The sequence below is a fragment of the Thermostichus sp. OS-CIW-29 genome (genome assembly GCF_054058195.1).
On the sequence record NZ_JBSSAB010000020.1, the window covers coordinates 1 to 56,519 of the forward strand.

Sequence of the window (56,519 nt, forward strand, 5' to 3'; positions counted from 1 at the left end):
TGTTCTCGTTTTGACAAATTGGCCAGGAACTTCTTGAGTTTTCTCTATCTCGTCAGTGCTCTCTTTTGGCTCAAATGAAAGATCAACACAACCTAGTCTTTCTGCAAACTGATGCAGCGTCGCCCCCAGAGTATTCGGTAGCAGCTCGGGAAAAGAAACCTGAGCTTGCAGCGGGTTACCGGTACCCGGCACACCAGCTTCCGGAGGATCCTCTTCAGTGGCTTCCAAGGGAGGCAGCAACCAGCCGGACATTTCGATACCGTGCTGGAACAAAGAGCGTTCGAGCTCTGACATGTGCGGTCTCCAAGGTAAACATCGTCGAATTCAACAGTGGCTACGCGAACCCGACCAGGGATCCAACCGGCATCATGGTCGGCAAACCGCTCGAACACCAGGCCGTCCTATCAAGGTACCGTGATATCCTAGCCGCCACCATTGGCACCACTCCAAAGCAACTTACGCTCCCCACAGGGATCCCATCCACGCTGGGATCCCTGTTCTCATTCGGCCAATGGAGTCTGGGGTGTCATGCGTAGTCACTTAGTCACCGAATGCCCCCAAACCCTTGCACAGAGCGGGTTTTGGCGGTGACTACCGCGTAGTCACCTGTAGTCACCGGTAGTCACCCCACCTAGCTACTAAGCGCGAACAACCGGTTCGTCATGAGTGGTGGAAGGGGATCTGATAGCCCCTTTAGGCAGACCCCTGTGATGACCGGTGACGAAGGGTGACGAAGAAGAGACTAACGTCCTGATAAGCAGGAATTATCTGGAGTATAAGAGTGCCTACCTGGGCGTTGCCAACAGTTTCCAAGGGAGGTTAGCTTCTATAACGGTCTTCCAGCAGAAGGGCGAAAGGAATGGGAACGGCAGCGTTCCCACCAGGGCCGGCCCGAGACAAAAAGCTGTTCATCATTTGAGGGTGAGATCTTGCTGTTGAACAACCTAGATTCAGTGTTGCTTGCTGTTGAAGCCGCTGCCCCCCTTGAACCGGAAGGGGCTGCCAATCTTTTACCCCTGATCTTGGCGGCGGTGCTGATGGCTCTGGTGGTCATCTATCTGGCCAGCCGTATTGCCGGAGAAATCGCCGTTCGCCTGAGTTTTCCCCCCGTGTTGGGAGAACTGCTGGGGGGCGTCGCGGTAGGGGCCTCCGCTCTGGGGTTGCTTGTCTTCCCAGAAGGACAAGTTTCCGGCCAAGAGCTGCACACCTTGGCTCAATCCTCAGCACTGATGCAATTTCTGCAAGCCACTGCCGGCCTCGACGAGGGATCCCTGGTACAGGTGTTCTCCTCCCAAAGCCAGATCATCGACATCCTCTCCGAGATCGGGGTGATCGTCCTTTTGTTTGAAATCGGCCTCGAGTCGGATCTGGCCGAGCTGTTGCGGGTCGGCCCTCAAGCCGCAGCCGTAGCCGTCATCGGGGTCGCTGTGCCTTTCCTGGCCGGAACCCTGGGCTTGCTCTACCTGTTTCATGTGCCCGTTATCCCCGCCATATTTGCCGGCGCTGCCCTCACAGCAACCAGCATCGGCATCACCGCCCGCGTCTTGGCCGAGCTGCAAAAACTCACCTCCCCAGAAGGACAGGTGATCATCGGCGCCGCCGTCTTGGATGACGTGTTGGGCATCATCATCTTGGCCGTGGTGGCGGGCTTGGCCAAAAACGGAGAAGTCAACCTTTCCGATATTGGCATCATCATCCTCAGTGCCATCCTCTTCTTGGTCGGCTCCATTGTTTTGGGGCGCCTTCTCAGCCCCTACTTTGTGGCCCTTCTCAACAGCCTGAAGACCCGAGGTAACCCCCTTCTGCCCGCCCTCGTGCTGGCCTTTCTGCTGGCTTATGTAGGGCAAATCATTCATCTAGAAGCGATTTTGGGCGCCTTTGCCGCTGGCTTAATCTTGGCCGAAACCGAGAAACGGCAAGAGCTGGAAGAACAGATCAAGCCCATTTCCGACCTACTGGTGCCCATCTTCTTCGTCTGCGTTGGGGCCAAAACCAACCTTGCCGTACTCAACCCCACCCTCCCCGTCAACCGAGAGGGGCTGATCATTGCCGTCTTCTTGATCGGAGTTGCCATTGTGGGCAAGCTAGCAGCGGGCTTGGGGGCCTTTGGCAAGCCGGGCATCAACCGCTACGCCATCGGAGTGGGCATGATTCCCCGGGGTGAGGTGGGCCTGGTGTTTGCCGGTGTGGGGGCCGCCAGTGGAGTTCTCTCCGATGCCCTCGATGTCAGCATTATCGTCATGGTGATTGCCACCACCTTTGTCGCTCCCCTCTGGCTGCGGGGAGTGTTGATTGGGGAAGCCAACTCCCCCTCCCTCCTGGACTTGCAGGCAGAAGCGTCAGAGCAAGAGCGCAAAGGCGGTGCCGACGAGACTGCATCAGCGCTCCCAGACTCAGAACGGGTGGGCATTCCTGAGGGCTAAATTATCTCAGCTTCCCCCTCAAACGCCCCCAGAGGGTCTGGAACAGCAGCCGCAGCGGATGGCGACGTCGGGGCCTCACGCCTTCAATCTTCTCCGTCGTCTCCTCTTGGGACAAAATTGCCTGCATCGAGGGCGGATCAAACCGCTGCAGTGTTGTGGAGCGTCGATCCACCACCTCCGCCTTCACGCTGCGAAAGCTTACAGACTGGAGATACTGCTGAAAATCTTCGTCCGACAACCGACGAATGCAGTACTGCATCCGCACCCGATCCCCCAACAGGATCTGATCCCCATCCTTGAGATCCCAGCTCAAACATCTCTGCCCATTCACCGAGACGCCGTTGGTGCTGCGCTTGCCCTCGATATTGCCGTCCAGCAGCCGGTAGGTATATTGGCCATCTTTGTGGGGTAGCCGCAGCAGCAGCGCGTGTTGCCGGGAAACCGCCGCCGAATCGATGACAATCGCATTGCTGGGATCCCTGCCGATGGAATAGGTGGCAGCACTGAGGGCCACAGCCCGCCGTCCCTGCTCATCATCGATCACCAACACATGCCAGAGTTGGGAGGGGGAAGACTGTGCGCCGGTAGCCATGGTCTGGGGCCTTGAGGGGGAGCTGGGTTGACCGTCGAAGTTGCAGTGCAGGCCCCTTTCGTGTTAGCGGGCTGGAAGCCACACCTCAGCCATTGCCCAACCCTCGGCGAACCGCTGTGGGAAGAAGCTCAACGAGGGGGAGACTCGGCAAGAGAGGGGCTTTCCCCCATAATAGTAAGGCAGAGCTTCTGCAAAAAAAGAGGATAGCTGAAACGTGAACACGACTCCAACCCCAACCCTCCTCGAAGCCCTTCCCCCGATCTACCCCGGCGTTGCCGTGCGGGTCATCAACCCCAACGACACCTACTACTGCTTTGAGGGCCAGGTACAGCGGGTTACCGACAACCATGCCGCTGTCCTCTTTGAAGGCGGCAACTGGGACAAATTAGTCACCTTCCGCCTCACAGAATTGGAAGTGGTGGACAAATCCCGCCCCTAGCCCTGCTCTCCCCTGTCCCTTTTGGCATCTCCCCATGCGCAGCCATTGGCAGGAACCTTTCCTCTGGATCCATGCCGCCGGCATCCTCCTCTTCCCCTTGTGGGTGGGGCTGACCCTGATCGGGCTGGCCACAGGGGATCCCCTCCTGCCGGTGGGGGCGGAGCAGGCTTGGGTGGCCGTGGTGGGCATTGGGCCGGTCTTTGCTATGCAGTGGCGCAAACCGTTTGACATCTTTAGCGTGTGGGTGGCTTCTGTCCCCCCAGAAGAACTCACCCTCGAGCAGCGCCGCATCTTGGCCGCCTTCCTCAGCCCCGAACATAAGATTTTGACGCTGTTGGCGGCAATCCTGATGCTGGAAGTCGGTGAGCGCCTCTACGACTTTGCCCCCCTCTTTGCCCCGCTCACCCCTGGCAACGGCACCCGTCTGGCAGGCCTAGCCATAGCTGCCTTTGGGTTTTGGGGATCCAACCTATTCTTGCAGATCCCCATTGCAACGATACGGGTACTCCTCCTCAGCGAGCCGGAGCTGGCCCAAATGGATCCCGTCCCCGTCGAGGAGATTGAAAGCCGCTTCTCCGTCATCGGCAATCGCCGCAGCCCACTCCTGCAACGGCTGTTGCGCCGCATCTCCGGCCAAGATTCAGAAGGCACCTCGAAAGACCAAAAAGACAAGGTTAAAAACAGAGCGACAGAAAACCCCCAGCCGGAATCCGAGAAGCGGGATCCCTCTGGGGAAGTTGCCATGCCGGCCCCTGAAACTCCCCCCGATCCCACCTAAGGCAAGCTTCCGCAAAAGCTGTAGCTCAATGTTAGATTGGAAGCAATCCAAGTAGATTGGAAGCAATCCAAGCCCTGTGAAATCCAACCATCGGCATTCCCCTGATCTTCGAGGCTACCGCACCGGCAATGGCGAGCAACTTTTCTTTCCGCTTCAAGCAATTTACCCAACGCCTCAGAGAAACCACCCAACTTCCCCAGTTTTTCACCGATCAAGCCACCAGTGAAACCCAAAACCTCGCTCGGGAGTTGGCTTTGGTTGGGGAATACGCCACTCAGCTTAGCCAAGTGGTGATGGAGGTGGACTTTCTCAACCAGCTCTACACCCGTCTTTTGAACGAGCGGGAAGTGTTGCAGCAGGAAAAAGATCACTTGGAAGCCCGGGTCTTTGAGTTGCAGCAGGAACGCAACGAGACAGAGCCCCAGGTGATGTATTTGCGAGAGCAGTTAAGCCAGGCTAGCTTTCAACTGGAACAAACCCAAAACCGCGAACGCAGCCTCAGCGAGCGAGAACGACAGTTGTCGGAAATCGTAGCCCAACTGGAGCGCCGGCGGGCTGTACTCAATCAAGCTATCGAAAACCTCACCAATCAAGAGGCCGATTACACCGTTCGCACCAAAGAACTGGAGGCGGTCGTCCAGGAAAACGAAAAGAAAGCCAAGCAGTACCTGGAAGCTGCCAACCACTACCGCGCCTACCTGGAAGAGCTCAATGCGCAAGTGCAAGAAACGCAAGCCAAGCTGAGAAGCCTTGGTGTCGAGCCCAAGCCCGCCGACCTGCCTCGACTTGAGGATCTGGAAAAACCCACCCCCATCCCAACACCGCCTCCTGCTTACACGCCGCCCCTTCCCCAACAGCCCCCCCCATCCCAGCAGAGTGGCTATTGGTCAGATAGTCCCTTCGACGACGACCCCTGGGGATAGACCGTCCTGCCAGGATCTATAAGCCAGCTTTGCGACAAAGCTCAGTCCTCTCTGCCCTAACCGGCCTTGGGAGGGCCTGGGTGGTCACATACCCTGGAAGAAACCTGTTGCAAGGGATCCGCAAGAAGATCCCCAGAATCAGTACGAGGATCCCGATCCTCGACATTCAATCCTTTCCTGCCTGGCCAAACCTATGGAACCGACCCTGCCGGATTTACAAGCCCTTAGCCAATGGGATCGACAGTTCTGCCAGTTTGCTGAGCAGCAACAGCTCCTCAAGCCCAAACAACTGGCTCTGGCCCTGAAGATCCAACGGCAGCAGCACGGCCCTCTAGCCTTGATCCTCTGGCAGTTGGGCTTTGTGGGCCTGCAACACCTGGCTCAGTTCTGGGAAAAAATGCCCAGCGAAGCCGAGTCCGAACTGCTCGAGGACAGGGCCTGCGGTGGATGAAAGGTGCCCCCTTCCCCCACTCGCTTTTCCGCCAGAAGAGAAGAAGCAAGCAGATCCCTCTTGCTACCCAACGCTGTCGCCACCAGGCAGCAGATCCTTGGGATCCTCCGGTGGGGGCAGATGCGCCAGATCCACAGGCGAAGGGGATCCCCCCAAAATTCGCACCTGGATCCCCTTGATCACGACATAGAGCACCGGCACCACCAGCAAACTGAGCATTGTCGAGACGAACATGCCGCCGATCACCGCCGTGCCCAGAGACTGACGGCTGGCGGCCCCGGCCCCGCTGGCCACTGCCAGCGGGAAAATGCCAAGTATGGTGCTCAAGGCCGTCATGAGAATCGCGCGGAAGCGGGTCTCTGCCGCCTGCACTGCAGCCTTAACCAGGGGGATCCCTTGGGCAACCAACTGGTTGGCAAACTCCACAATCAAGATGGAGTTTTTGCTGGCCAGCCCGATCAACATCACCAACCCGACTTGGCAGAAGACGTCGTTGGTCAAGCCCCGCAGCAGTTGCGCCAAAAGAGCCCCAAGAACCGCCAGCGGCACCGCCAACAAAATGATCAAGGGATCCACATAGCTCTCAAATTGCGCCGCCAGCACCAGGAAGACGAACACCGAGCCCAAAGCAAAGATCAGCGGCGCCTGTCCTCCCGACTCGATTTCTTCCAGCGACAGGCCCGACCACTCGAAGCCAAACCCCTGCGGCAACAACTGGGCGGCTAGAGTTTCCATAGCCCGAATCGCTTGCCCTGAGCTAAAGCCCGGCAGGGCGCTGCCCTGAATTTCCACCGAGCGGAAGAGGTTGAAGTGGTTGATGATGGCCGGGCTGGTGGTCTCCTCCACCTGAACCAGGGTGCTCAACGGCAAGAGCTGCCCCTGCCCACCCCGCACGTAGAACTGGCCGATGCTTTCCGGGTTACCTCGGAATGCTTGATCCGCCTGCACATAGACCCGGTAGTTGCGGTTGAACAGGTCGAAATCATTGACGTAGGTGCCCCCCAGCAGCGTCTGCAGCGTGCCGAAGACATCCAACAGAGGGATCCCCAACAACTGGGCCATCTCCCGATCCACCTGTACTTCTAGCTGCGGCGAATTGGCGTTGAAGGTGGGCGGGTTAATCTGCAAGCCCAAGGGGGGTTGGCCCGGCGGGGGCGGCGAGTTGCCCACAAAAAACAGGGTGTTGGCCGTCTGCTCCAAGAGGTTGAAATCGTTCACCCCCCGATCCTGAAGCTGGAAAGTAAACCCGCCCGCAACCCCCAAATTGGGAATGGCCGGCGGCAGGATCGGGATCACCAATGCGCGGCTGATCCCGCCCAAAAAAGGCCCAAATAGCCGGTTGACAATCGCTTGCGCCGATTGCTCCGGTTGCCGCCGCTCTTCCCAGGGCTTGAGGGTGGCAAAGATCAGCCCATTCCCCGGCGAGGGCCCGGTAAAGCTGAACCCCCCCACGATCACCCGATTTTCGATCTCAGGGATCCCCTCCAAAACGGCTGTGGCTTGCCGAATCACCCCGTCGGTGTAGTGAAGGGAGACCCCCGGCGGCCCCTGAACAATGGTGATGAAAAAGCCCTGATCCTCATCCGGCACAAACCCCGTCGGCACAACCTGGAACAGCCAGTAGGTGAGGCCCAAACAGGCAATAAACCCCGTCACCACCAGCAGCCGCAGCTTCACCACCAGCTCCAGCAGGCGGCAGTAGGCCGCTCGGATCCCTTCCACGGCGCGGTCAAACCAGCGCAGCAGCCAAAACATCTGCTCTGAGCGGGGGCGAATTAGCAGCGCCGACAAAGCCGGAGCCAAGGTAATGGCATTAAACGTGGACAGCGAAACCGACACGGCAATGGTGACGGCAAACTGCTGGTAGATGCGACCGCTGGTGCCAGGAAAGAAAGCAACAGGCACAAATAGCCCCAGCAGCACCAGCGTCGTGGCGATCACCGCCCCCAACACCTCGTTCATCCCCGCCGAGGCCCCCTGCAGAGGCCGCATGCCGCGGTCGCGGATGTAGCGGGAGATATTCTCCACCACCACAATGGTGTCGTCCACCACCAAGCCAGTGGCCAGGGTGAGGCCGAACAGAGTCAAAGTGTTGATGGAAAAGCCAAACAGGCGCACAAAGGCGAAGGTCCCCAGCAGCGCCACCGGAATTGTAACGGTGGGAATGAGGGTGACGCGCCAATCTTGCAAAAAGATGAACAGTACCAACACCACCAGGCCAATCGCCTGCAACAGAGTGAAAATCACCTCCTGCACCGACTCGGTAATGAACAGGGTGGCGTCGAAAGGGATCTCGTAGATCAAGCCGGGCGGAAAACTCTCCGCCAGCTGCGCCAACGTCTGCCGCACCTGCCGCGACACCTCTAGGGCGTTGGCATCCGGTTGTTGGGTGATGGCGATCCCCACCGCCTCCTGCCCCCCGATGCGGAAGAACGTATCGTAGCTTTGGGCCCCCAGCTCTACCCGGCCCACATCGGCAATGCGCACCAAGCTGCCATCGGCGTTGGCCTTGAGAACGATCTGGGCGAACTCCTCCGGCTGCGACAGCCGCCCCGTGGCCTGGACGCTGATCTGAAACTCCTGATCCGGGGGGCTGGGCTGGCCGCCAATTTGGCCGGCGGGCACCTGGATATTCTGCTGGCGCACTGCGTTTACCACATCCAGAGCTGTCAGACCATAGCTGGCCAGCCGCGTCGGATCCAGCCAGATGCGCATGGCATAGGTGCGCTCCCCGAAAATGATGACATCGCTGACGCCGCGGATGCGCCGCAAAGCATCCCGCACAAACAGCTCCGCGTAGTTGCTCAAAAACAGCTCGTCGTATTCCCCCGCCTCTGAGCGCAGCGCCAACACCAGCACAAAGGCGCTGTCGCCGGCCTTTTCCACGCTGATGCCGTTTTGGATCACCTCCGCCGGCAGCCGGCCCTGGGCCCGCGCCACCCGGTTCTGCACATCCACAGCCGCCGTGTCCAGATCCCGATCCGGGCTGAAGGTAACGGTGATCTGGCTGGTGCCGTTGCTGCTGCTCACCGAGGCGATAGACCGTATACCCTCGACGCCGTTGATCTCCTGCTCCAGCACATTGGTTACCGCCGTCTCCACCGTCTCGGCGTTGGCCCCAGGATAAACAGCAGTCACCCTCACCGCTGGCGGCGCCACCTGTGGGTAGTAGTCCACCGGCAGTAGGGGAATGCTCACCGCCCCCACCAGCACGATCAGGATGGAGCAGACGCTGGCAAAAACAGGGCGGCGAATGAAAAAGTCAACAAACATAGTCCAGCGCAGTGAGGAGTGAAAGGGGATAGCTGAGTTGGGAAACCGCCGGAGAGAGGACCTAGGGCGGGGATCCAGGAGGTCTCCCTCCCCCTTGTGGCTGCATCCTCTGCTGAAAAAGCACCTCATCGACAATCGGGGCGCCATCGCGGATTTTCTGCAGGCCGCTCAGCACAATTGGCTCATTGGCCTCCAAACCCTCCAGCACCTCATAGCTGTTTCCGTAGATGGATCCCAGCTGCACCGGCCTTTGCACCGCCACCGCCCCCGGGGGCATGCCCTCTGCTGGCGGCTCCGTTGTCTGCACCGTGTAGACAAAGGTTTGCGCCCCCAAGCGGGCCACCGCCGTCACCGGCACCAGCAAGGCCGGCCGCTCCTCCCAGATGACCCGAGTCCGCACAAACTGGGCCGAGCGCAACTGGCCGGCAGGGTTCTCCAGAAGAGCCTTGGCCAGCACCGATTGCGTGGCGGCGTTGGCTTCGGGAGCAATGAAAGAGATTTGGCTGCTGCCGATCACCTCGCCGCGGCTATCCAGGATCTGCACCGGCGTGCCAATGCGCAGCTGGGGGGCCCGCTGCAACGGGATGTTGAGGTTGAGCTCCAGCGCCTGGGTTTGGGTCAAGGTGGTCAAAACCGTCTGAGGCGTCACGTAGTCCCCTTGCCGCACCAAAACATCCCCCACAATGCCGGCAAAGGGAGCTGTAACCTGGAAAAACTGCAGTTGCACCTGTTGCCGCTCCGCCTCGGCCTGGGCTCGCTGCACCTCCCGCTCTGCCCGCAAGATCGCGGCCTCCTGAGCGCGGATCTGCTCCTGTTGCGCCGCCAAAGCCGCCTCCGCCTGGCGCAGGTCGCGGCTGGATTGATCCGCTTGCGCCTGGCTGATGGCCCCCTCGGCCAAGAGGCGCAGGTTGCGCTCGTGCTGCTCCCGGGCAAACTCCGCCGCTGCCTCCAGCCGCAGCCGATCCGCCCGCAACTGGCTGAGCACGGCCCGGCCGCTCTCCAGGTTGGCTTGGGCTGCGGCAATCCCCGCCGTTTGGCCGGCCACCGCCGCCTGTTGCTGCCGGCTGTCGATCTCAAAGAGAGGGGCTCCGGCAGCCACCTGGGATCCCAGCTGCACGAACACCTGGGTCACCTGTCCACTGACCTGAGGGCGGATACTGGCCACCTGCTGGGATCCGAGGCTGGCCATGAACTCTGAAGTCTCTTCGATTTGCTGTTCCTCTACCCTGCCGACGGCCACTGGTGTGGGTTGGCCTTCTCCGCCCCCTTCACCCCCCATGCTGCGAGGTGGCCCGCCGGGCCGGCAAGCAGCTACCAAGAGAGAAAGGCACAACAGCGGCAGAGCTGTTCGCAGTTGCATCGTGAACCTGCCTCCCTAACGGCTATCCCAACAGAGGGATCCCACCTCTGCATTGACTCAATCAACCAGGGTACTGAGACTGTGCCCTGCTGCGCCTGTGCAAAAGCGCTGGCCATCCTTCCCAATCCAGAGCTAGGGTGGATGCGTGACATCCTCCCGGCGCTCGTCCTGTGGATAGAGCGCGGGCCACCCTTCCCGTCAGCAGGACGGAGTCCTTACCTCGCGGTCGGGCATTCCTGCCCCACGCCACTTGTCTGGGTCTACAACCCCCGACAGACCGACTGAACAGGCAGTTTCCCTTCCCCAGCCTCCCTGGCTACTGCCAGCTTGCAAAACAAGTCTAATCCACAGGGAACGGTGCATCGGCAGGCAGGATGGACTCCTGCACCCAGGAACCCCTGTCCACCGGCCAAGAGCAAGATGCTATCCACTCGTTGATTTCCGGCAAAGTGTAGTTGTATACGTCCTGGCCAATCTCCAGCCACGCCAACAGCAAGGCCTCCGTCCCGCTGACGCGAGCGGCTTGTTGGCAGGCATCTGGATCAATCCGGTGCTTGTAGGTTACACCAGCATAAGTAGGTTTTGCTACAGATTTCGCTCAGAGGTATGGCGGGGATCCCTGTATCCCGGTGCTCACCCTGCGGGTAGAGTGCAGGACTGATTGCCCCTGCACCTCCGTTAGTTAGCAGATGCGGGATCCTCACCAGTGCGCCGTTGGCCACAGTCTACGGCCCGCTTTGCGAATAGCCGTTTGGGCCATCCCAATCCCAAAGGATCCCATCTCTGCACCCCAAAGTTGCCAAAGTTGAATGAAGCTTATGATTCAAGCCGAGCCAAAAAGATTCGGCACAATGGGGAGAGCCATTTCACCAAGCTGTTGAGGACATCGCTATGGCCTACAAACTCTGGATCGACGGCCAATGGGTCGATAGCCAAGGGGGGGGCCTGATGACCATCGAGAACCCGGCCACCGGCGAGAAACTGGCAGAGGCGGTGGATGCCAGCCCTGCCGATGTGGATCGGGCGGTGCAGGCCGCCCAAACAGCCTTCTACGATGGCCGTTGGTCGAAACTCACCCCCGGCGAGCGATCCCTGGCCCTCTGGAAATTGGCAGATCTGATCGAGGCTCGTGCCCCAGAACTGGCTCGTGTGGAATCGGAAAACACCGGCAAGCCCTACGAGTTCCTCAGCTTAGGGGGAGATTTGCCGTTTGCGGTGGATAATCTGCGTTTCTTCGCCGCTGCCGCCCGCGACATCCATGGCTTTAGCGCCGGGGAATATGCCAAGGGCTACACCTCCCTCTTTCGCAAAGAGCCGGTGGGGGTGTGCGCTCAAATTACCCCCTGGAACTATCCGCTGATGATGGCCGTCTGGAAGATCGGCCCCGCCCTGGCCGCCGGCTGTACGGTGGTGCTCAAGCCCGCTCCTGCCACCCCCCTGACCACCCTGATGCTGGGGGAACTGATCGCCGAGGCTGGGATCCCGCCCGGGGTAGTCAATATCGTTACCGGAGGCAATGCTACCGGCCAAGCCCTGGTGGAGCACCCCCAGGTGCGCATGGTCAGCCTTACCGGCTCTACCGCCACCGGCAAGCAGGTGATGCGGACAGCGGCAGATACCCTGAAGCGGGTGCATTTGGAACTGGGGGGCAAAGCGCCGTTTATCGTCTTCGAGGATGCGGACGTAGAGACCGTTGCTGCCAAGGCCACATTTGCTGCCACCGTCAATACCGGCCAAGACTGTACGGCAGCCACCCGCGTCTATGTGCACGAGAGCAAGCTGGCGCAGGCGCAAGAGGCCATTGTAGAAGCCATGCGCAAAGTAACGGTGGGATCCCCTTTCGAGGCGGGAGTGGAGATGGGGCCTTTGGTCTCAGCAGCCCAGCGGGAGCGGGTGATGGGATTTGTGGAGCGGGCCAAAGCAGAGGGAGCCAAGGTGCTGACCGGCGGTCGGATCCCTTCCCAGCTTGCCCAGGGCTACTACTATGAACCCACGGTGATTGCCAATGTCGATCAAAAAGCGGAGATCGTACAGAGTGAGGTTTTTGGGCCGGTTCTCACGCTCGGCTCGTTTCGCGAAGAAGCGGAAGCGCTACGCTTGGGCAATGACGTCCTATACGGGCTGGCGGCTTCTGTGTGGACTCAAGACATCGGACGAGCGATGAGGTTGGCCGCCGATCTGGAGTTCGGCACCGTCTGGATCAACGACCATATTCCCATTGCCTCTGAGGCCCCCCATGGCGGCTTTAAGCAATCGGGATTTGGCAAAGATCTCTCGGCAGAAGCGGTGCGCGACTACCAAATCACCAAACACGTGATGATTGCAACCCGCTGAAGTGATGCCCATTTTGAACAGAAGATGACCACCAAACAGCGGCGGCTCACCAGGGGTATTCCCAGTCGCCGTAGGCCATTGGTGGCCTTGATTCCGACCTACCCCTTCCCCTTGGGAGAGGGCTTGGGGAACTGTCTGGAGCCGGTTTGGAACCTCCCCAGAAAATCTCAGTTGCAAAGGCGGTGCGGAGCACTCAAGCGATAGACTGGGGTGTACAGCTCCCGCTCCGCTGCGAATCTGCTCGATTGAACCGTTGCTCGCCAAGCCTACCCGCCAACCATGGGATCCGCAACTCTATCCGCTCCTTGTACCTTTCCCCTCACCGCTGTAGTGGGGCAACAGGCGGCCAAGCTGGCTCTGCTGCTGGCAGCAGTGGATCCCAGCCTAAGGGGTGTGGTGCTGGTGGGGCCTCGCGGCACCGCCAAGTCGGTTTTGGCCAGAGGGATCCACGCCTTGCTACCGCCCATCGAGGTGATTGCGGGATCCTATTGCAACGACGATCCAGCGCAGCCGGATACCTGGTCCGACTGGGCCAAGGCTCGCTACCCAGCCGGAGAGGTGCCGCCCACCCAAGTGATATCGCCCCCCTTTGTCCAGGTTCCCCTGGGCGTCACCGAAGATCGGCTGCTGGGATCCGTCGATGTGGAGGCCTCCATCAGGCAGGGGGAAACGGTCTTCCAGCCAGGGCTCTTGGCTGCTGCCCACCGGGGCGTGCTCTATATGGATGACATCAACCTCTTGGACGACGCCATCGTCAACTTGTTGCTGACGGTGGTGGGGGATGGGGTCAACCGCCTGGAACGAGAGGGGCTGAGTCTGCAACACCCCTGCCGGCCTCTCTTGGTGGCCACCTACAACCCCGAAGAGGGATCCCTGCGCCCCCACCTGCTGGATCGCCTGGCACTGGTGGTGCCGGTGGGGCAGGAGCTGAGCCTAGAAGAGCGAGGGGAAATTGTCCAACGGGCAACGCAATTTGTCGATGCTCCCGAGCCCTTCCTGGCCGAGCACCAGGCGGAACTGGAGGAAATCCGCACCCGCATCCTCCTGGCGCGGGAGTGGCTGCCCCAGGTCAAGCCGCAGCGGGAACAGCTCCTCTACCTGGTGCAGGAGGCCATCCGCGGCAACGTCCAAGGGCACCGGGGAGAACAATTTGCCCTGCGAGCCGCCTGTGCCCTGGCAGCTCTGGAAGGACGGGATCGCCTGTTGGCCGAGGATCTGCAGCAGGCTGTGCAACTGGTGCTGCTGCCCCGCGCCCAATACGACCCCGACCAGCCCCCCCCTCCCCCCCCGCCACCATCCCAACAGTCGGATCCCCCGCCGCCGGATCCCGACAAGGATGGGGAAGATAGAGAGGAAACGGATCCCCAGCCGGAAAACCTGAGTCTGCCGGAAGAGTTTTTCTTCGAGCCGGAGCGCATTGCCCTCGACCCGCGCCTGCTGGCCTTCGCCCAGTCCCTCAACCAGCAGGGAAAAACGGGATCCCGCAGCCTGGTGTTCAGCGCCGACCGAGGCCGCTACGTCAAGCCCATCCTGCCCCAGGGATCCAACCCCCGCGTTGCCGTCGATGCCACCTTGCGAGCTGCTGCCCCCTATCAGAAAAGCCGCCGCCAGCGGCAACCGGGACGTAGCGTGATTGTGGAGCCGAGCGATATCCGCGCCAAAAAGCTGGTTCGCAAGGCCGGAGCCCTGGTGATCTTTGTGGTGGACGCCTCCGGCTCCATGGCCCTCAACCGCATGCAAGCGGCCAAAGGTGCCGCCCTGCGCCTGCTCACCGAGGCTTACCAAAACCGTGACAAGGTGGCCCTCATCGCCTTTCGTGGGGAAACTGCCGAAGTGTTGCTCCCCCCCACCCGCTCCATTGAGCTGGCCCGCCGCCGTTTGGAATCTCTGCCCTGCGGCGGGGGATCCCCTCTTGCCCATGCCCTCACCCAAGCCGTGCGGATGGGAGTCAATGCCCGTGCTGCCGGCGACGTGGGCCAGGTGATGCTGGTGGCTCTCACCGATGGCCGGGCCAACATTCCCCTCAGCCGCTCCTTGGGACGGAGCGACAGCAAAAGCCAGTTGGGAGCGGCTCCCATCGACCTCAAGCAAGAGCTGCGGGAGATCGCCCTGCGCATCCGCGCCCTGGGGTTGAAGCTGCTCTTGATCGACTCCCAAAGCCGCTTTGTAACCACCGGCTTCAGCGCCGAGCTGGCGGAATTGGCGGGCGGACGGTACTTTCATCTGCCCCGTGCCACCGACCAGGGGATCGCAGCCGTGGCCCGCTCGGCTATGCAGGAGGGACGCACCTACCCCTGAGAGAACAGCCTCTCCGTTGGCAAAGGTTGTAACTTTTCTTAATGGTTGGTTATGATCCCTGTAGGCGCTCTTTACCTTTTCCCATGGCTACAGGACTCCTGCCCCAACTTTCCCTGCAGAATCCCATGGCTGTCGATTGGGTTAGCCGAGGGGTAGGCGCAGCCATTCGTGCCCTCTTTAAGCATGCAGAGCGGCTGGAGGCGCGCGTGCGAGTGGAGCCTGTTGCCAAATTGTTGCAGGGTCGTATCGACAGCTTTGAACTGTTGGGCCAGCATCTGCAGATGTACAACGGCCTGAGGCTTTCGGCCCTAGAGCTGTTTTGCAACGCGGTGGCCATCGATTTCAGCCAAATTTGGCAGGGGAAGATCAAGCTGCGCCAGCCAGTACAGGCCACAATGCGCGTGGTGCTGAGCGAAGACGATCTGGCGCAATCGTTTAACACACCTTTTGTGCTGAATAGGCTGGCCTTAGGAAAGCAGGATGATAGCCCCCTATCCTTCCATCACGTCCATATCAGCATCACCCCGGCGCGACGACTGCAATTCCAGGCAAATGTACAGCAGGGAGAAGCCAGGGCTTTCTGCGTCGGTTTTTCCGCCCAGGTTGAGGTGCTGGAGCGGCGTCGCATCCGCTTTACAGATCCAGTGTTTGAAAGCGGTACAGAAGAGGAGCTAGCCTTGAGCCAAGCTTTGGTACGCTGCCTGAATGAGCTTCTGGATTTGGATCGGCTCGCCTTGCGAGGCACTGAGCTGCGGGTAGACCGGGTGAACTTGCAGCCCCAGCAGATGATCCTGTACGGCAGTGCCACCCTAGCGCAATTTCCCACACGCCAACCCCAATGGGAAAGTGCTTGACAGCCTTTGGAAGGGCGGCTACGCTCAATAGTGGTGAGGAGTGAAGAGAAGAAGCCTCTGGGGTCGAAACACGGACAGACGCCCAGGGGTTTTTTCATGTCCTAGGAGCTTAAGTGCTCCGCATTATAGTCATCTTGAATAGGAATAAAACATTTTCGTTCATTGCTCTCTAACTCCCCTCTCCCAAAAAGAGAGGGGCTTGGGGTGGTCGCGGAAGCGGCGCAGAGCGCTTGGGGAGTGTCTCAATCTAGTTTGAAATGGCTATAAGATGGCCATAATTGCTCGACGTTGGTCATGCCCGGGGATCAAGCTGCCTTTGCCGTGATGTCCACAGCTTTGCCAACCGGAATACGGCGCGGCTTCTCTAAAGAATGGGGTAGCTGGGTATCCTAAAAGCTGGGGTTACGGCATCCTTCTTTATTCATGGGGATGAAGTGGCTCAAGACATAACGGTCATTCTAAGACCTAGGAAAGAACTCTTCAGCCTTGACCGTGAGGGGATGTTCATTCTTCCGTACCATTGGTTCATTATTTAAGCAGGTCTTGTCAAAGCGAGCGCACCGAGTTTGAAACAGCAACCACTCCGCGTACTTGAGTTTTGGCGCCGCCGCTTTCCCCACAGCTTGCGCACCCAGGTGGCATTGGTCATTGCCAGCCTTTCGTTCGTCCCCAACTTGGTTTTCATCCTGTCGGTGCAGTGGATCTGGCCCGACACGCAGTTCAGCACTGAAGGGATCCTCCTGCTGCTGCTGTGGATCCCGTTGCTGGCGGTGCTGTCGGCGGTGGTGGGCTATGCTCTGTCCTCCATGATTTTGCGCCCCCTCACCCTGCTGGCCCGCGAGTTGGCTCATTTGGAAACCTTGATTAACCAGCCCGCCCGTTGGAATCTGCTGCTCCGCCCCGGGGATCCCCAGGAAGCCCTGATCTTGCGGCAGGCTTTTGCCCAGTTGCTGCGCCAGATCCAGATCGATCAAATGCGGCGAGAAGCCTTTACCGCTACCCTCGTTCACGACCTCAAAACCCCCCTCATCGCCTTTGGGCACCTGCTGAGCGCCTTTAAACAGGATCAACAGCTCGAGCCGGAGCAACGTCGCGCTCTGCTGGATCGCATCCTGCAGGAAAATCAACACAATCTCTCTCTGGTGCAGAAAATGGTGGAGGCTCACCGCCTGGAGCGGGGAGAGATCGAGTTGCATCCTCGGCCTTGTGATCTGGGATCCCTGGCCAGAAAGGTGGCCGAGCGCATGGGATCCCTGGCCCAGGAGCGGGGGATCGATCTGCGAGTCGAAGGAGAAGGGTGGGGCAACGCCGATGAGGCAGAGCTGGAGCGGGCGCTGGTGAATCTGGTGGACAACGCCTTGCGCTACGCACGCCATGCGGTGGTGTTAATCGTCAGCCCCCACCAGATCCAGGTGCAGGATGATGGCCCCGGCTTGCCGGCTCCCCTAGAAGAGTTGGCCCAACCCTACGTGACCCAGCCCATTCACATTGCCGGCCACCACTACCCAACCGGCTCAGGAGGTCTGGGGCTATATATCGCCAGGCGCATCCTGCAGGCCCACGGGGGGGACTTGCGGTTGGTCGAGACGGGATCCCAAGGGACTGCTCTAGCCCTGGTGTTGCGCTAACCCAATAGATTGGTGCTGAACAAGACTGGTGTAGTCATTTTAAGTGACATACTCCCGCACTCATGTTGATGCAAAGCGCTCCGCGCCGCTAAAGCGAGAGAGTGCGGGCTTCAAGGACTCCGTCCCGCTGACGCGAACAGTGACTCCGGTTAGCGCTCCGCGCCGCTAGCGCGAAAAGGACATTTCCTGGGCTTAAGGACTACGTCCCGCTAACGCGAAAAGGACGGGATGCCCCGCCCCTGTACTTGATGTCTATAGCGGCAGTGTATAAAACCCCGCTACTTTTTATGGCACCAGTAAGGACAAAACATCATGTCCCCGCCTTTCATCCCGACCCTCACCCTGGATAGTGAATAGTGGATAGTGGTTAGTGGATAGTGACTATTCACTATTCACTAGCCACTAACTAATAGAGGGCGGGGCTTCCCGGCGGTGTAGCTAGCGGTAACTAACGGGGGTGCAGGGGCAATCAGTCCTGCACTCTACCCGCAGGGTAAGCACCGGGATACAGGGATCCCCGCCATACCTCTGAGCGAAATCTGTTGAGCGAAATCTGTAGTAAAACCTACTTATGCTGGCGGTAACCTACAAGTACCGGATTGATCCAGATGCCTCTTGCTCTTGTCCGGTGGACAGGGGTTCCTGGGTGCAGGAGTCCATCCTGCCTGCCGATGCACCGTTCCCTGTGGATTAGACTTGTTTTGCAAGCTGGCAGTAGCCAGGGAGGCTGGGGAAGGGGAACCACCTGTCCAGTCGTTTTGTCGGGGGTTGTAGACCCAGACAAGTGGCGTGGGGCAGGAATGCCCAGCCGCGAGGTAAGGACTCCGTCCTGCTGACGGGAAGGGTGGCCCGCGCTCTGTCCGTAGGACGAGCGCCGGGAGGATGTCACGGTGCATGAAGGGTGGGATCCTCTGCACAAGCGTTCGTGAGGTTGGGTTCATGTCTTCCGTGCTGTGGCAAGCGATTGGGTATGCCTGTGGGATCTCGCTGGGGCTCCTAGGCTTGGTTGCCCTGGTCAACGTTCTTGTGGGGTGGCTGGATCGGCAGACCTCAGAGACTCCGGAGGAGCCGGCCGAGTCGCCAGAACCCTGCAGCACAACGGAGGGATCCCCGTCGGCATGAGTGACAGGGTTCGCGTTCACGTCTGGATACGGGGGCGGGTTCAGGGCGTGGGGTTTCGCGCCCACACCGAAGCGATGGCTCTCCATGCGGGTGTTCAAGGGTGGGTGCGCAATTTGCGGGATGGTCGTGTAGAGGCTGTTTTTGAAGGATCCCCTGCCGCAGTGGAGGCGATGCTGCGCTGGTGCCAACAGGGCAGCCCCGGTTCGGTTGTGGAGGCCATTGAGCAACGTTCCGAGCCGCCGGAAGGTCTACCCACTTTTGAGATTCGCCCTACCGTTTGAGGAAGTTTCGCTGTTCTGAGGATCTGCTTCAAGCTGGGCTGCTCCGGCCTCGTCCTGGGTTCTGGGCTGCCGTCCCCAGAAACTGTCTGTGAGCTGGGATCCCCAAGGTCGCACTAGAATGGTTACACCGCCAGTTTTTCCCATCCCATGACTGTTGCTGCCCCTGCCAAAGTGCAATATGAAGCTGTGATCGGGTTGGAAGTTCACTGCCAGCTCAGCACCCGCTCCAAGATCTTCTCCAGCAGCGCGACAGCCTTTGGCGCTCCCCCCAACACCCAGATTGACCCCATCTGCATGGGCCTGCCCGGCACCCTGCCGGTGCTCAACGAAAAGGTGCTGGAGTACGCGGTCAAAGCGGGTTTGGCCTTGAATTGCACCATTGCCCCCTACAGCAAGTTCGACCGCAAGCAGTACTTTTACCCCGACTTGCCCAAAAACTACCAAATCTCCCAATACGACCTGCCGATTGCTACCCACGGCTGGATTGAGATCCAGCTCAGCGACGGTCGTACCAAGCGCATCGGCATCACCCGTCTGCACATGGAAGAAGATGCGGGCAAGCTGGTCCACGCTGGCAGCGACCGCCTATCGGGATCCAGCTACTCTTTGGTGGATTTCAACCGGGCGGGGGTTCCCCTCATCGAGATCGTCAGCGAGCCGGACATCCGCAGCGGGGAAGAAGCGGCAGAGTACGTGCAAGAGCTGCGCCGCATCCTGCGCTATGCCGGGCTGTGCGATGGCAACCTGCAGGAGGGATCCCTGCGCTGTGATGTGAACATCTCGGTGCGTCCGCTGGGATCCCAGACCTTTGGCACGAAGGTGGAAATTAAAAACATGAACTCCTTCAACGCCATCCAACGGGCCATCGAGTACGAGTTCAACCGCCAAGTCAAGGCTGTGGAGGCAGGCGAGCGGATCGTGCAAGAGACCCGCCTTTGGGAAGAAAACAGCCAGCGCACCATCAGCATGCGCAAGAAAGAGGGATCCAGCGACTATCGCTATTTCCCCGAGCCCGATCTGCCGCCCATTCGCGTTACCGAAGCGCAGAAAACCCGCTGGCAGGCAGAGCTGCCGGAATTGCCCGGTGTGAAGCGGCGACGTTACCAGGAGGTGTACGGTCTCTCGGTGTACGATGCCCGCTACCTCAGCGATGAACGCAACACCGCCGAATACTTTGAAGCCGTGATCGCCGCCGGGGCCGATCCGAAGGCAGCCGCCAACTGGATGATGAGCGACATCGCCAGCTACCTCAACACCCACAAGCTGGACTATCCCGACATTGCCCTGAAGCCGGAAACCCTGGCCGAGCTGATTGGCCTCATCGAGCAGGGCACCATCTCCAGCAAAATCGCCAAGGAGATCCTGCCGGAACTGCTGGAAAAAGGGGGATCGGCCCGCGCCCTGGTGGAAGCTAAGGGCATGACCCAAATCTCGGATAGCGCTCTGCTGGGGCAGATGATCGCCGAGGTGCTGGCAGAAAACCCCGAGCAACTGCAGCAGTATCGGGGGGGCAAAACCAAGCTCTTCGGCTACTTTGTCGGGCAATTGATGAAAAAAACTCAGGGACGGGCAGATCCAAAGCTGGCCAACGACCTGCTCAAGCAACACCTCGACGGCTAGCTCCAAGCATCGGTGAGGGAATAGCCCAACTCCTGCATCATGCGCCGCAGCAGGGGCAAGCTCAGCCCGATAACATTGCCGGGGCACCCCTCGATCCGCTCCACAAACAGGCTGCCACGACCATCGATGGCAAAACAGCCAGCACAATTGAGCGGCTCACCGGTGGCCACGTAGGCGCGGATTTCCTCGTCGCTGGGCTTGGCAAAAAACACCCGCGTCACCGCATAGTGGGTGAGGCGGCGGTTCTGCTTCGTGTCAATCAAGGCATGGCCTGTGTAGAGCTCTCCCACTTCGCCCCGCATTTGCCGCAGGCGCCGTTCCGCCTCTAGGGCATTGGGCGGCTTGCCCAGGATCTCGCCATCTAGGTAGAGCACGGAGTCGGCCCCCACGACCAAGACGGGCTCCCGTTGCTGGGCCGCCACCACTTCGGCTTTCGCCGAGGCCAGCTTCTGCACCAGCTCCACGGGATCTGAGCTTTTGATTTGGCTTTCGTCAAAATAGCTGGGCTGAACGCGAAAAGGGATCCCGGCAGCCTTTAACAATTGGCGGCGGGCAGGGGATTGCGAGGCCAGTACGATAGGAGGCAACATCGACTCAACACCTAATTAACACCCAAAGCCTGGACGTTTGCTTAGGGGAAGTTCGCTCTGTGAGCTAGTTTCCATTAGCTTAGTTAGTATGCGCCTGATGGGCGTTGAAAGGAAACTCTCTCGATATCTTCCCAGCTGGATCCCGTTTGTGACCACTCTCCCCACCCAAGCTGATCTCGATCTTGCCCGTTCCGGGATCCTTCAGCGCTATTGGGGGGATCAAGACACTCCGGAAAGCCGCTGGGTGAACTTGCTGGTGGCGGCGCTGGTTTTCTGTTCGTCCACCTTCTTTGTGGTGGAAACCTATCCCGTTCCCCCTGAGGTGCGTCTTGGGCTGGAGCGGGTGGATCGCCTCATTCTCGGCTTGTTTGTGGTGGAATATCTGCTCCGACTGGCAGCGGCCCCGCAAAAGCTGCGCTACGTCTTCAGCCTCTATTCACTCATCGATTTGCTGGCCATTTTGCCTTTTTTTGCCGGGCTAACCGATATTCGCTTCATTCGCATCTTCCGTTGGTTTCGCATTTTGCGGCTGCTGCGCCTGGTAGAGGGCAAAACCCTGTTTGGGCAAGTGATCTCCGCCGATAGCCGCATTTTGCTGCGCATTTTCTTCACCCTCTTTGCCATTGTTTTCGTCTACTCTGGGCTGATCTACCAGGTAGAACATCCAGTGAATCCTGGCGCTTTTGCCACCTTTTTGGATGCTTTCTACTTTTCCGTCGTTACCATGACCACGGTGGGGTTTGGGGATCTCACCCCCACTTCTGAGCTGGGCCGGCTGCTGACAGTGTTGATGATCTTGACGGGCATAGCCCTGATCCCTTGGCAAGTGGGGGAGTTGATCAAGCAACTGGTAAAAAGCGGCAACTCGGTACAGTGGGCCTGCCCAGGCTGTGGCCTCTCCCAGCACGATGGGGATGCCCAATTCTGCAAGCGCTGCGGCACACTGCTCTATCCAAGGGATTGAGGCTGTTGGCCAATTTGGGGCAAAGACAGGATAGGCTAGGACGGGTTGCAGGAGGATCTGCGATGTTGGCCCACCCCGAGCTAACCATCCCCGGCAAGCTGAACGTGAAGGCGGGCGTGGCGATGCTGGTTGCCGCCATTGTCCTCGGCTGGATCCTCAGCCAAGTTCAGCCGTTGCCGCTCGCCCCCCAGGAGGCTTCGGGGATCCCTGCCGAGCCCCTCCTCTGGCAGGAGGTGCCCAAACAAAAGTACGCCTGGCACATTTGCTACGCCTTTTTGGGCAACATGGGGTTGATCAACATCGGCGGCGGACTAGCCCTGGTGGTGCTGGGATCCCGCTTTACGGCTGGGCAAATGCTCTCGCAAATTCTCCTGTTGGGGGGAATGCTGCACCCGGCTTCTTGGGCTTTGGTGGCCCTGACGGGGCTGGAAGGGTGGGGCTGGCTGGGTAATGCCGGAGCCGCAGCGGTGGCGGTGGTGGTGATGGTGTTGTTTGTTTACCTGGTCTTGGCCACCTGCCGTTCCCTACAAGCCGTCCGAAGGCTGACCCAATCCCGAACCTGCCGTTAGCCCCAGTTGGGGAAAGCTGAGAAATCGTTTAAGATCGTTAACGGCAACACTCTAAACAACCGGACGGTGCTCTGCATGGCGGTGCAAGAGGAGGTTTTTTTTGAGGGCGGCCCCCACAGTGGCGATTTGGTGTTGAACTCCTTCATTGGGGCTACACTTGTCGGCTTGCCTCTGTTTGTGGGGGCACTGGTGCGTAAGCTGTGGGTACACTATCGGATTACCAATCGTCGCATCACCGTGATTGGGGGATGGGGCGGCAAGGAGCGCTCAGATGTAATCTACGGCGAGATTGCCAAGGTGGTTATGGTGCCCCGTGGCTTGGGCGTGTGGGGAGACATGGTGCTCACCCTCAAGGACGGCAGTCGCCTGGAGATGCGGGCCCTGCCTCGCTTCCGCGAGATCTACAACTACATCAATGAGCGGATCGACGAGAAAGCCAAGCAGGTGAGCGGCCCAATTGGCAAAAAGCGCCGCTCTGCCAAGTCCTGACCGTGCCTGAGCCTTGGGGATCCCTTCCTGTAGCCTTTCCCCCTCTCCCGGGCCAGCATTCGCTTGGCCTGAGCGCCTGGCCCTGGTGCACGAGTACCTGATCTGGCCGGGGGGATCGGAAAAGGTTCTGCAGGAGCTGGTGGCCTTTGCCCCCCAGGCCCCCCTTTACGTTAGTCTCTTCTCGGCTCACACCCTGCCGCCGAGGTGGCAGGAGCTGTCGATTCACACCTCCTTTTTGCAAGGCTGGGCCAAGTGGCTGGGGGTGCTGCGCCCTGATTACCATGCCCGCCTCAAGTATCTGCTGCCCTGGATGCCGTTGGCCTATGAGAGCTTCGACCTCTCCGGCTATGACTGTGTGATCTCCAGCAGCCACGCCTTTGCCAAAGGGATCCTGACGGGAGCCTCTACCCTGCACCTGAGCTACATCCACAGCCCCACCCGTTACCTCTGGGAGAACCGGGAGCTGTATCTGCAGCGAGAAGGGCTGGGGAGAAGCGGGCCTGTTGGCGCAATTGGCCAATGGCTGCTGCACCGCTTGCGCCAATGGGATTTTCTGGCAGCTCAACGTCCAGATCTGTTGATCGCCAACTCCCAGCACATTCGCCGCCGCATTGCCAAGCTCTATCGCCGCGAGGCTGTGGTCATTTATCCGCCCGTTCCGCTGCAGGGGTTGGAGCCGGTGGCGGATCCCAGCGCCGATTATGACCTGGTGGCAGGCCGACTGGTGCCCTACAAACGGGTGGATCTGGCGATTGCCGCCTGTGAACGGCTGGGTCGTCGGCTGCTGGTTGTGGGCGAAGGGCCGGAGCTGGCTCGGCTCAAGCGACTGGCGGGGCCGCAGGTGGAGTTTTTGCCCCATCAGCCCCCCGATCGTTTCCGGGAACTGCTAGCCAATTGCCGGCTGCTGCTGTTCCCCTGGGAGGAGGATTTTGGCCTAGTGGCAGTGGAGGCCCAGGCCTGCGGCCGCCCCGTGGTTGCCCTCAACCGGGGAGGTGCCCAAGAGACGGTCATCCACGGCCAAACCGGCATCCTCATTCCCGAGGCCAGTGTGGAAGTGCTGGTGGAAGGGCTGCGGCAGGCGGATCGACAGGAATGGGATCCGCAGCGGATTCGGGCCCATGCTCTGCAATTTGCCCCAGAGCGGTTTCATGCCCAGCTGGGAGCCCTGTTGCGCTGGGCTTGGCCTCGTTTTCAAGCTGGAGAACGGTTGGATCCCCGAGAATGGAGCGCTCAGCTAGAAATCGCAGGAGCCCCGCACTGTACCCGTAGGGTCAGTGCCGGGAGGAATGCGCTTTGATGAAGTACAATGGACCTATGAGCCAAGTCCTGACCATATCCTGTAAGCTCAAGGCGTTCCCGTCACAAGCCGCCAAATTGGACGCGACGATGGATGTCTTTGTGCAGGCATTGAACTGGGTCAACCAGAACACGCCGGAGAAGATCGTCAACGCGGTCAAGTTGCAATCCCTTTGCTACTACGAGATTCGAGCTCGGTTCGGCTTGTCCAGTAACTTGGCTCAACAGGTGTGCAGACGGGTGGCAGGCGCTCGCAAAGTGGCGAGACAGCGCAACCGTCCGGTTAAAGAGTTCAAGCGTAGGTTCGTTACCTACGATGCACGTATCTTCTCATTTCGCGAGAAAGACTGGACGGTGTCGCTGACCACGGTGGAGGGGCGAGAGCGCTTTGAACTAGCCATTGGCAACTACCAGCGTGGGATGCTGGCTGGTTCCAACCCCAAATCTGCCACCCTAGTCCAGCGGAAGGACGGCTCCTACTACATCCAGATTTGCGTAGAGAAAAACCCGCCCAAGCAACAAGATACCGACAGGGTGATCGGGGTGGACTTGGGCAGGACGGATATCGCCCATACGTCAGAGGGGGACAATTGGAATGGGCAGCAGTTGAACCGAGTCCGCGACCACTACTCCAAGCTGAGGGCGGCACTCCAACGCAAAGCCAGTAAGGGCACACGCAGTTCGCGGCGCAGATGCAGAGAACTGTTGCAACGGCTGTCTGGCAAGGAGAGACGCTTTCAGTCGCGTCAGCGTTGCGTAGCAAAAACGTGGGTCAATCATCGCATCTCCAAAGTTATTGTCTCCAGGGCAAAAGCTACCAACAGCGCTATCGCCCTGGAAGACCTGACAGGGATCCGAGAAAGGGTCAATCAACAGCCACGCAGCAAAGCCGAACGGCGCAGGGCCAACGGTTGGGCGTTTTATCAACTCCGTCATTTTCTGGAGTACAAGGCTCTGCGTGCAGGGGTTGCCTTGATTCTGGTACCGCCTGCCTACACGTCGCAGACCTGCCACCGGTGTTTGCACATCCATCCCGACCCTGCGCAATCCTACCGCAGTGGAAAGAAGTTTAAGTGTAGGCACTGTGGATGGGAAGGAGATGCGGATTTGAATGGTGCGAATGTGATTGCGCTTTTGGGGGCTGTCGTAAACCAGCCTAGAGGTCCGGGCTTGTTTTGTTCTCTGGCAGAGCAGAGCAGGCTCAGGGCTACTGAAAGCCCGCTCCGTACCGCTTAGCGGTCGGAGTCGGGTAGTTTACTGCTGCCTATCCATTACGCCCCAGCCTGGCCACTCTTGAGGGTCATGGGGGAGCAACAACTTATTATTGTTATTGGAATTGATTGGATTCACGGGATCCCAGCCAACTGGCGGGCCACCAGGGCGGGAAGTTGAGCCAACGGGATCCCTTCCAGAACTTCTGCCGCAAAAGCGCAGGTGAGGAGTTGCCTGGCCTCAGCTTGGGGAATACCCCGGCTTTGCAGATAGAAGATCTCTTCTGCCTCCAGTTGGCTGACGGTGGCCCCGTGGGCACACTTGACGTTGTCGGCAAAGATCTCCAGTTGCGGCTGGGTGTTGACCCGCGCTTTGGGGCCTAGGAGCAGGTTGCGGTTGGTCTGGGCGGCGTCCGTCAGTTGGGCCTCTCGGCTCACCAGAATCCGTCCGCTGAAGACCGCATGGGCCGTCTCGTCCACAATGCACTTGTGCAATTGGCGGCTGCTGCCGTGGGGGGCCTGATGCACCAGGCGGGAGTGGGTGTCGCTGTGCTGGGATCCCTTCAGCAGCGTTAGCCCCTGCAGTTGGGTGTGGGCCTGGGCTCCGGCTTGGGTGATCTCCAGGTTGTGGCGAGAAAACTGGGATCCCCACTGAATCGCCTGGAGGCGGTAGTGGCTGTCGCAGCTTTGGCGCACGGCGGTCTGGTTGATGTGAAAAGCCTGAGACCCCTGCCTTTGCAAAATCACATGGTGCAAACGAGATCCCTCTGCCAGGGCGATCTCCGTAACCGCGTTGCCAAAGGGGATCCCGGATCCCAGGGATACATGATCTTCGATCAGCGTGAGGGAGCTGTGGGCTTGCAAAGACAGCAGGCAGCGGGGCTGGGCCAAAACGGCCTCTCCCTCAGGAGCCACCGTTATGAACAGCAGGTGCAGCGGTGACGGAACTTCCTGGCCGGGCTGTAGGCCAATCTGGATCCCATCTCCCAGATGAGCGGTGTTGAGGGCCGTAAACACATCCGTCTTGGCCAGGGTTTGCAGCAACTCCCCTGGGGCTTGGGCTAAAGGGATCACCTGCAAAGCGGTGGGCAGGCCGCTCAAATCAGAAAGCTGGGGGGCAAAGTAGCCGTTGACGAACACGGCGCGGCTATAGCTGGCTTCCGGCCAAAGCCAGGGCTCTAGGGTTGCCGCATCCAGAGCCGGATCCGCCGCGACAGCCAGGCGAAACTCGTGGGCCAGCAGCGGCGAGAGATCGCTGTATTTCCAATCTTCTTCCCGTGGGGTCGGGATCCCCAGTTCGGCCAGTTGGGCGCGGGCCTGCTGCCTAAGGGTGGTGTAGGGATCCTGCCTTTCCGGGATTTGGCCGAGGATGTGCTCCAGGAATAGGCGGCTCTCTGGGGCAAAAGGTTTGGGCAAGGTGGCGCTCATCCCTCTTCCTCCCGCCGGGATGTTGCGGCTGCTGATTCTTGGCCCAACTGAGTTTTGATCCAGTCGTAGCCCCGTTCCTCCAGCTCCAGCGCCAAGGTCTTGTCCCCACTGATGACGATACGACCCCCCTCCATCACGTGCACGTAGTCGGGGGTAACATAGTCCAGCAAGCGTTGGTAGTGGGTGATCAAGAGCATGGCATTCTCAGGGCCGGCCAGTCGGTTGATGCCGTGGGCCACAATGCGCAGCGCGTCGATATCCAGGCCGGAATCCGTCTCGTCCAAAATGGCCAGCGTGGGCTCCAACACCGCCATTTGCAGGATCTCGTTGCGCTTTTTCTCACCGCCGGAAAAGCCCTCGTTCACAGAGCGCTCCAAAAAAGCGGGATCCATTTTGACAATATCCAACTTTTCCCGTACCAGGTCGTCAAAATCCAGAGCATCCAGTTCCGGCTGATCCCGATATTTCTGGCGAGCGTTGTAGGCGGCGCGCAGGAAATCCAAGTTGCTCACCCCTGGGATTTCAATGGGGTATTGAAATGCCAAAAAGATCCCTGCCCAAGCCCTCTCTTCTGGCTCCATCTCCAAGAGATTTTTTCCCAGGTAGAGGATCTCGCCCCCCGTCACCCTGTAGTCAGGGTGGCCGGCTAAGATCTTGGAAAAAGTGCTTTTTCCAGAGCCATTGGGGCCCATGATGGCGTGGATTTCTCCGGCGCGAATTTCCAGGCTCAACCCCTTGAGAATGGGGGTGCCGTCGATCTCGGCGCTGAGATCTCGAACGGATAAGATGACAGGGCTGTTTTCGCAAATCATAGCTAGACTCTAGAGTTGCCACTGAAGGGCAGGGATTGGAAGGTTAGGGGATCCCTAAACCAGGTTTGGATTTTGGGCCTAAGGATCCCCTATAGCTCTATTGGGAGCGGCGATTGAGGATGTCCCGAATTTCTGCCAGCAAGACCACTTCTGATGGGGGCGATATAGAAGGAGATTCTTCCTCCTTTCGCTGTAGAGTGTTGATCGCTCTCAATAGTAAGAAGAGAGCAAAAGCGATAATCACAAAATCAAACACAGCTTGCAGAAAGCTGCCGTAGTTAATCGTAACTGGGTCTTCAGGACTTCCACCGATTTTCCAGACCAAGTTCTGGAAGCTCACTCCACCAATCATCAAGCCTAAAACTGGAGTAAACAGATCTGCTACAAAAGAAGTCACAATCTTCCCAAAAGCACCTCCAATAACAACGCCAACAGCCAAATCTAAGGCATTGCCCCGGCTGATGAACTTTTTGAACTCCTCCAGAAATGCCCTCATGGGGAACTTCTCCTGCCTAGCCTTACGGTTCAAAACTCCTTGATTATCCCCTCTCCCCCCCTGCATCCATGCGCTGTTTGCAACGTCGCCAAGCCCTTGGGCCGCCTCTGGCTTCAGGGGATCACAGCCCTCTGCCTTGGGAGTTACCTAACCCCTTACCCTTCTCCTGAAAATGGCAGCGCCTGCTCCCACAGCGTGTCAGCGGCCTCGCCCACTTGCTCAGCTTCGCATTGGGAGCAATCCCCTAGCCGACAGATCCCTCTAACTTCAGGCTCAGCAATCGATCGGCTTCTACGGCAAACTCCATCGGCAATTGGTTGAACACTTCTCGGCAGAAGCCGCTGATGATCATGGACACGGCATCTTCCATGCCGATCCCGCGCGACTGGAAATAGAACAATTGCTCCTCTCCAATCTTGGAGGTGGAAGCTTCGTGCTCCACTTTGGCGGTGTTGTTTTGCACCTCGATATAGGGGAAGGTGTTGGCGCTGCACTGATCCCCGATCAACATGGAATCGCACTGGGAAAAATTGCGGGCCCCTTCTGCTTTCGGCCCGATTTTGACCAGGCCGCGGTAGCTGTTTTTGGAGTGCCCCGCCGAGATGCCCTTGGAAATGATTTTGCTGCGGGTGTTGCGGCCCACGTGAATCATCTTGGTGCCGGTATCGGCCTGCTGGTAGTGGTTGGTGAGGGCAACCGAGTAAAATTCGCCCACCGAGTTTTCCCCCACCAGCACACAGCTGGGGTACTTCCAGGTGATGGCCGAGCCGGTCTCCACTTGCGTCCAGGAGATCTTGGAGTTTGCCCCCTGACACAGGCCGCGCTTGGTTACAAAGTTGTAAATGCCCCCTTTGCCGTTTTCGTCGCCGGCATACCAGTTCTGTACCGTCGAGTACTTGATCTCGGCATTGTCTAGGGCAATCAGCTCCACCACCGCCGCATGCAGTTGGTTGGTGTCGAACATGGGGGCAGTACACCCTTCCAAGTAGCTGACGTAGGATCCCTCGTCGGCAATGATCAGGGTGCGCTCAAACTGGCCCGATTCGCCGTTGTTGATGCGGAAATAGGTGGAAAGCTCCATGGGACAGCGCACCCCTTTGGGCACATAGACAAAGGATCCATCACTGAACACTGCCGAGTTCAGCGCCGCGTAGTAGTTATCAGCAATGGGAACCACACTGCCCAAGTACTTGCGCACCAGCTCCGGATACTCCCGCAGTGCCTCTGACATGGAGCAGAAAATCACGCCTTCCTTGGCCAGCTTTTCCCGGAAGGTGGTGGCTACCGAAACGCTGTCGAAGATGGCATCCACCGCCACATTGGCCAGCCGCTTTTGCTCTGACAAGGGGATCCCCAATTTCTCGAAGGTCTCCAACAGCACCGGATCCACTTCGTCCAGGCTCTTTTTCTTGGGCTGCACCTTGGGGGCCGAGTAGTAGACAATGTTTTGGTAGTCAATGGGCGGGTAGCTGACGTTGGGCCAGGTGGGCTCGCTCATCTTCAGCCACTGGCGGTAGGCCCGCAGCCGGAACTCTAGCATAAAGTCCGGCTCCCCTTTCTTGGCCCAGATCTGCCGAATCACCTCTTCGTTCAAGCCTTTGCCAATCGACTCAGAGGGGATGTCGGTTACAAAGCCGTACTTGTAGGGCTGGTTGACCAGGGCGCGGACGCTCGTAGACATGGATGGCTCTCGAGTAGTGACAGGGTAGAAACGCGACTAAGACAGATGGCCAAATAAAACAACAGAGTTGTTGTTTAACTGATCCTCAGGTTACTTTAGCAATGATCCCGTTGTCAAAATAGCAGAGAGCTGTGCTGGCAGCGGCAGCCGATTAACCCAGTCTAACCAGGAGGGCGAGGGTGGACAGCGCGCGCAAGATCACCGGGCAGGTCGCTCAACCCGCTTCGAGTAAGCAGGCCATCTTGGTCTATCTGCGCAAGGCGGGGCAGGCCAACGCCCAAACGCTGGCAGAGCACCTGCGCATTTCTCCCCAGGCCATCCGCCGCCACCTCAAGGATCTGGAGGCAGAGGGGTTGATCAAACATATCGCTCAACCCAATGGTCTAGGGCGACCCCAGCATCTCTATCAGCTCAGCCCCTTGGGAGAAGAGCAATTTCCCGCCAGCTACGATGAGTTTGCCCTTGGTCTGCTCAACACCCTGGCCGAAACTCTGGGATCCGAACAGATGGGATCCCTTCTCCACCATCAGTGGCAGCGCAAAGCCCGGGAATATCAGGCCCAGCTGGGATCTGGATCCCTACGGGAGCGGCTGGAGCGTTTGGTGCAGTTGCGCCAGGCAGAGGGTTACATGGCGGAGTACTACCCCTATCCTGCCGACCTGACTGTGCCGCTGGCAGCAGAGGGATCCGAGCCTTACGTCGAGCAGTATGTGTTGGTCGAGCACAATTGCGCCATTGCCCAGATTGCCCACACGTTTCCTAGCGTCTGCGGCCACGAACTGGAGATGTTTGCTGCCGCCTTGCCCGATTGCCGAGTAGAGCGCATCACCTGGCAGGTGCAGGGAGAACACCCCTGCGGCTACTGGATTGCCAAGCCAGCGGCTCGGTCGACTTAAGACTTCCCCAGGAAACCGGATCCCTGAGATGGCAAACAGGGTTTTTTCGGGTATAGTTATCTCGTACAGGTTTTAAGTTTGTTCTCCGCATGGTCTGGCGCGCTTCCTTTTTTGGCTACTTTAGCTTTCCCTGGCAACGACCAGGGCAGAAGGGTGGCGCGTAAACAAAGACCTACAGTTTACCCGAGTCAGTCCTGAAGCCCTGAGCCCAGCGCCAGGGCTTTTTTGATGGCTCGAGACCCCATCTACCCACTTGCACGCTGAGGACAGTTCCATGCCCCCTCAAACCGACAATTGCAATATCCAAGAGGTGACTCCCTTGATTGCCCCTGCTGCTGTCAAGGCCAAGCTGCCCCTTACGGAAACGGCAGCCCAGGTGGTGCTCTCCACTCGGCAAGCCATCCGCGACATCATCCACGGACGGGATCTCCATCGCTTGGTGGTGATCGTCGGCCCCTGTTCCATCCACGATCCTGCAGCGGCTCTGGAGTATGCCCATCGCCTCAAGCGGGTGGCCGACCAAACTCGGGAGCACCTAGTGGTTGTCATGCGTACGTATTTTGAGAAACCCCGCACCACGGTGGGCTGGAAGGGCCTGATCAACGATCCCCACCTGGATGGCTCCTGCGACATTGCCACCGGCCTGCAACTGGCCCGTTCCATTCTCCTGCAGATCAACGAGCTGGGCCTGGCCTGTGCTACCGAGATGCTGGATCCGGTGACCCCTCAATACACGGCGGATCTGGTGAGCTGGGCGGCCATTGGCGCCAGAACCATCGAAAGCCAAACTCACCGGGAAATGGCCAGCGGTCTCTCCATGCCTGTGGGCTTCAAAAACGGCACCGATGGACGGCTGGAAATCGCTCTCAATGCCATCCTCTCCGCCAGCCATCCCCACAGTTTCTTGGGCATTGGCCAAGATGGCATGACGGCTCTGGTGAAAACCACCGGCAACCCGGATCGGCACATCGTGTTGCGGGGGGGAGGGGGCAAGACCAACTACGGCCCGGAAGATGTGGCGCGGGCGGCACTGCTGATGAAGGATCAAGGGATCCCTCGCTCGGTGATGGTGGACTGCTCCCATGACAACTCCCACAAAAATTACCGCAACCAGGGATCCGTCTGTCGGGCGGTGCTACAGCAGTACCAGGCGGGGCAGCGGGCTCTGATGGGGCTGATGCTGGAGAGCAACCTCTATCCGGGCAAGCAAACCTGGCAGGAAGGGGCGCCGCTCCAGTACGGGGTTTCCATCACCGATGGCTGCATCGGCTGGGAAGAGACGGAAGATCTGTTGTGGGAGATGGCAGCGACCGTAGAGGGAAGAGCGTTGGCCCTCAGCCGCTGAGGGACGGGGATCCCGGAGTTTGTTAAAGAATCAAAAAGGAAATGGGAACAGGGGGCAACCGGCTCCTAAGGTCGAGCCAAGGTTTCGTTGTTTCGTCAGGCCCTGTGGGATGGGGTCTCCAGGTCGAGCTGGGAGGTTGTGATGGAGCTACAGATCCCCACCAGTGTCAGCAGCAACAGTCAGCAGCCCTATCCAGATCCCGATCGGATCCCTCGGCGACCCCCCGAGCAGTTGCGGGATCGGCTGATCGTCTCCGGCCTGCGCTACTACGGTTATACCGGTTTTGATGAGGCGGAACGGGCTTTGGGGCAATGGTTTGAGGTGGATTTCGAGTTGTGGGCGGATCTGCGCCCGGCTGCTCTCAGCGGCCAACTGTGTGATAGCCTCGACTACCGTTCTGCAGTGGCCGGGATTGCGGAACTGGTGAAAAGCAATCAGTTTGTGCTGATCGAGAGCTTGGCGGAGGCGATTGCCGAAATGGTGCTGCGGGAGACAGGGGCCAGCAAAGCTAAGATCCGATTGACCAAGTGTCATCCCCCGATCCCGGAGCTGACGGGGCGGGTTACTGTGGAGATTGTTCGTCCCTAGAACTTCTCTTAACCCTTTCCTACCGACCCTGTGCTTGCTCTAGAACTTGCTTCTCGTACCTCTGAGGACTGGATCGAACAGGCTACCCGGCACATCGATCTGGTCTTGCTAGACCACGCCAATTGTGAGAAAAAAGCAGCGGGCAACGCCCTCAGCTTGCTGTTTCGCTACCCGGCTAATGGGCGTTTGGTGGAAACCCTCTCGCCGCTGGCGCGGGAGGAGCTGCAGCATTTTGAGCGGGTGCATCGCCACCTGCAACGGCTGGGGATCCCCATCAAGCCCTTGTCGGCTGCGCCCTATGCGGGTCGCCTAAACCAACACCTGCGCCGCTCTGAGCCAGAGCATCTGCTCGACACCTTGCTGGTGGCAGCCATTATCGAGGCCCGCAGCCACGAACGCTTGGGCCTGTTGGGGATCCACGCGCCCGACCCAGAGCTGCGGCAGTTTTATCTCTGGCTGGCGGCTGCGGAGGAGCGCCACTGGCAGCTTTACTTGGATTTGGCGTTGGAGCAGTTTCCCGCCGATCAGGTGCAGGATCGGCTCGATACTCTACTCCAGGTGGAGGCCGAGATCTTGTCTTCCCTTCACCCCGAACCCCGTGTTCACAGCTAGCCCCACTCCGTTCTCCCCCCGCGGTGCAGCTCCCATGTTCCAAGCGACGCGACAGTGGTTGGCCTTCTGGTATACAACGGTTACGGCAGTGTTGCTGCTGTTGTTTGCCGGCAGCTTCTATTGGTACGTGCAGTCAACCCTGATCGAGCGGGTGGACGATACCCTTGGCCATGTGGTGGAGATTGTCGAGCGGTCTTTGGTGGTGGATGAGAGCCTCTTGGATCCGCAGCAGGCCCGCCGCAGCTTAGAGGCCAGCTTTCGGGATGATCCCAGCACCCTAGAGGACGATCACATCGACTTGGAGTGGTTCGGCCCTCAAGGAACGCTCATCTGGTCCACGGTACCCGGCGGGATCCCTGCCCCCCTATTGACCGAGGGATCCCTGCACACTGCCCGCATCGCTCCTGGGTATTGGCTGCGTCAGTTCACCGAGCCGATCGTGGCCCATGGGAAGCTGCTGGGCTATCTGCGGGTCAGCCATCCTTGGTTTGAGGTGAGCAAGCCAACGCGACAGTTGATCCGGGATCTTTCCCTGTGGGTGGTGGCCGGCTTGACGAGTGTGGGAGCCATTGGCTGGATGCTCTCCGGTTTGGCCATGCAACCCATCCGGCAGTCTTATCAGCAGCTCAAGCAATTTACCGCCGACGCCTCTCACGAGCTGCGCAGCCCCTTGGCCAGCATTCAAACCGCGGTACAGGTGGCTTTGGCGGATTCCCAATTGGATGCCGACACCCGGCAGCGCTGGCAGATGGTGGAGCGGCTGTGTTTGCGGCTGGGTCGCCTGGTGGATGACCTGCTGTTTCTGGCCCGCCACGACAGCGGTATGGTGCCTTTCCAACCCCGTTGCTGTGCGCTGGATGCTCTGCTGCTGCAGGTGGTGGAGGAGCTGCAGGGCTTGGCCAACCAAAAGCAGATCCGCTTGAAGCTGGAGATTGCTGCCCCTGAGAGCGGGAAGGAACCTTCTCCCGCCCAAGTGGATCCCTTCGGTTTTTGGGGAGATGAAGATCAATTGGCCCGCCTGTTCACCAACCTGATTGAAAACGCCCTTCTCCACACTCCCCCGCAAGGAGAGGTGCAGGTGAGGCTGGAACAACGGCTGCGCTCCGGATCCCCAGAGCTGGTGGTACGGGTACAAGATACCGGGCCAGGGATCCCGCCTCAGGCTCTGCCCCATGTGTTCGATCGCTTTTATCGAGCAGATCCGGCTCGCAGCGGGGATCCCGGTCGCCTCTCGGGGTCAGGTTTGGGGCTGGCGATCGTCAAAAGCATTGCCCAGCAGCATCAAGGTCAGGTGCAGGTGGAGAGTAAGCTGGGCCAGGGATCCAGCTTTGAAGTTATTTTGCCCCAGCGGCAGTTGGAAATCTGTACCCCAGAGAGAGTCTAAAAGTGCTCTGGAAAACAGACAGCCCTCGGTCAATATGCTAGCTTTAAGCCAAGATTGACTGAGTCTTTATTCAGAACTGTATTAAGAACCGTATTGGCCCAGTTGAACTGGATTTTTGGGTACTAGAGATCTTTCCTTTCCAGATTTAAGAACTTCTCTTTTTCCCGGATAAAACAGCAGAGATGGGATCAGCTCCCAGGCTCTTGCCCTTCTCAGCCGGCTGCTGAGCTGTTGATTGGGTGATGAGTGAGTGCAGTCCGCCCGCACAGCCCCACAATTTCCCATTGAATCCTGTGCCAGGAAAACGTTATGTATCGCTTCCAGGTTCGTGCCATCACCCAGCCGGGCGAGAGAATTGCCTTGGTGGGATCCAGCGCAAAATTGGGCTCCTGGGATCCCTGCCATTGCATTTGGCTGCAGACGGATCCCGCTCATTATCCGCTGTGGTGGGTAGAGTTGCCGTTGAGCCCAGCAGACGGCACGCCCGGCCCGTTGTTGCCCTATAGCGGGTGTTCAAAAGAAATCCCTCGAGTAGAGTACCGGTATCTGCGCGTGCAAGCCGGTGGCGAAGTGATTTGGGAATCCACCGCTGTCAATCGCTGGGTGCCACTTGAGCCAGAACCTTTACCGGCAGTTTTGATTGTCGAGGATGGGGAGTTTGGCCAGATCCCTGCCTATCCTTACGGCTATTTTGCCGATCCCATTCCTGAGGTCGAACCGGAAAATCCGCAAGGGCTAAAAGTCGTCATTTTGGGCAGCTCCGTTGCCCTGGGGTGCAGCGCCTGGCTGTTGCGAGGTTGGGCTTGGCTGTTGCAGAAAGCTCTACAAGAGCGCTATGGCCATCAAGTGCGAAATCTCTCCCAATTGGGGGCCAATGTCAGCCGAACTCTGTTGCGGTTTGAGCAGGCGGTGATCCCTGAACATCCCGATGTCGTTATTGTTGCTTTGTCTTTGGGAAATGAAGGCTTGGCATCGGCCTTGCCCCAGCATCGCCGCGCCCTGCAGAGACGGTTTGAAAACGGCCTGCAGCGGCTAATTCAGCGAATTCAAGACATTGGAGCCTTGCCAGTTCTGGGAGGGGTTTATCCCCATGCAAACTACGGCCCAGAACAGCATCTTCTTTTGCAAGAAACTCAGCAAAGAATGCTCAGCTGGGGATGCCCTGTGTTCAATTGGCTGCCTCATTTGGAAGATGGACAGAGCCGCTGGAAACCAGACCTTGCTTTTGACCCAGCTCACCCCAATTCCAAGGGTCATCAGGTCATGTTTGAGGCCATCGATCTCTCTCTTTTGGATCCCGGCCAAGTTAGTTCAGCTCGTAGAAAGCTTGCTCAACCCGTTGGAGAACGGGTCGTTTTTGCAGATGAGCATGGTTTTTGGGTGACTGCAGAAACAGGCAAAAACCAATTTCGCATCGTGAATATAACTCCCTACCCTTATACCATCACGCCCACTTGGCAACCTTTGCAAGCCGCTTTCCAAAAAGCAGGTCTACAGCCGGGTCTGTATATTGGCAAAAGCGATGAAAGGCTAGGGGATGCTACCTTATATTCCCTTTCCGTACAAGAAGATGGTTCGGTGCAAACCACCCTCTCCATTCCTGCGGATGCCGATCTTGTCTTCTCCCCAGTAGCCCAGTTCTTTTCCTCGGAATCAGTAGAAACGATCTTCGAGGATGGATCGTTGATCCTTCTCAAGCTCAGTGGATCCTCAGAAGGCTCTTCTGATCCCATGCCTCGCCTGTGCGTGATCAACCAGAGCAGTCACGAGTACAACATCCACCCCATGTGGAAGGAAGTGCGGGCCGCTCTCAAAGCCATGCCAGCGGGTGTTTATGAAGATCCGAGCCACCGCGAAGCTCTCTTCCGAACCCTGATGATCGGGGAAGGTGGCCTCGAAAGTCGGGTAAAGGCTGCTCCTGGATCGGTCATGCTGCTGGAATACACCTGCAAATTATCGGATATTCATCGCTTTGCCATTGTACCGTTAGGGGATCGCTGCGCGGTGCGAATGCTGCTCTACAAGTTGGAATATGACGGGCCTGCCTTTCCTTTTGATTTGACACGCACCAGCAATTTGGCTGATGTGGCCGATATGATCCACAACGAGTTTCAGGGCATGTGGGATCCGCAATATTTGCACTACAGTCCTGAAGATCGGCGAATTTACCACAGCAAGTGGACGGGCCTCTCCTTTGGCCATGAGGTGGAAGAGGGGGAGGATCCACTTCAGAATATGCACCCCATCCATGAGCGAATGCGAACTCGCTACGCTGCTCGCGCCAAGCGTTTTATGTATGTTTTGGAAAAAGCCGATAAAGTCTTGTTTGTGCGCACAGGGGGTTGCCGGCGAGAGGCCGTTGTTGACTTAATGGATAAGCTGGCGGCTAAGCGCAGGGGCAAGCCTTTTCTGCTGCTGATTGTTTCTCCTCAGTCTTCTGATGAGTTTGCCGGGATCCCCAATGTTATCCATTATGAGATGGAGTTAAATCCCGACCGCATGTGTGCAGATCCTGAGCATTGGAAGTACTGCACAGGGGTAATGAGAGATATTCTCCATTCTTTGGGGGTCTCTACCCGAAATCTTTTCTGGTGCCCTCCACAACTGTAGCCGTTCCAAGGTTTCACTGCAATTCGAAAGAATGATCGCTGCTGCCCAAACGCTCCGCGCCGCTTCCGCGACCACCCCCAACTCTTCTCCCAAAGGGACTCTGAGGTGTTCAACTCCAGAAAGCTGATGATCGGACTCGAACCGACGACCTGCTCATTACGAGTGAGCTGCTCTACCAACTGAGCTACATCAGCAGGGCTTTGAAGTGAGGACTGGATAGGAGAATCCGCAGACCCACCGGTGGGCCTATCGATTCTAACTCATCCTTGCCTTGCTCGGGATCCCCAGCGCCATAGCCCCAAAGATAGCCCCAACGTCAGCCACGCCAGCCAATCCCCCGCGCGATTGTAGAAAGTTGTCTCAGAACGCCGCTTCACTTCTCCCGTAATCACCCCCCGCTGAAAGATGGGGCCAACCTGCTGGAGCCGACCTGAGGGATCCACCACCAGATTGCCGCCTGTGTTATTGACAAACACCACGCCCCGCCGATTTTCCACAGCCCGGAAAACCGAGAGCTGGCCATGCAACATCGGCCAGTGGCTATTACCAAACCAGCTATCATCCGAAATCACGATCAAAGACTCGGCGCCGCGACGGGTTAAAGTTCGGCTGGGCGCAGGCAAGACGCTCTCCAAGCAGATCATCACCCCCAAAGGCCCGAAAAGCTCCCCTCCGTCCAGAGGCCGATAGCCATCGGGTGAAGGCACGTAGCGCCCCGACTCGAAATAGGGAAAGATCCACTGCTTGCCAAACCCATCCAGCAAGTTGCCCCGGGCGTCAAACAACAGGGCCGTGTTAAAAAATCGCTGCTCTGGCTCCGGCAAATGGGCTGTGCGGGGATCCGGCTCTGTTGCCCCCGTAATCAAAGCGCCTTCCGGCGGCAGAATCGCTTGCATTGGCTCGATCACGTAGGGTTCCAGGCCAGTATTCAGCAGCCGTGCCCGCAGCGCCCCCTCCGGCCAAACCACCAACTGTGCCCCAGCAGCCACCCCCTGGGCAGAAAGCTGATGCAGCTCCCGGTAGCGCTCCAGGCGGTAGTTCCAACTGCGATCGGCTTCCAGCCAAGCCACCTGCTGCACCGCCGCCACCCGAAAGTCAGGATCCCTGTTTTCGACGGCCAAGGCATCGAAGTAGGCCAGGCGTGCGCTTCCATAGGCCAAGACCAGCCCCGTCAACCCCAGGCCGCAGGCGAGCGTACCCCAGAAATCCCTGTTCCTGAGCATCTCACCCAAAACGTTTCTCAGGGATCCCCCAGCCGCCTGCCACCGGCTAGAAATCTGCCTGGCCATCTGCCAAAGAACCCCATTGACGAACACGGCAAAAAAGGTAACCCCCCAGATCCCCGTAACATCGGCTACTTGGATCCCGAGGGGCCAGTCGAACAACAGGGATCCCCAGTGGAAAGGGATGGGCCACCAGAGCAAGCCCAACAGCCCATCCAAGCCTGTCCAGACCGTGGCCAAGCCCAGCGGACGTGCCCAAGCCGGCAGGGGGCGGCTCAGCTCCAAACTGAGGAGCGTAGCGGTGGTGAAAAAGAGGGGGATCAGGGGAGCCACCACCACGCCCCCTAGGATCTCCCAGGCGCTCAACACCTCAACCGAGAAGGGATCCACCCAGAAGGCATACAGGCAAACCCAAAACCAGAGGCCATAGGCCAAACGCCACCGCGCCCACCCTTGCCGTTGCTCGCACAGGCCAAACAGCAGGGCTAGGCCCAGCAGCGCTCCCGGAAACCAGTGCAGCCAGCGGTTGGGGGATCCCAGACAGAGCAGCAGGATGGCTAGACCCATCAGCCAGCGGGATCCCTCGCCTGGATTTCTCTTTTGGGGCAGATCCTGCTGTTGAGTTGAAGATTTCAGTTCCGGCTTCATCACCTCAATAAAGTTCAGCCTATTCGGGAAACCCCACGTAATGCCCTAGGATTGAACACGCCCTTGCCAACAGCTCTTCTCCAGAGTAGCGTTTTGCAGCAGCCGGGAATATCTCCTGGAGCACAGAACTCCTACTGCTTGAATCTAAAGCTGTGTTAACATTTTGCATAACTTCAGGGGGCTGGCGCCTTCCGGCTTAGGTTGGGGATCCCGTCAGCGGTGCGCGGCACTATGGGCAAGGTTTTGGTTTTGAATGCCTCCTACGAGCCGCTCAACATCACCAGTTGGCGCAGGGCAGTCGTTCTTTTGCTTAAGGGCAAGGCCGAGCAAATCGAGCACAATGGCCGAGTGGTGTACGGCAACATTCCCTTGCCCACTGTCATTCGTCTGCGCCACTATGTCCACGTTCCCCACAAGGAGATCCCACTTACGCGCCGCAACGTCCTCTACCGGGATGGGCATCGTTGTCAGTACTGCGGCTGCTTCGGCGAAGATCTCACCCTGGATCACGTGATCCCTCGGTCTCGTGGCGGCGGGGATACATGGGAAAATGTGGTCAGTGCCTGTGTGCGTTGCAACGTGAAAAAAGGGAACCGCACCCCCCGCGAAGCCGGTATGCCCCTGCTGCGCCAACCCCGCCGTCCCCACAGCACTCTTTACTTTGAAATCTCCAAAGCCGTCGGCAGTGGTTCCCATCGAGAATGGTCTAAGTACACCATCGGCCTAGAAGGGGATCCCCAGGAGGAATTGTTGGATAGCCCAAGCTAGACGGGCCGCCTAGGGATGGACTTCCGATACAGGGGCAGCTTTGGAAATGGGGGGAGAAGTGGTGGCTGGGATCCCGGTCTCAATCCACCGGTGAATCAGGGCATTGACCTCTTCGGGGCGCTCATCGTGGGGGCAGTGGCCAGCCTCCAGGAAGTATTCCACTGCTTGAGGGTAGTGGGCCCGGTACAGCTTAGAGCGTTCCCGAGCCCGCATCCAGGGATCCCGTTCTCCCCAGATCAACAACAGCGGGCGCACCAAGCTGCACAGCAGCTCATCTACATACCGTCCCTTCTGCCCACCTCGCATCAAGGCCACAAACACATCGGCAGCCCCCGGATCCTGGGTGGGGCGATGGATGGCCTCGACCAGCTGATCGGTCACGGCTGCCGGGTCGTAGTAAACCTGCTTCAGCTTGGCTCGGATCACGTGCGGCTGCCGCAAATACTGAAACAGCAGGTAAGACACCAGGCGCTGGCGCAGGCCCCAGCCCACCAATCCGCCTATCCATTGCCGCCATCCGGTCGGGGATCCCTTGAGGGTGGAAAACCCACCTGCCCCATTCAAAAGCACCACGCCCCGCACCCACTCCGGCCACTCCGCCGCAAAACTGAGCACCACATAGCCGCCCAGGGAGTTGCCGATCCCCACCACAGGCCGACGGATTACCTGTTGGCAAAAGTCCCGCAGCTGATCCCGCCAGATTTCGGTGCGGTAGTCCCAGTTGGGCTTGGCGGAGCGACCGAAACCCAGCAAATCGATGGCGTACACCTGGTAGTGTTGAGCCAATTCGGGAATGTTCTTGCGCCAGTGGTCGGTGGAGGCTCCAAAGCCGTGCACCAGAAGCAGAGGCTGCCCCTGCTCACCCTGTTTGACGTAATGAACTGACTGCCCCCGCCAGATCCACTGCGCCGAAATGGGAGTGGCCGATGCCGATGTCGAAGCCATAGGAGTTGCTTGTAAGCCTTTCTTAATTCTAGGTTCTTTGCAGCTACTCCGGGGGGAAGCCCACCCTCTACGGGCAACGTAAGAGCAGGGGGCCTGTTAGACATAACCTCTGCTTTTTAGGCTTTGTATCACCAGGTCAATACATTCGGGGATGCTTTGCTCGGCAGTTTTGCACACCACCTCCGGCTGTTCCGGCGGCTCGTAGGGATCGTCAATACCGGTAAAGTGCTGGATTAAGCCTGCCCGCGCCTTTCGATAGAGGCCCTTCACATCCCGGCGTTCGCACACCTCCAAAGGGGCATCCACAAAGACCTCGATGAAGCTGCCAATATATCGCCGTACCTCCTGCCGTGCTGCCCGATAGGGGGAAATGGCCGACACCAGCACAATCACCCCGTGCCGAGTCAGCATCTCCGCCACAAAGCCGATGCGGCGAATGTTCTCCTCCCGATCCACTTTGCTGAAGCCCAGACCCTTGGTGAGATGTTGCCGCACCAGGTCCCCATCGAGCACTTCCACCGGCAGCCCCCAAGCGCGCAACTGCTGGGCCACGCCGCAGCTCAGGGTGGTTTTGCCCGCCCCGCTCAATCCCGTAAACCAGACCGTTACCCCCCGCCGCGACATCTGTCTGTTTGCTTCTGTCTGTTTGCTGTGGATCCCTGAATCTTTGGCCCCGCCAGAATATCATCTCCAAAGCAGGGTGGTACACTCGAAACACGGCTTGCGCCAGCCCCAAAGCGCTCCGCGCCGCCAACACGACAGCAATCTTTTACCGGCCATGTCTCCTCTAACTTCGCCTCTTGCCAGTGCCCCCTCGGGATCCCCGACAACTGCCGAGCTGTTTGCCGAGCATGTGATGGCCACCTATGGGCGCTATCCCCTGACCTTGGTGCGCGGGCAGGGGTGTCGGGTTTGGGATGAGCAGGGGCGCGAGTACCTGGACTTTGTGGCCGGCATTGCCACCTGTACCCTGGGGCATGCCCACCCGCTGTGGATTCAGGCGCTCACCGAGCAGGCACAACAGTTGCACCATGTTTCCAACCTTTACTACAACCAGCCGCAGGCACAACTGGCTCAATGGCTGACCCAGCACTCCTGTGCCGACAAGGTGTTTTTCTGCAACTCAGGGGCGGAAGCCAATGAGGGAGCCATTAAGCTGGCTCGCAAGTATGCCCACACGGTGCGCGGGATCCAAGATCCGATGATCCTCACCGCCCATGCCAGCTTCCATGGCCGCACCCTGGCCACCGTTACCGCCACCGGCCAGCCCAAATACCAAAAAGACTTTGCCCCTCTGGTGCCCGGCTTTGATTACGTTCCCTACAACGACATCGAGGGCACAGCAGCGGTGTTGGAGCGCTGGGGCGAGCGGGTGTGTGCCGTGCTGTTGGAACCGTTGCAGGGGGAAGGGGGGGTTGTGCCGGGGGATCCCGCCTATTTTCAATGGTTGCGCCGGATCTGCAGCGAGCGGGGCATTCTGCTGATTTTGGATGAGGTGCAGGTGGGCATGGGCCGTACTGGCATGCTGTGGGGCCACTGTAACCTGGGGGTGGAGCCGGATGTGTTCACCTTGGCCAAGGGTCTGGCCGGTGGGATCCCCATCGGGGCCTTGTTGGCGAAAGACTTTTGCGCCGTGTTTCAGCCGGGGGATCACGCCAGCACCTTTGGGGGCAACCCCTTGGCTTGTGCGGTGGGCCTGGCGGTTTGCCGCACGCTAATGTCGGAGAGTTTGGTTTGGAATGCCCAGCAGACAGGGGTGTATCTGCGTCAGGGGCTGTCCCGCTTGGCGGAGCAGTTTCCGCAGCTCGTTGAGCAAGTGCGGGGCTGGGGCCTGATTCAGGGCTTGGTGGTGCGCATCCCGGCGGCTGAAGTGGTCAAGGCAGCCATGGACTGCGGGCTGTTGTTGGTGCCGGCAGGATCCCAGGTGGTGCGCTTTGTGCCCCCCTTGATCGTCACCCCGGCAGAAATTGACGCGGCTCTAGCAATGTTGGCATCGGCTTTGCAAAGGTTGGCCGCCTCCCTTGGCCATTCCGGGGCAGCCTAGCCTCGCCAGACTTGCCGCAGAAATGCCTGCAACTGCTGTCGGGCAGGGAGCTCGTGGGGAGCGGGATCCCTTGCCTGTTCCAGAAGGGGCAATACCTCCTCCGCATAGGCCGGAACAAAGCCGGCAGCAGGCCAGAGCAAATCCGAGGTGGCCCGCAGGTTGAAGACTTGGGATCCCTGCCTGAGCAGGAGAGGCCGCACCCAGAGCAGCGGCGGGGTGTCAGAGCCTGCCTCAAGACTGTGGCGAGAAACCTGAATCAGCTCCACATAGAGGGTGGCCTGCGACCCTGGCAGGGCGAGAATGGGACGGGGTGAGGGAGGGGGAGCGCTGCCCACTTCCGCCGAGGCGGGCAAAGGGCGCCCCAGCAGACGCAGGCCCTCAACAGAGTCACACTGGGCGGGCAAACAAGGCAACAGGGTCATGCAATCGTTGACCGGAAACTGTACAGACTGTACTTATCCTAATCGATGGCTTTCTTACGTTTCTTTGGCAGGCGGGTTGGCCGGGGATCCCGTCTTTGCGGGCATTTCGTGAACCCGATTTTGTGGCATGGTGCTAGGTAGCTTTCTGATCAAACTTGAACGGATCCCGCCATGATGCACACTTTTGTCCCGCCCCACCGCTTTTTCCCCTACCTGACCTGGACGGAGATCCAGGCCATGCCCGACAAAGAGAACGTGGTGATCATTCAGCCGGTTGCCTCAATCGAGCAACACGGGCCCCACCTGCCCCTGGTGGTGGATGCCTGCATCGGCACGGCGATCATTGGGCGCGCCATGGAGAAGCTGGAGCCTGAGATCCCGGCCTATGTTTTGCCCACCCAATGCTACGGCAAAGCCAACGAGCATTGGCATTTCCCCGGCACCATTACCCTCTCGGCCCAAACCCTGATGGCGGTGCTGACGGAAGTGGCAGAGAGCATCTACCGAGCTGGGTTTCGCAAGCTGGTGTTCCTCAATTCCCACGGTGGCCAGCCACAGGTCCTGGAGATTGTTGCCCGCGATCTGCACCAGAAGTATGAAGATTTCATGCTGTTTCCGGTGTCGGTCTGGCGCGTTCCCCACGAAGGACGAGAGCTGTTTACCGAGAAAGAACGGGAATTGGGCATTCACGCCGGCGATGGGGAGACCAGTATGCTGATGCACCTTTTGCCGGACACGGTGCGAACCGACCGATTGGTCTGCGAATATCCCCACGATCTGCCGGAAAACAGCCTGCTCAGCATGGAAGGGCGGATCCCTTTCGCTTGGGCAACTCGCGATCTCACCCAGAGCGGAGTTTTGGGCGATGCCACCGCCGCCACGCCGGAGAAAGGCAAAGTTTTGGTGGAGTCCATGTCTGACGGCTGGGTGCGGCTGATCCGAGATCTGCACCGGTTCCAGCAGCCCAAGGCTTGGCGCAAAGCCCCGCTGCTGGTCTAGGGATCCAGGCAAAAGACCTACGGCCTGCTTTGTGAAAGGCTTTCGCCAGAACTGGCCGACCAAGATACGACCTGCTGACGCGATCAGGGCAGCTTTTTGCTGGGCTGCTGCGAACTCTATCTGCCCAATGGGAAAGGGTGATACCTTGGCCCCAGAACACACCCGTTCTGGTGGAAATGGGGTGGATTTGGGCAAAGTTCACCTGGCCACTGCCCATGAGGGTATGGATATCTTCATCGCTAACGGTCAGGAGCTACAGTCGAAGCGGCAGTACCCGGAAAGCCGAAGGGGAAGCTGGCCCAGTTGCTGCGTTGCAGGCAAAAGGGTTCGCGGCGGTATCGCCGACTGGTTCGTCATCTTTCCTGTCGGGCCCAAGCTGTTCGCCTCTGGCGGCGGGGAGCGCTTGAAAGAATCCTCGCCCTCTGGGTCAAGACTCAATTAACCAACGGCTCCAGCCCCCGCAAACACGCTGCCAATGCGGCGCATTGCCTCTTCCACGTTGGCGCGGCTGTTGAAAGCGGACAGGCGCAGATAGCCCTCTCCGGCGCTGCCGAAGCCAGAGCCAGGGGTACCCACCACATGGCAGGTGTGCAGCAGCTTGTCAAAAAACTCCCAACTGCTCAGCCCATCGGGTGTTTTCACCCAGACGTAGGGGGCATTCACGCCGCCATAGACTTGGATCCCCACTTCGGCCAACTGCTGGCGAATGATGCGGGCATTTTCCAGGTAAAACTGCACCAGACCTTGCACCTGCGCTTGCCCCGCTTCGGAATAGACCGCCTCCGCCCCCCGCTGCACAATGTAGGACACCCCGTTGAACTTGGTGGATTGACGGCGATACCACAAGCTCCACAGATCCACCCAGGATCCATCGGCAGCTTGCCCCCGCAAAGACTTGGGCACCACCGTAAAGGCACAGCGGGTGCCGGTAAACCCAGCGGTTTTGGAAAAGGAGCGGAACTCGATGGCACATTCCCGCGCCCCTGGAATCTCGTAAATGGAGTGGGGGATCCCGGGCTCGGTGATATAGGCTTCGTAGGCGGCATCGAACAGGATCAGGGAGCCGTGGGCACGGGCATAGTCCACCCAGTTTTGCAGATGCTCCCGTGTGGCCACTGCGCCTGTGGGGTTATTGGGGAAGCAGAGGTAGATCACATCCACCTTTTGGCTGGGCAGGCTGGCGGTGAAGTGATTTTCGGCAGTGATGGGCAGATAGACCAGGCCCTCGTATTCGCCGCGTTCGTTGGCCGGCCCCGTATGGCCCGCCATCACGTTGGTGTCCACATAAACCGGATAGACAGGATCCGTGATGGCGATGGTGTTGTCGTGGCCGAGGATATCCAGGATGTTGCCGCAATCGCACTTGGAGCCATCGGAGACGAAGATCTCGGAAGCGTCGATATCGCAGTTGCGGGCCTGGAAGTCGTGCCGGGCAATGGCCTGGCGCAGCCACTCGTAGCCCTGCTCTGGCCCATAGCCGCGAAAGGTGGCCCGTTCCCCCATTTCCTCCACCGCCCGGATCATGGCCGTTCGACAGGCTTCCGGCAGCGGCTCGGTGACATCGCCAATGCCCATTTTGATAATTTGAGCTTCGGGATGGGCGGTGGCAAAAGCCTGCACCCGCCGGGCGATCTCGGGAAAGAGATAGCCGGTCTTGAGCTTGAGGAAGTGGTCGTTGATCCTGGCCATGGAGGTTTGCCGAAGAGGAGGTCATCGGCTTTTCAGTGTAGCTGTTCGCGCTAGCGGGACGGAGTCCTTAGCCGGTTCCGGGCCAGAACTCTTCTACGTCGCGGTTCCCCTGCCCATAGCAACAACCCCGGCGGAGGCGGGACGGAGTAGGATGCTACCTTGGCAAAGATCCTTTGGAGAGCAGGGATGAAGCAGCAGAGGGGAATGGCTCGGCACGAGAGGTGGGCGGTGGGCCTGTTGGCGATCTGGGTTTGGCTGAGCTGGGGGATGGGGGCCTGGTCTGCTCCCCTTTGTCGGGATCCCCTCTTGCTGCGGCAGATCTTGGCAGCTCTGGGCCGTCCGGAGGTGAAGGTAGAGGAGGTGGCCCTTTTTGATTCGGATCAGTGTCTTGTCCAACTGGTGTTGGATCGCCAGGGGTTGAGCGGCTCCTTGCCGCCCGAAATAGGCCAATTTCGCCGGTTGCGAGCCTTGTCCCTCAGCCACAACCAACTTTCCGGCCCCATTCCGCCCGAGCTGGGGCAACTCAGCCAGTTGGAAAACCTGTTTCTCGACTACAACGAATTCTCCGGCTCCATCCCATCCGAGCTGGGGCAGCTGCGCAACCTGCGCGGCCTGTTTTTGGATCACAACCAGCTCTCTGGGCCTATTCCCCCCCAGCTGGGGCAACTGCGCCACCTGGAAAACCTCATCCTGCAAAACAACCGCCTCAGCGGCACCCTTCCCGGCCAACTGGGCCAGATGAGCTCCCTCAAGGGCCTGTTTTTGGATCGCAATCAGCTCTCTGGGCCTATTCCCCCCCAACTGGGGCAACTGCGCCACCTGGAAAACCTCTACCTGTCGGACAATCGCCTCAGCGGATCCCTGCCCCCCGAGCTGGCTCAGCTGAATCAGTTACGGGATCTGCGCCTGGCACGTAACCAATTCACGGGAGAACTGCCGACCTTTTTGGCAGAACTGCCCCGACTGGAGCGGCTGCACATCGAGGGAAACCCCGGCCTCTGCTTGCCGGCCGCCCTGTCGGAGTGGTTTGCCGGCCTAAACCCGGCGGATCCCCTGCCGGCTCCCATCTGCTCATGGACTCCGTCCCGCTAACGCGACCGGTAGCCTACTGGGACTCCGTCCCGCTCAAGTGCTCCGCACCGCGACCGCGAACGGCGCAAGTGTGGGATCCCAGCTTTTCCGGGGGGGAGGGGGAGAGCCGTAGCGACGACCAGGCCACTCCTGCTCGATGGGCCACCACCACTCCAATCGCCTCTAGATAGGAGGTTACCGATACATGAGGGATCCCCAACTGGCGGGGATGCACCTGCATCACGGTGGTGTTTTCCTCGACGGCAATGAAAAGCGGAGGACGGGCAAGGACTCCGTCCGTTCGCGTCAGCGGCGGAGCATTGTGGTGGGGTCGCGACAGCGTTGCGCCGCAATAACGGCTGGCCAGGTGCAGCAAGCCAGGCCCCCCAAAGGCAGTGGCCGGGGCAATGACGCTGTCCACCTGCTCTGCTGTCAGGTCGCCCGGTTGGGCGGGATCCCCGCTCTTGACAAATTGGGGAGCGTAGCTGAGGCCCACCAAAACCGAAGGCAAGAAGGTAAACCCCACCTCTTCAGCAGCAGCGCGGGGGTGAACCGGCTTGGGGAAAGTCTCAGGGTAGAAAGCGGGGGCATGGGCACAAGGGATCCGCAACTCCCGCACCACCAGGTGGCTGATCAGGGCTTCGACGCCGGCCAGGGGATCCACCCCCCTTCCCTGCTCGTACTGGCTGAAGTCCAAGTCATCCGGAAAGCGGGCCACCACGGCAATGGCCTCTGCCCCCAGGCGAACCAGCTCCTGGGCAGTCTCCAAGAGAGCATCGGGCCGGGCTAGGGATCCCTGGCTGGCTCCTGAGGGGGAGAAGCCGACGGAAACGCCCAAGGGTTGGCGGGTCAAGCGCCAGGGGCCAATGTTGAGCCCCAAGGTGGCCTGAGCAGCCTGCATCACCTGCAGGTGGCGTTGTTGCAGATCGGGGGGGATCCCGGCATCCAGCACCACCCCAACACAGTTTTGGCGCACTGGCCGCAAATTCCACACTCCCGCACAGAACTGATCCAGGCCGTACCCTTCCACGTACAACACGTTCCCCATCGGCCAAAACAAACTGGCTCCGTTTAACACGTTGGGATGGGTGATGACCCGCTCTGCGGCTGCTGCCAGGGTGCGGGCAACAGGCAGGGCATCCCCGGCAAAACCACCGATGCGGGCACCAATGCCGGTGGGGATGAGCAGGAGGCTGGTGTAGGGATGGCTCATGCTGCTATGTCTACAGCACTCTATGCTGCTACACGCGAACGGGAACCGCACCGCTAACGCCGGACGGACAGGATCTGCTGGGCTAGGGCCTCGGCCCGCCGCACACAATCTCCCAAGGCCACGCCATCCAGGTAGTTGGCACACACCCACACCCCTGGGGTTTGGTCGGCCAGGCTGGCCTGCAATTGGGCAATCCGCTGCCGGTGGCCAAGCGTATATTGCGGGATAGCCTGGGGCCACAGGCGCTCTCCCAGTCGGATGGGTTCGACAGGGCGGGTGAGCAGGATCTGGCTGAGTTCTGCATGCACAATTTGGGCCCGCTCGTCAGGGGAGAGCGCCGTAATGGGCGGGATCCCTTTCTGGCGGGCAAAAGCCGCGTCGGTGGCCCCCCCAATGAAGCTGACCAGGCAGTGATAGCCCTGAGGAGCCCGCTCTGGGAAGAGGGAGGAGGCCCAGATGGTGCCCAGGGTGCGCAGGCCCTGAGAGCGAGGGATCAGATGGCCAAACCCTCGCAGCGGTTGGGGGAGGGCTTCTTCTGGATAGGCCAAAGCCACCACCGCCACAGGCGGGTAGGGGATTTCCCTCAGCAGCCGGCTGGCCTGGGGGTTGAGATCCTGCAGGAGGGTGGCAGCAGCGTAGGCAGGGAGGGTGAGCACCACCTGTTGAGCCGCCACCCAGTGGATTTCTTCTGGGGCCGTGTGCTCCGCGCCGCTGTCGTGTATGACGAAGCCCACCCGGTAGCCCGTCTCATCCCGCTTGAGATGCACAGCCCGCCAGCCCAGCCGCAGCGCACTGCCCAGTTTCTGGGCAATCGCCTCAGGTAGCTGCTGCAACCCCTGCCGCAGGTTACCCAGTTGGCCCCGCTTGGGAGGAGGCTGGATGGGGGAGTTGGCGCTGTCCTGGTGACGGGTTCGCGGGAGCGTCGCGTAGCGATAACGGCTGCGCAAAGCCTGCACAGCACCGGCAAAGAGGCTGCCGTAGCGTTCTTCCAAGCCGGCAATGCGGGGGAAGGCTGCCAAGGCGCTGAGCTGATCCGGATCCCCGGCATACACCCCTGAGGTGAAAGGTTCGACCAGCCGTTCCACCACCTCGGATCCCAGTTGCCGCCGGAAGAATTGCCGCACCGTTTCCTCTCCGCCTGGCGGCGGCGCGACAAACCCCAACAACCCACGTAAGGCCCGCAACTTGCCGCCCACGCTCAACAGCCGCGAGCCAATGGCTGCAGAAGGGCTCAGGGGCACCGGCAGCAGCTCTTTTTCCCAGTAGATGTAGCGGGGCAGCTTGGCATCGGCCAGCACCAGGTGCTCCGCCAAGCCCACCTCGGCAATGAGGTTAAGCAGGGCGGGGACGGGGGTAAAGCTGTTGGGGCCCTCTTCCCAGCGATAGCTGTCTTTGGATTGGGTGGAGATACAGCCCCCCACGCGGGAGCTGGCCTCGGCCAGGAGCAGCGGCTGGGTGGATTCATCCTTGGGGGATAAGCCCTGTTGTAATCGCAAGGCCAACGTTAGGCCGCTGATGCCCGCCCCCACCACCACCACCTCGGCCTGCAAGGACTGCGTCCCGCTAAAGTGCTCAACAGAAGAGTTCATCTTTTGGGTTCCAACGGGGTTTTCAATCCTCAAGAGTCAAACAATTATGCTCTGAGCCGCTCCCCGTCCCACCAGCGCGTTCGCGTCAGCGGTGCGGAGCATTTTGGATCTATAGCAGCTAGCGCAGCACCCGAAATAGGCTGGGGATCCCGGCCACCTGGGGCAGTTGTTGGATCTCGGCCAGCGCCTGTCGGCAATCGGCCTCGCGGACGGTGTGGGTGAGGATGACGATCTCCGCCTGCTCTTGGTGACATTCCTTTTGGGTAATGCTCTCCAGGCTAACCCGGTGGCGACCGAAGCAGGTGCCAATCGCCCCCATTACCCCCGGCTGATCCTGAGCCAACACCCGCACGTAAAACTCCGACTCCAATTCCGAGAGAGGGATCAAAGAGGCGGCAGCGGGGAAGCAGGAGAATCCCCACAGCGGATTGGGGGCATCAGCCCCCGTTTGCCGGTGGGCAATCAGGGTCAGCAGATCGCCAACAACGGCACTGGCAGTCGGCCCCCGCCCCGCCCCCGGCCCCGACAGCACCACCTGCCCCAAGGGATCCCCCTGCACCAGGACGGCATTGTCCACACCGTTGATGTTGGCCAAGGGGTGGGTAGAGGGCAGAAGGGTGGGGTGAACCCGGATATCCAAAGCCATCTTCGCTGCCTCCCCGCCAGAGTTGGCCCTTTGGGCGATGGCCAAGAGCTTGAAGGTGTAGCCCCACTCGCGGGCATAGCGAATGTCGGTGGGGCTGATGCCGCGGATCCCTTCGCAGGGGATGGCTTCCCGCTTCACAGACACCCCGAAAGCAAGGCTGGCCAAAATGGCGATCTTGTCGGCGGCATCCCACCCTTCCACATCGGCGCTGGGATCCGCCTCGGCGTAGCCGTGGGCCTGGGCCAGGGCCAGGGCTTCCTCAAACGAGCTGGCCGCCTGGGTCATCTGGCTGAGGATGAAGTTGGTGGTGCCGTTCACAATGCCCCAGACCGCCTGGATGTGGCTGGCCTGCAGGGACTGTTGCAAGGGCTGCAGAATCGGGATCCCGCCCCCGACTGCCGCTTCCAAGAGCACCGAGACTTTGGCTTGGGCTGCCGCCTGAAAGATCTCCTCCCCGTGGCGGGCGATCACCGCTTTGTTGGCTGTGATCACCGGTTTGCCGTGGTCAAGGGCTTTTAAGATCAAGGTGCGGGCCGGCTCCAAGCCCCCCATCAGCTCGATGACCACGTCGATTTCCGGATCCGACACGATTTGCTCCAGATTGGTGGTCAGGCGCTCAGGTGGGATCCGCACTTGCCGCGGCTTATCCAAAGAGCGCACCCCCACCGCCGCAATCTCAACTGACTGCAAGAGAGGATGCCGGGGTTGCTGCAGAATTTGCACAACACCCGTGCCAACCGTGCCCAGCCCCAATAGCCCAACTCGTTCGCGGTAGCGGCGCATAGCGCTTTAGACCACAACTCTTCCTTTTGCCTGCTGTTCCCGTTAGCGGGACGGAGTCCTTTGCCCTGTGAGGGCTCCGCCTCGCCAATGCAAACAGGAAGCGGACGGGATCCCCTCACCATTATCACGCTTGGATCCACGCTCTGCTAACGCGACCATGATCCGCATGCAGAGCACTTTGTTCGCGCTAGCGGGACGGCGTCCTTAGTTGGGATCTATACACTTGTCCGCCAGAGAATCCCGCAAGGCACGGACAAAGTGATAGGGGGGCAAAGGGGCGCTCCAATCCAGTTGCCAATGGGGGTGCTGATCCAGCCAGGTTTGGGTGAGCTGAGCGGCGGCTTCCCACTCGGCAGGGGTGAGCAAAAAGTAAAGCCGCAAGGCTTCTCCTGGCTGGGGATCCCCCCTTTGCACAGGCCAGGTGGAAGGCCAAAGCTGCTGTAGGGCTTGCTGCTCCTGCTCTTGCTGCTCTTGGGCCTGTCGTTGCTGGAGATAGGCTTGCTTGCGGGCCAACAGATAGGCCGTCCCGCTTAGGGAGGGCTGTGGCTCCGGTTGGGGCTGAGGTTGAACCCTTCCTTTGAGACAGTACTCGGCCCGCCCCCCAATGGCTGCGAGGGCTTGTTCGTACTCCGTCTGCCGGGACAGCAGATGGGATCCCAGCTTTTCTGCTGAGAGGAAGCAGGTGCCGAAGCGCAGGGGCAGCACCGGCATCTGGGCGAACAGTCGGCAGATCACCTGGTCGTGGCGCAGGGCAGAGCGCACCAACACCTCATCCGAGACTTGCAGCGACTCCGGATCCGGCATCGGCTCCACAGCAGCGGCAATTCGGCTGCCTGTCGGGGAGAACACCTGCACCGACCGATGGATCCCCTCGGTTTGCCGGATGAAGGGCAAAAGTTCTGGAGCTGGCTGCGGGAAGAAGGCGTAGGTGTAAAGGGGGCTGTTGATACTCTGCTCATTCCCGTCAGCAGTACGGAGCACTTGGGGTTCTGGCTGAGCTGGGAAGGTCATGGTCTCGGATTTAAGACGAGTAGGTAAGACGGGTAGGCTCGCCTTCCCAGTCTACGCAACCTAGGATTGGGATCTTTGAAACCTACAGGGTTCCACCTATAGAGTTCCACGGCCAGAGTTCCACGGCCAGCCTGGAGATGCGATAGACTAACCTCGCATTGGTTCTACACAGGGCTGTGGTGTCGGGGGCCGGAACAGCGCCCGTGTTCAGGCGGGCTCCCCGCCTCAATGCCCCTAACAGGTGAGGCCATGAACAGCCGCCCAGATTTCAAATCCTTTGAAAAAGAAGAAACCGAACGGTTGCGGGATCTGCTCCCCGCTTCTTTCCGACCCTTGATCAGCGTCGTTCCCCACTTCGGGGGTGAAGCCCTGCTCATCTCCCGCCGCAAAGCCCCTTGGCAGCCCCAGGGCACCATCGCCATCGATTTTCGCCGTTGGCAAGGGATCCCTCAGCCACAGCGGGATCTGTTGTTTCTGCGGGAGGTGGGCTGGCTGGGCAACCGCAATTGGTTGCAGCCGGGGTTTTACCAATCGCTGGCCTTGATGGGGGGCATCACCACCGTGGCGGAGCTCTCTTTGCAGCACCCCTTTTCCGCTCTGTTGGCAGGTGGCATTACGGCTCTCTCCGTCCGGCAGATCTGGCAAAACCTGAACCGGGAGAGCGCCCATTTCGATGCCGATGAATTTGCCCTGCGCCGTGCTCAGTTTCGCGGCTACACCCGACAGGAGGCCGCTCAACACCTGGCAGATGCCATAGAACAGGTTCTGAAGCTGGATCCCACCGATATCCTGACGGCGCTACGGCTGCAACGGCTGAGAACCATTGCCCGCAACCTGGCTTCTACCCCCCCCAGCGGAAACGCCTGAGGCCAGTTGCACTTGGGTGATGGCCACCCGACCGGAGAAGCAGATGTCGGTATCGGTTTGGGGATCCCGAGCGCGCTCCGCATAGCGGCCCTGATAGCGAAACCACAGCGACTCTGCCCCATTTCCCTCGGCTTCCACCGCATAATCGAGCGGCAGGGGTTGGGTGCAGAGGGGACAATAAACCCGCTCCGGCAGAGGGGATCCGGCGGGCAAGTGAGGCAGGTTCACATTCCAAAACGCCCCCCTGGGCAGGGATTGTTCCATCAGCTCCGCCAAGATTTCCCGCGTCCACCGCTGGGCTTGCTCCCAGTCGATGGGTTGGCCCCCTGCTCGGTATTGGGAAATGGCAATTCCCGGGATCCCGCGCATCGCTGCTTCCCGTACCGCCGCCACCGTTCCCGACAGATACACATCCGATCCAAGATTTCCCCCCTCGTTGATACCGGAAAGCACCCAATCCACCGCTGGGGCCAGCTTGAATAGGGCCACCCGCACACAGTCGGCAGGGGATCCCTCGACGGCAAAGGTGCGCTCGCCGCGGGCCAAGGCTCGAAAAGGTCGCCCCGTCGTCACCTGGTGGCTGCAGCCGGAAATCGGTTGGTGGGGGGCCACAATCCAACAGTGTTCTTCCGGGATGAGGGCGCTGAGGGCCAACTTGAGGTTGGCCAGCCCGGCAGCCTCGATGCCGTCATCGTTGGTCAGCAATACCTTCATTCCTACTTTTCCCTTCTGCCGGCAACTTCTTGGGTGAGTCCTTTTGCAAGTCCCAGTGGCAAATCTGGAGATCTTGGGTGCAAAAGCGATGTGGATCCCGTTCTTCTTTTACCCTATCCCTAGGGGGGCAGCGTCTCCCATGCCGCGTCCCCTGATCCATCGTATAAACTGATACCGGAGGATTGCGATGACCACACGGGTAGCCATTAACGGATTTGGTCGCATTGGGCGGGCCTTCCTGCGGGTGCTGCTGTCTCAGCCAGCTCCAGAGCTGGAGGTGGTGGCAGTCAATGACCTGACCGAACCCGACAACTTGGCCTACCTGCTCCAGTTCGACTCGGCCTATGGGCGCCTTCCCCAAACCGTGAGCGCGGTGGACGGGCATCTGCAAATCGGCAACCACCTGAAAGTCCGAGTTTTGGCAGAGCGGGATCCGGCACAACTGCCCTGGAAAGATCTGGGGGTTGACCTGGTGGTGGAATCAACCGGCTTGTTCACCAAACGAGAGGGGGCGGCCAAACACCTGGAAGCCGGGGCCAAAAAGGTGATCATCTCTGCTCCCGCCAAAGGCCCCGACTTGACGGTGGTGATGGGGGTCAACGACGACCAATACGACCCGGAGCGGCATCACATCGTCTCCAATGCTTCCTGCACCACCAATTGCTTGGCGCCGCTGGCCAAGGTTTTGTTGGATCGCTTCGGCATCGAGACCGGCTTTCTCACCACTTGCCATGCCTATACCGCCACCCAGGCGATTGTGGATCGCCCGGATCCCAAAGATTACCGGCGGGGCCGCTCAGCAGCAGTGTCGATCGTGCCTTCCACCACCGGGGCCGCCACGGCAGTGGCCGAGGTTTTGCCCGCCCTGAGAGGGAAGATGGATGGCCTGGCGCTGCGGGTGCCCACCTTGACCGGCTCGATTGTGGACTTTGTGGTGCGTACCGAGCAGCCCATCACCAGAGAAGCCGTCAACCAAGCCTTTGTCGAGGCTGCAGAAGGCCCGCTGCGCGGCATCCTGGCCATTGCTCCACCGGAGATCGTCTCGGCGGATATCGTCGGGGATCCCCACTCTTCCATTGTGGATTTGGGATCCACCCTGACCTTAGGGGATCGCACGGTGAAGGTGCTCTCCTGGTATGACAACGAGTACGGCTATGCGGCGCGGCTGGTGGATCTGGCGGCCAAAATCGGGGCTGCGCTGTAGGCGGCCATCCTTGTTGCGTTCAAGGCAAGGCTATTAGAACCGGATTTGCGGTGGGGCAGTTACGGTTCAGATGCGGTTGTGGCCGGGGTTGCAGGCGATGAAGGGGGGCCGAGCCACAGCAGGATCACCATTGCCGGAGCGGCTGTCATCGCCGTGATCAGATAAAACAAAGGCCAATTGACTGCAGCCGCCAAATAGCCTGACACAGCCCCGGCCAAGGTTCCCCCCACGGCAAACACACTGGTGAGCAAAGCATACTGAGTGGCACTAAATTGCCGGTCGCAGAGGCTCATCAAAAAAGCCAGAAAAGCAGCCGTGCCCATGCCCCCGGCCATGTTGTCGAAAATGGTTGCCCCCAGCAGCAGCGGATAGTTTTGCCCCACCAACCCAATCGCTCCCAGGCCCAAATTGCCGATCCCTTGCAAGGCTGCGAAAATGAACAGACAGCGGTAGGTGCCGATGCGGCTGACCCACTCCCCCCCCACAAAAGCCCCAGCCAAGGTGGCCAACAAGCCTATCCAACTGCGGATAATGCCCAGATCGCTGGTGCTAAACCCCGTCTGCAACAAAAATGTGGGGGTCATTTGCCCTGCCAAGCTATCCGGCAACTTGAAGCAGACCACAAACAGCAGGATCGCCCAGGCCAAGCGGTGCCGCCAAAAAGATTGAAACGGCTCGAGGATAGCCGACCGCAAAGAGGTAGGCTTGAGGGCGCTGTTTTCCGGCTCGGGAGCCAAAAACGAGGTGACCACCCCGATTGACATCAGCAGTGCCATGATCCCGTACACCTGCCACCAGGGCAAATAGTCCGCCAAGATCAAACTCACGCCACTGCTGACCAGCAGCGCGATACGGTAGCCGAATACGAAAATGGCTACCCCTGCCCCCATCTCCCGCTCTGCCAAGATATCGGTACGGTAGGCATCCACCGCGATGTCCTGAGAGGCGCTCAAAAAAGCCACCAGCAACCCCACCAGAAAGATCGGGCGGGTGAAAACCGTGATTCCCGGCCAAGTCTGGGCCAGCTCTTCCCATCCCAGAGCTTCCAGCCAGGTTTGGGTCGGATCCTGAAAACCCAGTAGCCCTATGCTGAGCAGCAACAGCACTTGGGTCAGGGCCATCCACCCCCGCCGCCGACTGCCCCGCAGGGATCCCGGTGCCGGCAACAGAAATCGATCCAGAACAGGCGACCACAGAAACTTAAAGGAGTAGGGCAAATTGAGCAGGTTAAACAAGCCGATGGCAATGGTGGTCAAGCCCGCTTGGGTCAGCCAAGCATTCAAGGTGGTGTTGATCAGCAGCAGCGGCAAACCCGAAGAAAACCCCAACAGCAGCA

50 protein-coding genes and 1 tRNA gene (1 of these 51 running past the window's edge) are annotated in these 56,519 nt (G+C 59.6%); 30 read left to right on the top strand and 21 right to left on the bottom strand.

Features of this window, described 5'->3' with window-relative positions; all coding sequences use genetic code 11:
* A partial coding sequence (locus tag ACVWZJ_RS08335; protein WP_457395750.1) for a hypothetical protein occupies window positions 1–294 on the bottom strand: 294 nt, incomplete at its 3' end.
* Window positions 295–953: 659 nt separating this feature from the next.
* Here ACVWZJ_RS08335 and ACVWZJ_RS08340 point away from each other — a divergent pair.
* On the top strand, window positions 954–2,423 hold the full coding sequence (locus tag ACVWZJ_RS08340) for a cation:proton antiporter (protein ID WP_457395752.1): 1,470 nt from the start codon (window positions 954–956) through the stop codon (window positions 2,421–2,423).
* A 1-nt stretch (window position 2,424) separates the two neighbouring features.
* On the opposite strand, the gene ACVWZJ_RS08345 is transcribed toward ACVWZJ_RS08340, so the two are convergent.
* Window positions 2,425–3,015 carry an FHA domain-containing protein gene (locus ACVWZJ_RS08345; protein WP_457395754.1) on the bottom strand — a complete coding sequence of 197 codons (591 nt, stop codon included), beginning with the start codon at window positions 3,013–3,015 and terminating at the stop codon, window positions 2,425–2,427.
* 214 nt (window positions 3,016–3,229) lie between these two features.
* Between ACVWZJ_RS08345 and ACVWZJ_RS08350 the strand changes: the two genes are divergently transcribed.
* From ACVWZJ_RS08350 to ACVWZJ_RS08365, 4 genes are all read left to right on the top strand, one after another.
* Window positions 3,230–3,454, top strand: coding sequence for an NAD(P)H dehydrogenase subunit NdhS (locus ACVWZJ_RS08350; protein WP_011432364.1), 225 nt, complete (start codon window positions 3,230–3,232; stop codon window positions 3,452–3,454).
* A gap of 34 nt (window positions 3,455–3,488) precedes the next feature.
* Window positions 3,489–4,232, top strand: coding sequence for a low-complexity tail membrane protein (locus tag ACVWZJ_RS08355; RefSeq protein ID WP_011432363.1), 744 nt, complete (start codon window positions 3,489–3,491; stop codon window positions 4,230–4,232).
* Between the two features lie 128 nt (window positions 4,233–4,360).
* Window positions 4,361–5,155, top strand: a complete 795-nt coding sequence (locus ACVWZJ_RS08360) for a hypothetical protein (protein WP_011432362.1) — start codon at window positions 4,361–4,363, stop codon at window positions 5,153–5,155.
* Window positions 5,156–5,348: 193 nt separating this feature from the next.
* Entirely contained in the window at window positions 5,349–5,606 is a 258-nt protein-coding gene (locus tag ACVWZJ_RS08365; protein ID WP_011432361.1) for a DUF2949 domain-containing protein, read from the top strand.
* A 63-nt stretch (window positions 5,607–5,669) separates the two neighbouring features.
* Here the strand turns inward: ACVWZJ_RS08365 and ACVWZJ_RS08370 are convergent, their stop codons facing one another.
* Window positions 5,670–8,879, bottom strand: coding sequence for an efflux RND transporter permease subunit (locus tag ACVWZJ_RS08370; RefSeq protein WP_011432360.1), 3,210 nt, complete (start codon window positions 8,877–8,879; stop codon window positions 5,670–5,672).
* Window positions 8,880–8,940: 61 nt separating this feature from the next.
* The gene (locus ACVWZJ_RS08375) at window positions 8,941–10,239 is read right to left on the bottom strand and encodes an efflux RND transporter periplasmic adaptor subunit (protein WP_011432359.1); all 1,299 of its coding nucleotides are present in this window, start codon (window positions 10,237–10,239) and stop codon (window positions 8,941–8,943) included.
* 891 nt (window positions 10,240–11,130) lie between these two features.
* On the opposite strand from ACVWZJ_RS08375, the gene ACVWZJ_RS08380 reads away from it, so the two are divergent.
* The 7 genes from ACVWZJ_RS08380 to gatB all read left to right on the top strand — a co-directional run bounded on the left by ACVWZJ_RS08380 (window position 11,131) and on the right by gatB (window position 20,376).
* Complete coding sequence (locus ACVWZJ_RS08380) at window positions 11,131–12,573, top strand: gamma-aminobutyraldehyde dehydrogenase (protein WP_011432357.1); 1,443 nt, start codon at window positions 11,131–11,133, stop codon at window positions 12,571–12,573.
* A 279-nt stretch (window positions 12,574–12,852) separates the two neighbouring features.
* Complete coding sequence (gene bchD / locus ACVWZJ_RS08385; protein ID WP_011432356.1) at window positions 12,853–14,871, top strand: magnesium chelatase ATPase subunit D; 2,019 nt, start codon at window positions 12,853–12,855, stop codon at window positions 14,869–14,871.
* A gap of 125 nt (window positions 14,872–14,996) precedes the next feature.
* Entirely contained in the window at window positions 14,997–15,725 is a 729-nt protein-coding gene (locus ACVWZJ_RS08390) for an LmeA family phospholipid-binding protein (protein ID WP_011432355.1), read from the top strand.
* A 566-nt stretch (window positions 15,726–16,291) separates the two neighbouring features.
* The gene (locus ACVWZJ_RS08395) at window positions 16,292–17,353 is read left to right on the top strand and encodes a sensor histidine kinase (RefSeq protein WP_011432354.1); all 1,062 of its coding nucleotides are present in this window, start codon (window positions 16,292–16,294) and stop codon (window positions 17,351–17,353) included.
* A 939-nt stretch (window positions 17,354–18,292) separates the two neighbouring features.
* On the top strand, window positions 18,293–18,475 hold the full coding sequence (locus ACVWZJ_RS08400; protein WP_457395757.1) for a hypothetical protein: 183 nt from the start codon (window positions 18,293–18,295) through the stop codon (window positions 18,473–18,475).
* The gene (locus ACVWZJ_RS08405; RefSeq protein ID WP_011432352.1) at window positions 18,472–18,756 is read left to right on the top strand and encodes an acylphosphatase; all 285 of its coding nucleotides are present in this window, start codon (window positions 18,472–18,474) and stop codon (window positions 18,754–18,756) included. Before ACVWZJ_RS08400 ends, ACVWZJ_RS08405 begins: the two co-directional genes overlap by 4 nt.
* Before the next feature lie 147 nt (window positions 18,757–18,903).
* Complete coding sequence (gene gatB / locus ACVWZJ_RS08410; RefSeq protein WP_011432351.1) at window positions 18,904–20,376, top strand: Asp-tRNA(Asn)/Glu-tRNA(Gln) amidotransferase subunit GatB; 1,473 nt, start codon at window positions 18,904–18,906, stop codon at window positions 20,374–20,376.
* Here gatB and ACVWZJ_RS08415 read toward each other — a convergent pair.
* Window positions 20,373–20,966 (bottom strand): Maf family protein, encoded by a 594-nt coding sequence (locus ACVWZJ_RS08415; protein WP_011432350.1) that lies wholly within the window; start codon window positions 20,964–20,966, stop codon window positions 20,373–20,375. The genes gatB and ACVWZJ_RS08415 overlap by 4 nt on opposite strands.
* A gap of 148 nt (window positions 20,967–21,114) precedes the next feature.
* On the opposite strand from ACVWZJ_RS08415, the gene ACVWZJ_RS08420 reads away from it, so the two are divergent.
* From ACVWZJ_RS08420 to ACVWZJ_RS08440, 5 genes are all read left to right on the top strand, one after another.
* On the top strand, window positions 21,115–21,930 hold the full coding sequence (locus tag ACVWZJ_RS08420) for an ion transporter (protein ID WP_457395760.1): 816 nt from the start codon (window positions 21,115–21,117) through the stop codon (window positions 21,928–21,930).
* A 62-nt stretch (window positions 21,931–21,992) separates the two neighbouring features.
* Window positions 21,993–22,499: a hypothetical protein gene (locus ACVWZJ_RS08425; RefSeq protein ID WP_011432348.1), complete on the top strand. Its 507-nt coding sequence runs from the start codon at window positions 21,993–21,995 to the stop codon at window positions 22,497–22,499.
* A gap of 75 nt (window positions 22,500–22,574) precedes the next feature.
* Window positions 22,575–22,988 carry a PH domain-containing protein gene (locus tag ACVWZJ_RS08430; RefSeq protein ID WP_011432347.1) on the top strand — a complete coding sequence of 138 codons (414 nt, stop codon included), beginning with the start codon at window positions 22,575–22,577 and terminating at the stop codon, window positions 22,986–22,988.
* An 85-nt stretch (window positions 22,989–23,073) separates the two neighbouring features.
* Window positions 23,074–24,285, top strand: a complete 1,212-nt coding sequence (locus tag ACVWZJ_RS08435) for a glycosyltransferase (protein ID WP_457395763.1) — start codon at window positions 23,074–23,076, stop codon at window positions 24,283–24,285.
* 17 nt (window positions 24,286–24,302) lie between these two features.
* Entirely contained in the window at window positions 24,303–25,520 is a 1,218-nt protein-coding gene (locus ACVWZJ_RS08440) for an RNA-guided endonuclease InsQ/TnpB family protein (protein WP_457395765.1), read from the top strand.
* Window positions 25,521–25,630: 110 nt separating this feature from the next.
* On the opposite strand, the gene sufD is transcribed toward ACVWZJ_RS08440, so the two are convergent.
* The 4 genes from sufD to sufB form a co-directional block, all read right to left on the bottom strand.
* Window positions 25,631–26,923: a Fe-S cluster assembly protein SufD gene (gene sufD, locus ACVWZJ_RS08445; protein WP_457395767.1), complete on the bottom strand. Its 1,293-nt coding sequence runs from the start codon at window positions 26,921–26,923 to the stop codon at window positions 25,631–25,633.
* Window positions 26,920–27,735 carry a Fe-S cluster assembly ATPase SufC gene (gene sufC, locus ACVWZJ_RS08450; RefSeq protein WP_457395769.1) on the bottom strand — a complete coding sequence of 272 codons (816 nt, stop codon included), beginning with the start codon at window positions 27,733–27,735 and terminating at the stop codon, window positions 26,920–26,922. Before sufC ends, sufD begins: the two co-directional genes overlap by 4 nt.
* Window positions 27,736–27,832: 97 nt before the next feature.
* The gene (mscL, locus tag ACVWZJ_RS08455; protein ID WP_414522537.1) at window positions 27,833–28,231 is read right to left on the bottom strand and encodes a large-conductance mechanosensitive channel protein MscL; all 399 of its coding nucleotides are present in this window, start codon (window positions 28,229–28,231) and stop codon (window positions 27,833–27,835) included.
* A gap of 244 nt (window positions 28,232–28,475) precedes the next feature.
* On the bottom strand, window positions 28,476–29,912 hold the full coding sequence (gene sufB / locus ACVWZJ_RS08460) for a Fe-S cluster assembly protein SufB (protein ID WP_414357846.1): 1,437 nt from the start codon (window positions 29,910–29,912) through the stop codon (window positions 28,476–28,478).
* A gap of 179 nt (window positions 29,913–30,091) precedes the next feature.
* Here sufB and sufR point away from each other — a divergent pair, with 179 nt between their 5' ends.
* The 6 genes from sufR to ACVWZJ_RS08490 all read left to right on the top strand — a co-directional run bounded on the left by sufR (window position 30,092) and on the right by ACVWZJ_RS08490 (window position 37,347).
* Entirely contained in the window at window positions 30,092–30,808 is a 717-nt protein-coding gene (sufR, locus tag ACVWZJ_RS08465; RefSeq protein ID WP_457395772.1) for an iron-sulfur cluster biosynthesis transcriptional regulator SufR, read from the top strand.
* Between the two features lie 274 nt (window positions 30,809–31,082).
* Complete coding sequence (locus ACVWZJ_RS08470) at window positions 31,083–32,153, top strand: 3-deoxy-7-phosphoheptulonate synthase (RefSeq protein ID WP_457395774.1); 1,071 nt, start codon at window positions 31,083–31,085, stop codon at window positions 32,151–32,153.
* A 141-nt stretch (window positions 32,154–32,294) separates the two neighbouring features.
* Window positions 32,295–32,741, top strand: a complete 447-nt coding sequence (gene folB, locus ACVWZJ_RS08475) for a dihydroneopterin aldolase (RefSeq protein WP_457395776.1) — start codon at window positions 32,295–32,297, stop codon at window positions 32,739–32,741.
* A gap of 30 nt (window positions 32,742–32,771) precedes the next feature.
* Complete coding sequence (miaE, locus tag ACVWZJ_RS08480) at window positions 32,772–33,353, top strand: tRNA-(ms[2]io[6]A)-hydroxylase (protein ID WP_011433025.1); 582 nt, start codon at window positions 32,772–32,774, stop codon at window positions 33,351–33,353.
* Between the two features lie 34 nt (window positions 33,354–33,387).
* The gene (locus ACVWZJ_RS08485) at window positions 33,388–34,737 is read left to right on the top strand and encodes a sensor histidine kinase (RefSeq protein WP_011433026.1); all 1,350 of its coding nucleotides are present in this window, start codon (window positions 33,388–33,390) and stop codon (window positions 34,735–34,737) included.
* Window positions 34,738–35,046: 309 nt separating this feature from the next.
* Complete coding sequence (locus ACVWZJ_RS08490) at window positions 35,047–37,347, top strand: DUF1796 family putative cysteine peptidase (protein ID WP_457395778.1); 2,301 nt, start codon at window positions 35,047–35,049, stop codon at window positions 37,345–37,347.
* Window positions 37,348–37,468: 121 nt separating this feature from the next.
* On the opposite strand, the gene ACVWZJ_RS08495 is transcribed toward ACVWZJ_RS08490, so the two are convergent.
* Together ACVWZJ_RS08495 and lnt are read right to left on the bottom strand one after the other, a co-directional pair.
* A tRNA-Thr gene (locus ACVWZJ_RS08495) sits at window positions 37,469–37,541 on the bottom strand.
* A 66-nt stretch (window positions 37,542–37,607) separates the two neighbouring features.
* A complete protein-coding gene (lnt, locus tag ACVWZJ_RS08500; protein WP_011433029.1) occupies window positions 37,608–39,218 on the bottom strand; it encodes an apolipoprotein N-acyltransferase in 1,611 nt (536 codons plus the stop codon).
* A 231-nt stretch (window positions 39,219–39,449) separates the two neighbouring features.
* Between lnt and ACVWZJ_RS08505 the strand changes: the two genes are divergently transcribed.
* Entirely contained in the window at window positions 39,450–39,986 is a 537-nt protein-coding gene (locus ACVWZJ_RS08505) for an HNH endonuclease (RefSeq protein ID WP_011433030.1), read from the top strand.
* Window positions 39,987–39,995: 9 nt separating this feature from the next.
* Here the strand turns inward: ACVWZJ_RS08505 and ACVWZJ_RS08510 are convergent, their stop codons facing one another.
* Together ACVWZJ_RS08510 and cysC are read right to left on the bottom strand one after the other, a co-directional pair.
* Window positions 39,996–40,931: an alpha/beta fold hydrolase gene (locus ACVWZJ_RS08510; RefSeq protein ID WP_414349671.1), complete on the bottom strand. Its 936-nt coding sequence runs from the start codon at window positions 40,929–40,931 to the stop codon at window positions 39,996–39,998.
* Window positions 40,932–41,027: 96 nt separating this feature from the next.
* Complete coding sequence (cysC, locus tag ACVWZJ_RS08515; RefSeq protein WP_011433032.1) at window positions 41,028–41,555, bottom strand: adenylyl-sulfate kinase; 528 nt, start codon at window positions 41,553–41,555, stop codon at window positions 41,028–41,030.
* A 154-nt stretch (window positions 41,556–41,709) separates the two neighbouring features.
* Between cysC and ACVWZJ_RS08520 the strand changes: the two genes are divergently transcribed.
* Window positions 41,710–42,975 (top strand): acetylornithine/succinylornithine family transaminase, encoded by a 1,266-nt coding sequence (locus ACVWZJ_RS08520; RefSeq protein WP_457395781.1) that lies wholly within the window; start codon window positions 41,710–41,712, stop codon window positions 42,973–42,975.
* Here the strand turns inward: ACVWZJ_RS08520 and ACVWZJ_RS08525 are convergent.
* Window positions 42,972–43,397, bottom strand: a complete 426-nt coding sequence (locus ACVWZJ_RS08525; RefSeq protein ID WP_457395783.1) for a hypothetical protein — start codon at window positions 43,395–43,397, stop codon at window positions 42,972–42,974. The genes ACVWZJ_RS08520 and ACVWZJ_RS08525 overlap by 4 nt on opposite strands.
* Window positions 43,398–43,571: 174 nt before the next feature.
* Between ACVWZJ_RS08525 and ACVWZJ_RS08530 the strand changes: the two genes are divergently transcribed.
* Window positions 43,572–44,396, top strand: a complete 825-nt coding sequence (locus tag ACVWZJ_RS08530; RefSeq protein ID WP_011433035.1) for a creatininase family protein — start codon at window positions 43,572–43,574, stop codon at window positions 44,394–44,396.
* A 145-nt stretch (window positions 44,397–44,541) separates the two neighbouring features.
* Complete coding sequence (locus tag ACVWZJ_RS08535; RefSeq protein WP_148202718.1) at window positions 44,542–44,838, top strand: hypothetical protein; 297 nt, start codon at window positions 44,542–44,544, stop codon at window positions 44,836–44,838.
* Here ACVWZJ_RS08535 and ACVWZJ_RS08540 read toward each other — a convergent pair.
* A complete protein-coding gene (locus ACVWZJ_RS08540; protein ID WP_011433036.1) occupies window positions 44,835–46,085 on the bottom strand; it encodes an LL-diaminopimelate aminotransferase in 1,251 nt (416 codons plus the stop codon). The genes ACVWZJ_RS08535 and ACVWZJ_RS08540 overlap by 4 nt on opposite strands.
* Window positions 46,086–46,271: 186 nt before the next feature.
* Between ACVWZJ_RS08540 and ACVWZJ_RS08545 the strand changes: the two genes are divergently transcribed.
* Window positions 46,272–47,177, top strand: coding sequence for a leucine-rich repeat domain-containing protein (locus ACVWZJ_RS08545; RefSeq protein ID WP_457395785.1), 906 nt, complete (start codon window positions 46,272–46,274; stop codon window positions 47,175–47,177).
* 13 nt (window positions 47,178–47,190) lie between these two features.
* Here ACVWZJ_RS08545 and ACVWZJ_RS08550 read toward each other — a convergent pair whose 3' ends face one another.
* From ACVWZJ_RS08550 to ACVWZJ_RS08565, 4 genes are all read right to left on the bottom strand, one after another.
* Window positions 47,191–48,369, bottom strand: coding sequence for a DUF3326 domain-containing protein (locus ACVWZJ_RS08550; protein ID WP_457395787.1), 1,179 nt, complete (start codon window positions 48,367–48,369; stop codon window positions 47,191–47,193).
* A 53-nt stretch (window positions 48,370–48,422) separates the two neighbouring features.
* Entirely contained in the window at window positions 48,423–49,958 is a 1,536-nt protein-coding gene (gene hemG, locus ACVWZJ_RS08555; protein ID WP_457395789.1) for a protoporphyrinogen oxidase, read from the bottom strand.
* Between the two features lie 118 nt (window positions 49,959–50,076).
* On the bottom strand, window positions 50,077–51,387 hold the full coding sequence (locus ACVWZJ_RS08560) for a homoserine dehydrogenase (RefSeq protein WP_011433040.1): 1,311 nt from the start codon (window positions 51,385–51,387) through the stop codon (window positions 50,077–50,079).
* Between the two features lie 204 nt (window positions 51,388–51,591).
* Window positions 51,592–52,398, bottom strand: coding sequence for a GvpL/GvpF family gas vesicle protein (locus ACVWZJ_RS08565; RefSeq protein WP_148202720.1), 807 nt, complete (start codon window positions 52,396–52,398; stop codon window positions 51,592–51,594).
* Window positions 52,399–52,647: 249 nt separating this feature from the next.
* Between ACVWZJ_RS08565 and ACVWZJ_RS08570 the strand changes: the two genes are divergently transcribed.
* On the top strand, window positions 52,648–53,265 hold the full coding sequence (locus ACVWZJ_RS08570) for a DUF3318 domain-containing protein (RefSeq protein ID WP_041436440.1): 618 nt from the start codon (window positions 52,648–52,650) through the stop codon (window positions 53,263–53,265).
* On the opposite strand, the gene surE is transcribed toward ACVWZJ_RS08570, so the two are convergent.
* Window positions 53,197–53,979, bottom strand: coding sequence for a 5'/3'-nucleotidase SurE (gene surE / locus ACVWZJ_RS08575; protein ID WP_011433043.1), 783 nt, complete (start codon window positions 53,977–53,979; stop codon window positions 53,197–53,199). The genes ACVWZJ_RS08570 and surE overlap by 69 nt on opposite strands.
* Before the next feature lie 187 nt (window positions 53,980–54,166).
* Here surE and gap point away from each other — a divergent pair, with 187 nt between their 5' ends.
* The gene (gene gap, locus ACVWZJ_RS08580; protein ID WP_011433044.1) at window positions 54,167–55,183 is read left to right on the top strand and encodes a type I glyceraldehyde-3-phosphate dehydrogenase; all 1,017 of its coding nucleotides are present in this window, start codon (window positions 54,167–54,169) and stop codon (window positions 55,181–55,183) included.
* Window positions 55,184–55,242: 59 nt separating this feature from the next.
* On the opposite strand, the gene ACVWZJ_RS08585 is transcribed toward gap, so the two are convergent.
* Window positions 55,243–56,519: the 3' portion of an AmpG family muropeptide MFS transporter gene (locus tag ACVWZJ_RS08585; RefSeq protein ID WP_071818194.1), read on the bottom strand. Its footprint extends 10 nt past the window's final position; the window shows 1,277 of its 1,287 coding nt (coding positions 11–1,287); its start codon lies beyond the right edge, outside the window; the stop codon is at window positions 55,243–55,245.

What these genes read in the sequence shown, in the direction of transcription:
- ACVWZJ_RS08560 (WP_011433040.1), bottom strand. Translation starts at nt 51,387, where the DNA reads ATGCGCCGCTACCGCGAACGAGTTGGGCTATTGGGGCTGGGCACGGTT.
- surE (WP_011433043.1), bottom strand. Translation starts at nt 53,979, where the DNA reads ATGAAGGTATTGCTGACCAACGATGACGGCATCGAGGCTGCCGGGCTG.
- ACVWZJ_RS08430 (WP_011432347.1), top strand. Translation starts at nt 22,575, where the DNA reads ATGGCGGTGCAAGAGGAGGTTTTTTTTGAGGGCGGCCCCCACAGTGGC.
- ACVWZJ_RS08425 (WP_011432348.1), top strand. Translation starts at nt 21,993, where the DNA reads ATGTTGGCCCACCCCGAGCTAACCATCCCCGGCAAGCTGAACGTGAAG.
- gatB (WP_011432351.1), top strand. Translation starts at nt 18,904, where the DNA reads ATGACTGTTGCTGCCCCTGCCAAAGTGCAATATGAAGCTGTGATCGGG.
- ACVWZJ_RS08545 (WP_457395785.1), top strand. Translation starts at nt 46,272, where the DNA reads ATGAAGCAGCAGAGGGGAATGGCTCGGCACGAGAGGTGGGCGGTGGGC.
- ACVWZJ_RS08345 (WP_457395754.1), bottom strand. Translation starts at nt 3,015, where the DNA reads ATGGCTACCGGCGCACAGTCTTCCCCCTCCCAACTCTGGCATGTGTTG.
- ACVWZJ_RS08440 (WP_457395765.1), top strand. Translation starts at nt 24,303, where the DNA reads ATGAGCCAAGTCCTGACCATATCCTGTAAGCTCAAGGCGTTCCCGTCA.
- sufB (WP_414357846.1), bottom strand. Translation starts at nt 29,912, where the DNA reads ATGTCTACGAGCGTCCGCGCCCTGGTCAACCAGCCCTACAAGTACGGC.
- ACVWZJ_RS08565 (WP_148202720.1), bottom strand. Translation starts at nt 52,398, where the DNA reads ATGACCTTCCCAGCTCAGCCAGAACCCCAAGTGCTCCGTACTGCTGAC.
- gap (WP_011433044.1), top strand. Translation starts at nt 54,167, where the DNA reads ATGACCACACGGGTAGCCATTAACGGATTTGGTCGCATTGGGCGGGCC.
- hemG (WP_457395789.1), bottom strand. Translation starts at nt 49,958, where the DNA reads ATGAACTCTTCTGTTGAGCACTTTAGCGGGACGCAGTCCTTGCAGGCC.
- ACVWZJ_RS08490 (WP_457395778.1), top strand. Translation starts at nt 35,047, where the DNA reads ATGTATCGCTTCCAGGTTCGTGCCATCACCCAGCCGGGCGAGAGAATT.
- ACVWZJ_RS08530 (WP_011433035.1), top strand. Translation starts at nt 43,572, where the DNA reads ATGCACACTTTTGTCCCGCCCCACCGCTTTTTCCCCTACCTGACCTGG.
- bchD (WP_011432356.1), top strand. Translation starts at nt 12,853, where the DNA reads ATGGGATCCGCAACTCTATCCGCTCCTTGTACCTTTCCCCTCACCGCT.
- ACVWZJ_RS08525 (WP_457395783.1), bottom strand. Translation starts at nt 43,397, where the DNA reads ATGACCCTGTTGCCTTGTTTGCCCGCCCAGTGTGACTCTGTTGAGGGC.
- ACVWZJ_RS08415 (WP_011432350.1), bottom strand. Translation starts at nt 20,966, where the DNA reads ATGTTGCCTCCTATCGTACTGGCCTCGCAATCCCCTGCCCGCCGCCAA.
- ACVWZJ_RS08485 (WP_011433026.1), top strand. Translation starts at nt 33,388, where the DNA reads ATGTTCCAAGCGACGCGACAGTGGTTGGCCTTCTGGTATACAACGGTT.
- cysC (WP_011433032.1), bottom strand. Translation starts at nt 41,555, where the DNA reads ATGTCGCGGCGGGGGGTAACGGTCTGGTTTACGGGATTGAGCGGGGCG.
- ACVWZJ_RS08520 (WP_457395781.1), top strand. Translation starts at nt 41,710, where the DNA reads ATGTCTCCTCTAACTTCGCCTCTTGCCAGTGCCCCCTCGGGATCCCCG.
- mscL (WP_414522537.1), bottom strand. Translation starts at nt 28,231, where the DNA reads ATGAGGGCATTTCTGGAGGAGTTCAAAAAGTTCATCAGCCGGGGCAAT.
- ACVWZJ_RS08390 (WP_011432355.1), top strand. Translation starts at nt 14,997, where the DNA reads ATGGCTGTCGATTGGGTTAGCCGAGGGGTAGGCGCAGCCATTCGTGCC.
- ACVWZJ_RS08405 (WP_011432352.1), top strand. Translation starts at nt 18,472, where the DNA reads ATGAGTGACAGGGTTCGCGTTCACGTCTGGATACGGGGGCGGGTTCAG.
- ACVWZJ_RS08370 (WP_011432360.1), bottom strand. Translation starts at nt 8,879, where the DNA reads ATGTTTGTTGACTTTTTCATTCGCCGCCCTGTTTTTGCCAGCGTCTGC.
- ACVWZJ_RS08550 (WP_457395787.1), bottom strand. Translation starts at nt 48,369, where the DNA reads ATGAGCCATCCCTACACCAGCCTCCTGCTCATCCCCACCGGCATTGGT.
- sufD (WP_457395767.1), bottom strand. Translation starts at nt 26,923, where the DNA reads ATGAGCGCCACCTTGCCCAAACCTTTTGCCCCAGAGAGCCGCCTATTC.
- sufC (WP_457395769.1), bottom strand. Translation starts at nt 27,735, where the DNA reads ATGATTTGCGAAAACAGCCCTGTCATCTTATCCGTTCGAGATCTCAGC.
- ACVWZJ_RS08360 (WP_011432362.1), top strand. Translation starts at nt 4,361, where the DNA reads ATGGCGAGCAACTTTTCTTTCCGCTTCAAGCAATTTACCCAACGCCTC.
- ACVWZJ_RS08380 (WP_011432357.1), top strand. Translation starts at nt 11,131, where the DNA reads ATGGCCTACAAACTCTGGATCGACGGCCAATGGGTCGATAGCCAAGGG.
- ACVWZJ_RS08400 (WP_457395757.1), top strand. Translation starts at nt 18,293, where the DNA reads ATGTCTTCCGTGCTGTGGCAAGCGATTGGGTATGCCTGTGGGATCTCG.
- ACVWZJ_RS08355 (WP_011432363.1), top strand. Translation starts at nt 3,489, where the DNA reads ATGCGCAGCCATTGGCAGGAACCTTTCCTCTGGATCCATGCCGCCGGC.
- ACVWZJ_RS08510 (WP_414349671.1), bottom strand. Translation starts at nt 40,931, where the DNA reads ATGGCTTCGACATCGGCATCGGCCACTCCCATTTCGGCGCAGTGGATC.
- folB (WP_457395776.1), top strand. Translation starts at nt 32,295, where the DNA reads ATGGAGCTACAGATCCCCACCAGTGTCAGCAGCAACAGTCAGCAGCCC.
- ACVWZJ_RS08375 (WP_011432359.1), bottom strand. Translation starts at nt 10,239, where the DNA reads ATGCAACTGCGAACAGCTCTGCCGCTGTTGTGCCTTTCTCTCTTGGTA.
- ACVWZJ_RS08470 (WP_457395774.1), top strand. Translation starts at nt 31,083, where the DNA reads ATGCCCCCTCAAACCGACAATTGCAATATCCAAGAGGTGACTCCCTTG.
- ACVWZJ_RS08505 (WP_011433030.1), top strand. Translation starts at nt 39,450, where the DNA reads ATGGGCAAGGTTTTGGTTTTGAATGCCTCCTACGAGCCGCTCAACATC.
- ACVWZJ_RS08540 (WP_011433036.1), bottom strand. Translation starts at nt 46,085, where the DNA reads ATGGCCAGGATCAACGACCACTTCCTCAAGCTCAAGACCGGCTATCTC.
- ACVWZJ_RS08570 (WP_041436440.1), top strand. Translation starts at nt 52,648, where the DNA reads ATGAACAGCCGCCCAGATTTCAAATCCTTTGAAAAAGAAGAAACCGAA.
- ACVWZJ_RS08365 (WP_011432361.1), top strand. Translation starts at nt 5,349, where the DNA reads ATGGAACCGACCCTGCCGGATTTACAAGCCCTTAGCCAATGGGATCGA.
- lnt (WP_011433029.1), bottom strand. Translation starts at nt 39,218, where the DNA reads ATGAAGCCGGAACTGAAATCTTCAACTCAACAGCAGGATCTGCCCCAA.